The organism is Thauera sp. 27, from assembly GCF_000310125.2.
GTDB lineage: Bacteria > Pseudomonadota > Gammaproteobacteria > Burkholderiales > Rhodocyclaceae > Thauera > Thauera mechernichensis.
The window spans coordinates 1-55,168 of record NZ_AMXB01000019.1; the positions used below are offsets into that span (position 1 = coordinate 1).

General features: G+C 66.9%; 57 protein-coding genes and 1 pseudogene (1 of these 58 cut by a window edge). 32 read left to right on the forward strand and 26 right to left on the reverse strand.

Translation table 11 applies throughout. The features are described 5' to 3' along the window. Positions 1-59: 59 nt before the first annotated feature. On the reverse strand, positions 60-1,685 hold the full coding sequence (locus B447_RS11635; protein WP_002940107.1) for a methyl-accepting chemotaxis protein: 1,626 nt from the start codon (positions 1,683-1,685) through the stop codon (positions 60-62). Positions 1,686-1,949: 264 nt separating this feature from the next. Between B447_RS11635 and B447_RS11640 the strand changes: the two genes are divergently transcribed. Continuing rightward, complete coding sequence (locus B447_RS11640) at positions 1,950-2,402, forward strand: c-type cytochrome (protein WP_002932207.1); 453 nt, start codon at positions 1,950-1,952, stop codon at positions 2,400-2,402. A gap of 80 nt (positions 2,403-2,482) precedes the next feature. On the opposite strand, the gene B447_RS11645 is transcribed toward B447_RS11640, so the two are convergent. Both B447_RS11645 and uvrA read right to left on the reverse strand, forming a co-directional pair. Continuing rightward, the gene (locus tag B447_RS11645; protein ID WP_002932194.1) at positions 2,483-3,169 is read right to left on the reverse strand and encodes a cytochrome b/b6 domain-containing protein; all 687 of its coding nucleotides are present in this window, start codon (positions 3,167-3,169) and stop codon (positions 2,483-2,485) included. A gap of 115 nt (positions 3,170-3,284) precedes the next feature. Further along, complete coding sequence (uvrA, locus tag B447_RS11650) at positions 3,285-9,074, reverse strand: excinuclease ABC subunit UvrA (RefSeq protein ID WP_002940110.1); 5,790 nt, start codon at positions 9,072-9,074, stop codon at positions 3,285-3,287. A gap of 234 nt (positions 9,075-9,308) precedes the next feature. Here uvrA and B447_RS11655 point away from each other — a divergent pair, with 234 nt between their 5' ends. Then, positions 9,309-9,782, forward strand: a complete 474-nt coding sequence (locus tag B447_RS11655) for a DUF1826 domain-containing protein (protein ID WP_002940113.1) — start codon at positions 9,309-9,311, stop codon at positions 9,780-9,782. A gap of 551 nt (positions 9,783-10,333) precedes the next feature. Next, positions 10,334-11,638 (forward strand): hypothetical protein, encoded by a 1,305-nt coding sequence (locus B447_RS11660; RefSeq protein WP_232431614.1) that lies wholly within the window; start codon positions 10,334-10,336, stop codon positions 11,636-11,638. 543 nt (positions 11,639-12,181) lie between these two features. Here the strand turns inward: B447_RS11660 and B447_RS11665 are convergent. Then, complete coding sequence (locus B447_RS11665) at positions 12,182-12,817, reverse strand: cation transporter (RefSeq protein ID WP_002924842.1); 636 nt, start codon at positions 12,815-12,817, stop codon at positions 12,182-12,184. Positions 12,818-12,920: 103 nt separating this feature from the next. On the opposite strand from B447_RS11665, the gene cadR reads away from it, so the two are divergent. Continuing rightward, positions 12,921-13,355 (forward strand): Cd(II)/Pb(II)-responsive transcriptional regulator, encoded by a 435-nt coding sequence (gene cadR / locus B447_RS11670; RefSeq protein WP_002940122.1) that lies wholly within the window; start codon positions 12,921-12,923, stop codon positions 13,353-13,355. A 94-nt stretch (positions 13,356-13,449) separates the two neighbouring features. On the opposite strand, the gene B447_RS22725 is transcribed toward cadR, so the two are convergent. Further along, a complete protein-coding gene (locus tag B447_RS22725; RefSeq protein ID WP_198291793.1) occupies positions 13,450-13,872 on the reverse strand; it encodes a hypothetical protein in 423 nt (140 codons plus the stop codon). Positions 13,873-13,945: 73 nt separating this feature from the next. On the opposite strand from B447_RS22725, the gene B447_RS11680 reads away from it, so the two are divergent. From B447_RS11680 to B447_RS11690, 3 genes are read left to right on the forward strand one after another with little or no spacing between them, the layout of a single operon-like run. Then, positions 13,946-14,371, forward strand: coding sequence for a disulfide bond formation protein B (locus B447_RS11680; RefSeq protein ID WP_225433332.1), 426 nt, complete (start codon positions 13,946-13,948; stop codon positions 14,369-14,371). Next, complete coding sequence (locus tag B447_RS11685; RefSeq protein ID WP_002940125.1) at positions 14,368-15,024, forward strand: DsbA family protein; 657 nt, start codon at positions 14,368-14,370, stop codon at positions 15,022-15,024. The genes B447_RS11680 and B447_RS11685 overlap by 4 nt, the downstream gene beginning before the upstream one ends. Further along, the gene (locus tag B447_RS11690) at positions 15,021-15,359 is read left to right on the forward strand and encodes a YnfA family protein (protein WP_002940142.1); all 339 of its coding nucleotides are present in this window, start codon (positions 15,021-15,023) and stop codon (positions 15,357-15,359) included. Before B447_RS11685 ends, B447_RS11690 begins: the two co-directional genes overlap by 4 nt. 48 nt (positions 15,360-15,407) lie before the next feature. Here the strand turns inward: B447_RS11690 and B447_RS11695 are convergent, their stop codons facing one another. Continuing rightward, positions 15,408-15,905: a hypothetical protein gene (locus tag B447_RS11695; protein ID WP_002940144.1), complete on the reverse strand. Its 498-nt coding sequence runs from the start codon at positions 15,903-15,905 to the stop codon at positions 15,408-15,410. A gap of 400 nt (positions 15,906-16,305) precedes the next feature. Here B447_RS11695 and tnpA point away from each other — a divergent pair, with 400 nt between their 5' ends. The 4 genes from tnpA (at position 16,306) to B447_RS22990 (ending at position 19,058) form a co-directional block, all read left to right on the forward strand. Continuing rightward, a complete protein-coding gene (gene tnpA / locus B447_RS11700) occupies positions 16,306-16,614 on the forward strand; it encodes an IS66 family insertion sequence element accessory protein TnpA (protein WP_002937029.1) in 309 nt (102 codons plus the stop codon). Continuing rightward, the gene (gene tnpB / locus B447_RS11705) at positions 16,614-16,973 is read left to right on the forward strand and encodes an IS66 family insertion sequence element accessory protein TnpB (protein ID WP_002937031.1); all 360 of its coding nucleotides are present in this window, start codon (positions 16,614-16,616) and stop codon (positions 16,971-16,973) included. The genes tnpA and tnpB overlap by 1 nt, the downstream gene beginning before the upstream one ends. Positions 16,974-17,002: 29 nt before the next feature. Then, entirely contained in the window at positions 17,003-18,622 is a 1,620-nt protein-coding gene (tnpC, locus tag B447_RS11710; protein WP_002937033.1) for an IS66 family transposase, read from the forward strand. A gap of 85 nt (positions 18,623-18,707) precedes the next feature. Beyond that, entirely contained in the window at positions 18,708-19,058 is a 351-nt protein-coding gene (locus B447_RS22990; protein ID WP_002940149.1) for a pilin, read from the forward strand. Between the two features lie 219 nt (positions 19,059-19,277). Here the strand turns inward: B447_RS22990 and B447_RS11720 are convergent, their stop codons facing one another. The 5 genes from B447_RS11720 to B447_RS11740 form a co-directional block, all read right to left on the reverse strand. After that, the gene (locus B447_RS11720; RefSeq protein WP_002940152.1) at positions 19,278-19,529 is read right to left on the reverse strand and encodes a HepT-like ribonuclease domain-containing protein; all 252 of its coding nucleotides are present in this window, start codon (positions 19,527-19,529) and stop codon (positions 19,278-19,280) included. Positions 19,530-19,539: 10 nt separating this feature from the next. Next, positions 19,540-19,824 (reverse strand): nucleotidyltransferase family protein, encoded by a 285-nt coding sequence (locus B447_RS11725; RefSeq protein ID WP_002940158.1) that lies wholly within the window; start codon positions 19,822-19,824, stop codon positions 19,540-19,542. Between the two features lie 112 nt (positions 19,825-19,936). Then, a complete protein-coding gene (locus B447_RS11730) occupies positions 19,937-20,227 on the reverse strand; it encodes a type II toxin-antitoxin system RelE/ParE family toxin (protein WP_002931847.1) in 291 nt (96 codons plus the stop codon). Continuing rightward, positions 20,220-20,465 carry a type II toxin-antitoxin system ParD family antitoxin gene (locus tag B447_RS11735; protein WP_002931846.1) on the reverse strand — a complete coding sequence of 82 codons (246 nt, stop codon included), beginning with the start codon at positions 20,463-20,465 and terminating at the stop codon, positions 20,220-20,222. The genes B447_RS11730 and B447_RS11735 overlap by 8 nt, the downstream gene beginning before the upstream one ends. 148 nt (positions 20,466-20,613) lie before the next feature. Beyond that, positions 20,614-21,159: a hemerythrin domain-containing protein gene (locus B447_RS11740; protein ID WP_232431615.1), complete on the reverse strand. Its 546-nt coding sequence runs from the start codon at positions 21,157-21,159 to the stop codon at positions 20,614-20,616. Positions 21,160-21,345: 186 nt separating this feature from the next. Between B447_RS11740 and B447_RS11745 the strand changes: the two genes are divergently transcribed. The 9 genes from B447_RS11745 (at position 21,346) to nusB (ending at position 27,911) form a co-directional block, all read left to right on the forward strand. Beyond that, positions 21,346-21,924 (forward strand): histidine phosphatase family protein, encoded by a 579-nt coding sequence (locus B447_RS11745; protein ID WP_002940167.1) that lies wholly within the window; start codon positions 21,346-21,348, stop codon positions 21,922-21,924. 226 nt (positions 21,925-22,150) lie between these two features. Beyond that, positions 22,151-22,513 (forward strand): divalent-cation tolerance protein CutA, encoded by a 363-nt coding sequence (gene cutA, locus B447_RS11750; protein ID WP_002931843.1) that lies wholly within the window; start codon positions 22,151-22,153, stop codon positions 22,511-22,513. A gap of 131 nt (positions 22,514-22,644) precedes the next feature. After that, the gene (dsbD, locus tag B447_RS11755; RefSeq protein WP_002940169.1) at positions 22,645-24,498 is read left to right on the forward strand and encodes a protein-disulfide reductase DsbD; all 1,854 of its coding nucleotides are present in this window, start codon (positions 22,645-22,647) and stop codon (positions 24,496-24,498) included. A gap of 39 nt (positions 24,499-24,537) precedes the next feature. Then, positions 24,538-24,750 carry an addiction module protein gene (locus B447_RS11760; protein WP_002931840.1) on the forward strand — a complete coding sequence of 71 codons (213 nt, stop codon included), beginning with the start codon at positions 24,538-24,540 and terminating at the stop codon, positions 24,748-24,750. Further along, complete coding sequence (locus B447_RS11765; protein WP_002940174.1) at positions 24,750-25,043, forward strand: type II toxin-antitoxin system RelE/ParE family toxin; 294 nt, start codon at positions 24,750-24,752, stop codon at positions 25,041-25,043. The genes B447_RS11760 and B447_RS11765 overlap by 1 nt, the downstream gene beginning before the upstream one ends. A gap of 70 nt (positions 25,044-25,113) precedes the next feature. Next, positions 25,114-25,725, forward strand: coding sequence for a riboflavin synthase (locus B447_RS11770; RefSeq protein ID WP_002940176.1), 612 nt, complete (start codon positions 25,114-25,116; stop codon positions 25,723-25,725). Positions 25,726-25,790: 65 nt separating this feature from the next. After that, positions 25,791-26,882 (forward strand): bifunctional 3,4-dihydroxy-2-butanone-4-phosphate synthase/GTP cyclohydrolase II, encoded by a 1,092-nt coding sequence (gene ribBA, locus B447_RS11775; protein WP_002940178.1) that lies wholly within the window; start codon positions 25,791-25,793, stop codon positions 26,880-26,882. Between the two features lie 19 nt (positions 26,883-26,901). Next, a complete protein-coding gene (gene ribH / locus B447_RS11780; protein ID WP_002931827.1) occupies positions 26,902-27,405 on the forward strand; it encodes a 6,7-dimethyl-8-ribityllumazine synthase in 504 nt (167 codons plus the stop codon). After that, on the forward strand, positions 27,402-27,911 hold the full coding sequence (nusB, locus tag B447_RS11785) for a transcription antitermination factor NusB (protein ID WP_002931826.1): 510 nt from the start codon (positions 27,402-27,404) through the stop codon (positions 27,909-27,911). The genes ribH and nusB overlap by 4 nt, the downstream gene beginning before the upstream one ends. A gap of 101 nt (positions 27,912-28,012) precedes the next feature. Here nusB and B447_RS11790 read toward each other — a convergent pair whose 3' ends face one another. Further along, the gene (locus B447_RS11790) at positions 28,013-28,693 is read right to left on the reverse strand and encodes an Lcl C-terminal domain-containing protein (protein WP_002940180.1); all 681 of its coding nucleotides are present in this window, start codon (positions 28,691-28,693) and stop codon (positions 28,013-28,015) included. Between the two features lie 64 nt (positions 28,694-28,757). Beyond that, on the reverse strand, positions 28,758-29,747 hold the full coding sequence (locus tag B447_RS11795; RefSeq protein ID WP_002940182.1) for an META domain-containing protein: 990 nt from the start codon (positions 29,745-29,747) through the stop codon (positions 28,758-28,760). A 144-nt stretch (positions 29,748-29,891) separates the two neighbouring features. Between B447_RS11795 and B447_RS11800 the strand changes: the two genes are divergently transcribed. From B447_RS11800 to hypE, 6 genes are read left to right on the forward strand one after another with little or no spacing between them, the layout of a single operon-like run. Next, a complete protein-coding gene (locus B447_RS11800) occupies positions 29,892-30,233 on the forward strand; it encodes a hydrogenase maturation nickel metallochaperone HypA/HybF (RefSeq protein ID WP_002940185.1) in 342 nt (113 codons plus the stop codon). A 39-nt stretch (positions 30,234-30,272) separates the two neighbouring features. After that, on the forward strand, positions 30,273-31,112 hold the full coding sequence (hypB, locus tag B447_RS11805; protein WP_002940187.1) for a hydrogenase nickel incorporation protein HypB: 840 nt from the start codon (positions 30,273-30,275) through the stop codon (positions 31,110-31,112). Beyond that, a complete protein-coding gene (locus B447_RS11810) occupies positions 31,109-32,314 on the forward strand; it encodes a Kae1-like domain-containing protein (protein ID WP_002940192.1) in 1,206 nt (401 codons plus the stop codon). The genes hypB and B447_RS11810 overlap by 4 nt, the downstream gene beginning before the upstream one ends. Before the next feature lie 2 nt (positions 32,315-32,316). After that, on the forward strand, positions 32,317-32,601 hold the full coding sequence (locus tag B447_RS11815; RefSeq protein ID WP_002940194.1) for a HypC/HybG/HupF family hydrogenase formation chaperone: 285 nt from the start codon (positions 32,317-32,319) through the stop codon (positions 32,599-32,601). A gap of 11 nt (positions 32,602-32,612) precedes the next feature. Then, positions 32,613-33,770: a hydrogenase formation protein HypD gene (gene hypD / locus B447_RS11820; RefSeq protein ID WP_002940197.1), complete on the forward strand. Its 1,158-nt coding sequence runs from the start codon at positions 32,613-32,615 to the stop codon at positions 33,768-33,770. Beyond that, positions 33,767-34,828, forward strand: coding sequence for a hydrogenase expression/formation protein HypE (hypE, locus tag B447_RS11825; protein WP_002940203.1), 1,062 nt, complete (start codon positions 33,767-33,769; stop codon positions 34,826-34,828). Before hypD ends, hypE begins: the two co-directional genes overlap by 4 nt. 30 nt (positions 34,829-34,858) lie before the next feature. Here hypE and B447_RS11830 read toward each other — a convergent pair whose 3' ends face one another. Beyond that, entirely contained in the window at positions 34,859-35,746 is an 888-nt protein-coding gene (locus tag B447_RS11830) for a LysR family transcriptional regulator (protein WP_002940206.1), read from the reverse strand. A gap of 115 nt (positions 35,747-35,861) precedes the next feature. On the opposite strand from B447_RS11830, the gene B447_RS11835 reads away from it, so the two are divergent. Then, entirely contained in the window at positions 35,862-36,464 is a 603-nt protein-coding gene (locus B447_RS11835) for a cysteine hydrolase family protein (RefSeq protein WP_002940208.1), read from the forward strand. A gap of 12 nt (positions 36,465-36,476) precedes the next feature. On the opposite strand, the gene B447_RS11840 is transcribed toward B447_RS11835, so the two are convergent. Continuing rightward, on the reverse strand, positions 36,477-37,787 hold the full coding sequence (locus tag B447_RS11840; RefSeq protein ID WP_002931806.1) for a DEAD/DEAH box helicase: 1,311 nt from the start codon (positions 37,785-37,787) through the stop codon (positions 36,477-36,479). A gap of 491 nt (positions 37,788-38,278) precedes the next feature. Next, a pseudogene (locus B447_RS11845) lies at positions 38,279-38,557 on the reverse strand (HU family DNA-binding protein); the annotation flags it as partial. A gap of 228 nt (positions 38,558-38,785) precedes the next feature. On the opposite strand from B447_RS11845, the gene B447_RS11850 reads away from it, so the two are divergent. Then, positions 38,786-39,967: a hypothetical protein gene (locus B447_RS11850; RefSeq protein WP_002940212.1), complete on the forward strand. Its 1,182-nt coding sequence runs from the start codon at positions 38,786-38,788 to the stop codon at positions 39,965-39,967. Between the two features lie 16 nt (positions 39,968-39,983). On the opposite strand, the gene B447_RS11855 is transcribed toward B447_RS11850, so the two are convergent. Further along, positions 39,984-40,481: a flavin reductase family protein gene (locus tag B447_RS11855; RefSeq protein ID WP_002931796.1), complete on the reverse strand. Its 498-nt coding sequence runs from the start codon at positions 40,479-40,481 to the stop codon at positions 39,984-39,986. 131 nt (positions 40,482-40,612) lie between these two features. Here B447_RS11855 and mutY point away from each other — a divergent pair, with 131 nt between their 5' ends. Further along, the gene (gene mutY, locus B447_RS11860) at positions 40,613-41,680 is read left to right on the forward strand and encodes an A/G-specific adenine glycosylase (RefSeq protein ID WP_002940214.1); all 1,068 of its coding nucleotides are present in this window, start codon (positions 40,613-40,615) and stop codon (positions 41,678-41,680) included. Between the two features lie 33 nt (positions 41,681-41,713). Here the strand turns inward: mutY and B447_RS11865 are convergent, their stop codons facing one another. The 8 genes from B447_RS11865 to gdhA all read right to left on the reverse strand — a co-directional run bounded on the left by B447_RS11865 (position 41,714) and on the right by gdhA (position 51,028). Beyond that, a complete protein-coding gene (locus B447_RS11865; protein WP_002940215.1) occupies positions 41,714-42,313 on the reverse strand; it encodes an LON peptidase substrate-binding domain-containing protein in 600 nt (199 codons plus the stop codon). Between the two features lie 47 nt (positions 42,314-42,360). Further along, on the reverse strand, positions 42,361-43,008 hold the full coding sequence (locus B447_RS11870) for a flavin prenyltransferase UbiX (protein WP_002931792.1): 648 nt from the start codon (positions 43,006-43,008) through the stop codon (positions 42,361-42,363). Between the two features lie 151 nt (positions 43,009-43,159). After that, positions 43,160-44,323 carry an ABC transporter substrate-binding protein gene (locus B447_RS11875; protein WP_002931790.1) on the reverse strand — a complete coding sequence of 388 codons (1,164 nt, stop codon included), beginning with the start codon at positions 44,321-44,323 and terminating at the stop codon, positions 43,160-43,162. Positions 44,324-44,453: 130 nt separating this feature from the next. Beyond that, positions 44,454-45,401, reverse strand: a complete 948-nt coding sequence (locus B447_RS11880) for a branched-chain amino acid ABC transporter permease (protein WP_002940221.1) — start codon at positions 45,399-45,401, stop codon at positions 44,454-44,456. Continuing rightward, positions 45,398-46,273, reverse strand: a complete 876-nt coding sequence (locus B447_RS11885) for a branched-chain amino acid ABC transporter permease (protein WP_002940224.1) — start codon at positions 46,271-46,273, stop codon at positions 45,398-45,400. The genes B447_RS11880 and B447_RS11885 overlap by 4 nt, the downstream gene beginning before the upstream one ends. Before the next feature lie 207 nt (positions 46,274-46,480). After that, entirely contained in the window at positions 46,481-48,649 is a 2,169-nt protein-coding gene (locus tag B447_RS11890) for a hypothetical protein (RefSeq protein ID WP_002940228.1), read from the reverse strand. Positions 48,650-48,799: 150 nt separating this feature from the next. Further along, positions 48,800-49,441 (reverse strand): MBL fold metallo-hydrolase, encoded by a 642-nt coding sequence (locus tag B447_RS11895; protein WP_002940232.1) that lies wholly within the window; start codon positions 49,439-49,441, stop codon positions 48,800-48,802. A 243-nt stretch (positions 49,442-49,684) separates the two neighbouring features. Then, a complete protein-coding gene (gdhA, locus tag B447_RS11900) occupies positions 49,685-51,028 on the reverse strand; it encodes an NADP-specific glutamate dehydrogenase (RefSeq protein ID WP_002924997.1) in 1,344 nt (447 codons plus the stop codon). A gap of 288 nt (positions 51,029-51,316) precedes the next feature. Here gdhA and B447_RS11905 point away from each other — a divergent pair, with 288 nt between their 5' ends. The 3 genes from B447_RS11905 to B447_RS11915 all read left to right on the forward strand — a co-directional run bounded on the left by B447_RS11905 (position 51,317) and on the right by B447_RS11915 (position 53,859). Continuing rightward, a complete protein-coding gene (locus tag B447_RS11905; RefSeq protein ID WP_002940235.1) occupies positions 51,317-51,745 on the forward strand; it encodes an acyl-CoA thioesterase in 429 nt (142 codons plus the stop codon). Positions 51,746-51,752: 7 nt separating this feature from the next. Further along, positions 51,753-53,147, forward strand: coding sequence for a TIGR03862 family flavoprotein (locus tag B447_RS11910; RefSeq protein ID WP_002940237.1), 1,395 nt, complete (start codon positions 51,753-51,755; stop codon positions 53,145-53,147). A gap of 79 nt (positions 53,148-53,226) precedes the next feature. Further along, positions 53,227-53,859 (forward strand): trimeric intracellular cation channel family protein, encoded by a 633-nt coding sequence (locus B447_RS11915; protein ID WP_002940238.1) that lies wholly within the window; start codon positions 53,227-53,229, stop codon positions 53,857-53,859. 25 nt (positions 53,860-53,884) lie between these two features. Here B447_RS11915 and B447_RS11920 read toward each other — a convergent pair whose 3' ends face one another. After that, positions 53,885-55,168 carry the 3' portion of an EAL domain-containing protein gene (locus tag B447_RS11920; protein ID WP_002940239.1) on the reverse strand. Its footprint extends 1,167 nt past the window's final position, so the window shows 1,284 of its 2,451 coding nt (coding positions 1,168-2,451); the start codon falls outside the window, past its right edge; its stop codon occupies positions 53,885-53,887.

A 55,168-nucleotide genomic window follows, 5' to 3' on the forward strand; every position in this document is an offset into this window, starting at 1 on the left:
TAAGTCATTCGACACGCGGGCGGGGGCTGCAGCACGTGTGCTGCAGCCCCCGCCAGCGCTCAGAAGCGGAACCGGGATACCGAATCCTGCAGCTGTGCTGCCAGCGCCTCAAGGTGGCGTGCAGCCTCCACGGTCTGATCGACGGTGCGGCCGTTGTCCTGGGCCATGCCGGCGATCTCGCTGATGCTGGAAGTCACCGACTGGCTCGATACCCGCTGCGAACCGGTGGCCTGCGCGATGTGGTCCAGCCCGTCCACGACCTCTACGACCAGCACATTGGCCGAATCGAGCACCTGGCTCACCGTTTCAGCTACTGCGCGGCTCGACTCGATGTGATGCAGGCCATCCTCGATCGAACCCTGAACGGAATCCGAGCGACTGCTGATCTCGCGCGTCAAGGCATCGATCTCGCCTGCCGAGCGCGCGGATTTCTCTGCCAGCTTGCGCACTTCGTCGGCCACCACGGCAAAGCCACGGCCCTGCTCGCCTGCCCGCGCCGCTTCGATCGCCGCATTGAGTGCAAGCAGGTTGGTCTGCTCGGCAATGTCCCGCACTTCGCTCGTCATGCGCGAGATCGCCTGCGTCGAGCCAACAAAGTCGCTCACCGCATCGGCCATCTGCTTGACGGTGGCTTCGACCTGGCCCACCTCGCCGACAAGTCGCCGCAGGCTCTCCTGCCCTTCCCGAGCGCGCTGCAAGCTGTCATGCGAACGCGCACGCACGGCCTCGGTGCGCTCGGCAATACTGGAGATGTTGCCCATCATGGCATCGACGGTCTCCGCCGCGTTTGCCGATGTGGCGCGCTGGCGTTGCGAGCCCTGGGCAACTGCAGTGGCGCTTCCGGCCAGCTGCCCGGCCGCATTGGTGACTGCCGAGGCCGACTGCGCGACCTGGCGTACCAGTGCGGCCAGGGTTGCCAGCATTTCATTGAAGGTGAGCGCGGTGCGCCCGATCTCGTCTTGGCCACCCACTTCCAGGCGCCGGGTCAGGTCACCACCGCCTTGCGCAATCTGTGCCAGGCCTTCATTGAGGTGAGACAGCGGACGACTGACGAAGCGACGGATGAACAGATAGACGAAACCGATCAGCGGCAAGGAGACGAGGAAGGCAAACACGATGCTCTGGTTGCGAAAATCGATCACCGCCGCATTGGCCTTGTCGAGCGAAATCCGCATCGACACCGCACCGAGCGGTGTGCGATCGGCGACCTGGTGACATGCGATGCAATCCTTTCCCAGCCAGTCGCGCAAGGCGAGAGACGGGATCACCACACGCAGGTGCTCGCCATGCTCGGCATTGTGCTCGACCCGCATCGTGGTCCGGCCCTCGGCCAGGGCCAGGCGTTCGTCGGCATCGCCACCGACCGTCGGCAAGCCGCCGTCGCCGAAGACCTTGCTCACTGCCTCACCACGGATCACCTTGAGGTCGCGCACGACGCTGAGTTCCTTGATCTGGTCAAGGAACACGTCGCGTTGACCGACCGTACCCGTGATCATCATGCCGGTGAGGCCGGCCATGGTCATCTCATTGATGCTGCCGGCAAAGTCCTTGGCCTGCTCGATCGCCATGTTGCGGTTGACCCGTGTCTCCCACGCGATCATCCCACCCCAGGCCACGACCAGCATGAGCCAGATCACCAGGGTGAGGCGAAGCCAGATCGGTGTATCAGCCAGACGGCGCATCATTCATCTCCTTGTCCGCAGGGACATATCCCTTGCTTGCTATTTCTTGCTTATAGACTGCTTATTACGACGCCGTCGCGGCAGGCTTTAACACTACGCGCGCGATTGCCTCCGCTCATACGAGCGGAATATCATCGCTTGTCGATATGCGATGTGCTGAACCAATCCGCAAGGCGCACTGTCGCAAGGCGGTCAGTCAGCAACCCACATGCCCGCTGTGCCGCTGCCGACACGCATTACCCTTCCCACAACGCTAAGAGGTCGTCAATGAAGAAATCCATCCTGTTCGGCGTCATCGCCCTGTCCGTTGCAGCCACCGCTTCCGCCCAGGTCAAGCCGGAAGACCAGATCAAGTTCCGCCAGGCCGGCTACAGCTTCATGAGCTGGAACATGGGCAAGATCAAGGCCAACGTGGAAGGCGAGTTCAACGCGCAGCAGGTGCAGGCCGCTGCCAACGCCATCGCAGCCATCGCGGGTTCGGGCATGGGCGCACTGTACGGCCCGGGCACCGACAAGGACATCGGCGACCGCAAGACGCGCGCCAAGCCCGAACTGTTCCAGAACATGGAAGATGTCGGCAAGCTGGCGATGGATTTCAACGCCGCTGCAGCGAACTTGGCACAGGCTGCCGCCAGCGGTGACAAGGCCGCGGTGCAGAAGGCCTTCGGTGAAACGGGCGCCACCTGCAAGGCCTGTCACGACAAGTACCGCGCCGACTGACCCGGCACGGTACTTGTACTCCAACGACAAAGCCACCCTTGGGTGGCTTTGTCGTTCTCTACGCCTGGCAAGGGACGACCTTACCAGGCGGGTACCGGAGGCGGTGGCGGTGGCGCAATGAAGCTGCCCGTCGCTGCGTAAAGCACGGCAGCCGTGATCGCCAACGCAAGCAGCAAAGCCACGATGCCGCCACCCTGCGCGGCTTGGGCATCGGCCTCATCGACCTCCTTGTCGCCGGTGATCATCGGCTTGACCAGGTTGTCCTTCTTGAACACGGCATAGAACAGCACTGCCCCCACGTGCAGCGCGACGAGGACGATGATCGGCCAGTAGTTCTGCCGGTGCAGGCCGCTCAACCAATCGCTGGTATCGCCGCTCACCAGCGCGCGCAAGGGGCCGGAAAAAGCGATGTCATCGTTGGCAAACAGCCCGGTGACCGCCTGGTAACTCATCACGCCGAGCAGGGCGAGCACCGACAGGGCGCCGAGCGGGTTGTGACCAAGCCCGCTCCAGTGACCGCGCAGGTGCGCCCACAGATGGGCGGGGCCCGGGACGAAGTCCGCAAAGCGGGCATAGGTGGAGCCGATGAAGCCCCACACCAGACGAAACGTTAGCAGCCCCAGGATGGCAATGCCGACGCGGCCGTGCCACTGGATGAAGCTGCCGCCGAGTTGGCCGGTAACGTAGGCCGCAACCACGAGGACGGCCAGCAGCCAGTGGAACAATCGGGTGGGCAGGTCCCAGACGCGGACTTTACGTGTCGTCATGTGTGTGTCGTTCCGTGATCAAAGTGCGTGGTGTTGCGAAGAAGGCTGCGCGCCGCAAGATCGTCTGCCCGAGCACAGACCCGGCGTCGGCGCGCGGGTTCCGGCGCACAGGACATCATCCAGCCTTGCGCTGCGCCAGGAACTCGCGCAGATGGCGCCCGGTGTGCGACTCCGGCGTCGCCATCGCCACCTCGGGCGGGCCTTCGGCCACCACCCGGCCGCCGCCATCGCCGCCCTCCGGGCCGAGGTCGATCAGCCAGTCGGCCTCGGCCATGACGTCGAGGTCATGCTCGATCACCAGCACCGTATGGCCAGCATCGGTCAGGCGGTGCAGCACCCGGATCAGCTTGTCGACGTCGGCCATGTGCAGGCCCACCGTCGGCTCGTCCAGCACATACAGGCTGTGCTTGTCGGCCGGCAGCGGCACACCACCCGTGTCTTCGGAGTCACCCGGGCGGCGGCGCACCTTGGCCAGTTCGGTCACCAGCTTGATGCGCTGCGCCTCGCCGCCCGACAGCGTCGGGCTGGGCTGGCCCAGGGTCAGGTAGCCAAGGCCGACGTCCTGCAGCAGCTGCAGGGGGTGGGCGATCGCGGGATGGGCAGAGAAGAAATCCACCGCCTCGTCCACCGGCATCGCCAGCACCTCGGCGACGGTCCTGTCCTTCCAGCGCACCGACAAGGTCTCGGGATTGAAGCGTGCGCCGCCGCAGCCCTCGCAGGGCGTCTTCACATCGGGGAGGAAGCTCATCTCGACGGTGGTCTGGCCGGCGCCATCGCAGACCGGGCAGCGCCCGGCGCCGGTGTTGAAGGAAAAGCGCGAAGCATTCCAGCCGCGGGTGCGGGCGTCGAAAGTGTCGGCGAAGAGCTTGCGGATCGCGTCCCAGAAGCCGACGTAGGTCGCCGGGCAGGAGCGCGGGGTCTTGCCGATCGGGGTCTGGTCGACCTCCAGCACACGGCCGACCTGTTGCCAGCCATGGACGCCCTTGCAGCCGATCAGGGCTTGGTCGACCTCTTCGGGCTGGGCCTTGCCGCGGCGGCGGGCACGGGTGGCCTCGGGGTCTCCAAGGCGGGCGCGCAGGTTGGCGTGGATGACGTCGCGTGCCAGGCTGGACTTGCCCGAGCCGGACACGCCCGTCACCACCGTCAGGCGCGCGAGCGGAATGCGCACCGTCACGTTGCGTAGGTTGTGCAGGCTGGCGCCTTCGATGCGGATAGCCGCATGGTCGTCGGGCACCGCGCGGCGCGGCCGCAGCGGGTGCTGCAGCGGGTGGCGGAAGCATGCGCCGGTGGCGGATTCGGGCGCGGCCAGCAGGTCGTCGATGCCGCCTTCGGCCACCACCCGGCCGCCGCGCACCCCGGCGCCGGGACCGAGGTCGATGACGTGGTCGGCGCGGCGGATAGTGTCCTCGTCGTGCTCGACCACCAGCAGCGTGTTGCCGCGGTCGCGCAGCGCCTCCAGGGTATCGAGCAGCAGGCGGTTGTCGCGCGGGTGCAGGCCGATGGTCGGCTCGTCGAGGATGTAGCACACGCCGCGCAGGTTGGAGCCGAGCTGCGCCGCCAGGCGGATGCGCTGCGCTTCGCCGCCGGACAGCGTGGGCGCGGCACGGTCGAGCGCCAGGTAGCCCAAGCCGACGTGCTGCAGGAAGGCCAGCCGCCCACGGATCTCGCTGACGAGGTCGCGGGCGATGTCGGTTTCGCGCTCGTTCAGCGCCAGATCGGTGAAGAAGCCGGCCGCCTCATCTACTGCTTGTGCCGCGAGCTGGTGCAGGCCGAGCTCGCGGAAGCGCACTGCACGCGCCACCGGATTGAGGCGCGCGCCGTCGCAGGCGGGGCAGGGCTCGTCGCTGACGATGACCTCTTCCGCATCGCCCAGGTCGAGCGCGTCCGGGTCCTCGATGCGCGCTGCGGTCTTCAGCCCGGTGCCGTAGCACTTGGGGCACCAGCCGTGCTTGGCGTTGTACGAGAACAGGCGCGGATCGGGCTCGGGGAAGCCGGTGCCGCAGCTCGGGCAGGCGCGAAGGGTAGAGAAGGTGATCGGCGCCGCACCGAGCTTACCGATCTCGAGCACCTTGATCACGCCCTTGCCGATGTCCAGCGCCTGGCGGACGAATTCGCGCAGCGTGGCCTCGTGCTCGGGCTGCACCACCACCATGCCGGTCGGCAGCTCGATGTTGTGTTCCTTGTAGCGGTCCAACCGTGGCCACTTGGCGGTGGGCAGGTATTCGCCATCGACGCGCAGCTGCGTGTGGCCCTTGCTCCGCGCCCACTTGGCGAGGTCGGTGTATAGGCCCTTGCGGTTGACGACCAGCGGCGCCAGCACTTCGACCGAGGCGCCGCGCAGTTCGCGCTGGATCTGGGCGACGATGGCCTCGAAGCTCTGCGGCGTCACCGGCACGTTGCAATCGGGGCAGAACTGCGTGCCCAGCTTCACGTACATCAGGCGCAGGAAGGGGTGAATCTCGGTCAGCGTCGCCACCGTGCTCTTGCGTCCGCCGCGGCTGGTGCGCTGCTCGATCGCCACCGTGGGCGGGATGCCGAACAGGCCATCGACGTCGGGCCGGCTGGCCGGCTGCACGAACTGGCGCGCGTAGGCGTTGAGCGATTCCAGGTAGCGCCGCTGGCCCTCGCCGAAGACGATGTCGAAGGCCAGGGTGGATTTGCCCGAGCCGGACAGGCCGGTGATCACGGTGAACTGGTCACGCGGGATCTGCAGGCTGACGTTCTTGAGGTTGTGCTCGCGGGCGTGGCGGATCTCTATCGCCGGCGCGGCAATCGGGCGGTAATCCACCCGCGGTTCGGCAGCGACGAGTGATCGCTTCCCCCCTGTAGGAGCGGCGCCAGCCGCGAGCGGTTCTTCCGTCTGGAGATGCGCCAAACCCTCGCGGCTGGCGCCGCTCCTACCGTCGGATGTCTCACCGCTGCGGGTGCGGGCCAGGGCTTCGGCGTATTCGCGCAAGGCGGCGGCGGTGTGCGAGCTTTCATGGGCGCGCACCACGTCCGGCGACCCTTCCACCACGACCGCGCCGCCGCCTTCGCCACCTTCCGGGCCGAGGTCGATGATCCAGTCCGCGGCAGCGATCACGTCCAGGTTGTGTTCGATGACGATGAGCGAATGCCCCGCCTGCAGCAGCTTGTCGAAGGCGCCGAGCAGCTTGGCGACATCCTCGAAGTGAAGCCCTGTGGTGGGTTCATCGAACAGGAAGAGCAACCCGGGGTCGCGATCTTTCCCGCGCTTTTCCCCAAAGTTATCCACAGGCCTGGATTTGCGTACAGCTTTCTTCTGCGCCGCCTCGGCGAGGTGGCCTGCGAGCTTGAGGCGCTGCGCCTCGCCGCCGGAAAGCGTCGGCACTGGCTGGCCGAGGCGCAGGTAGTCGAGGCCGACGTCGGCCAGCGGCGCGAGCGCGGCGAGCACCTTGGGGTGCTCGCGGAACACGTCCAGCGCCTCATGTACCGTAAGTTCGAGCACATCAGCAACGGACATTTCTTTCCATTTCAATTCAAGCACTTCCGGCCTGTAACGCTTGCCGTCGCAGTCGGGGCAGCGCAGCCAGACGTCGGACAGGAACTGCATCTCGACGTGCTCGAAACCCGAACCAGTACAGGTCGGACAGCGGCCATGGCCGGCATTGAAGCTGAAGGTGCCAGGCGTGTAGCCACGCTGTTTCGCCTCCGGCAGGGCGGCGAACAGGGCGCGGATCGGGTCCCACGCGCCGACATAGCTCACCGGATTGGAGCGCGAACTCTTGCCGATCGGCGATTGGTCCACCATGACCACGCCGCGCAAGTTATCCACATTGTCGAGACGGTCGAAGATCCCGGGTGATTCGACCGCCTCGCCGAAGTGTTTCGCCAGCGCTGGAAACAGCACGTCCTGGATCAACGTCGACTTGCCCGAGCCGGAGACGCCGGTCAGGCAAGTGAGACGCTGCAAGGGGAAGCCGACACGAAGATCACGCAGGTTGTGCTGACGCGCTCCGACCAGCGTCAGCCGCGGGGTGGCGTCATCGACCCGACGCGGCGGGCGATCGACGTCGATGCGCTTCTTCCCCGCCAGCCAGGGGCCGGTCACCGAGTCCGGATTTGCAGCAATCTCGGCCGGCGTGCCGCGCGCGACAATGTTGCCGCCGCGCTCGCCCGGGCCTGGGCCGATCTCCAGCAACTCGTCGGCGGCGACCATCACCTGAGGGTCGTGCTCGACCACCACCAGTGTATTGCCGGCGTCGCGCAGCCGCGTCATCACGCCGAGGATGCGGCCGATGTCGCGCGGGTGCAGCCCGATCGAAGGTTCGTCGAGCACGAACAGGGTGTTCACCAGCGAGGTGCCGAGCGCAGTGGTGAGGTTGATGCGCTGCACCTCGCCGCCCGATAAGGTGCGCGACTGGCGGTCCAGGGTCAGGTAGCCGAGGCCGACGTCGGTGAGGTAGTTCAGCCGGCTGCGGATCTCGCCGAGCACCAGTTCGGTGGCCTCGTCAGGGACGCCCGGGATGCGCAGCGCCGCCACCGCCTCGCGGATGCGATCGACCGGCATCGCCATCAGTTCGTGGATCGCCAGCCCGGTCGCCGCGCCCCCTGTAGGGGCGCTGGTCGGCAGGCGCCAGAGCAGGGCGTCGGGTTTCAAGCGCGCGCCGTGGCAGGCCGGGCACTCCGTATAGCTGCGGTAACGCGACAGCAGCACACGGATGTGCATCTTGTAGGCCTTGGTCTCCAGCCAGTCGAAGAAGTGGCGCACGCCATACCAGTAGCGCGGCCACGAGCTGTCCCAGTTCTTCCACTTCGGGTCGCCTTCGAACAACCACTGGCGATGCTCCGGTGGCAGGTCGCGCACCGGGATGTCCATCGCCACACCATACTTCTTCGCCATCTTCTCGAGGTCGGCCTGGCACTCGCGGTAGCTCTCGGTCTGCCACGGCTTCACCGCGCCTTCGGCCAGGGTCTTCGACTCGTCGGGCACCACCAGACCGAAATCCACCCCGATCACCCGCCCGAAGCCGCGGCAGGTCTCGCAGGCGCCGATCGGCGAGTTGAACGAGAACAGGCCGGGCGTGGCCTCGGAATAGTGGATGTCGCAGTCCGCGCAATGCAGGCCGGAGGAATAGCGCCACACCGCCTCGCCGGGTGTCCCCGTCCCATTCCGTGTCCCGGATTTCACGCCCTCACCCGACGCATACACCGACAACCGGCCATGGCCGCGCGCCAGCGCCGTCTCCAGCGCCTCGGCCAGGCGAGCATCCTCGGCATTCGACGCGCGGAAGCGGTCCTGCACCACCTGCAGGACGTCGTTGCTCTCGGCGCCGCCCGCGGCGATGCGTTCCTGGATGCGGGTGTAGCCCTGCGCATTGAGCAGGCCGGTCACCTCCGTCTCGCTGAAGTTGGACGGCACCGTCACCGGAAAACACACCACCAGCCGGGGGTCACCTTCCGCCGCCGCGCGCGCGCGCAGCTCCGCAGCAATGCTGTCGGCCGAATCGCGCCGCACCGGCTTGCCGCAGCAACGACAGTGCAGGTGCGCGGCGCGCGCATACAGCAGTTTGAAGTGGTCGGCGAGCTCGGTCATCGTGCCCACGGTCGAACGCGAGGTGCGCACCGGGTTGGTCTGGTCGATCGCGATCGCCGGCGGTACACCCTCGATGCGATCCACCTGTGGCTTGTCCATGCGGTCGAGAAACTGGCGCGCATAGGGCGAGAAGGTCTCGACATAGCGCCGCTGGCCCTCGGCGTACAGCGTGTCGAACACCAGCGAGGACTTGCCCGAGCCAGACACGCCGGTGACCACCGTCAGGCGATTGAGCGGCAGGTCCAGCGAGAGGTTGCGCAGGTTGTTCTGACGCGCGCCACGGATGCGGATGGCGGCTGCGATCGAAGCGGGAGCGTCGACAGGGGTGTAGCGGGGTGCGGAGGCGGACATGAGTGCGGGGCGAAGGCGTGAGCCGCCATTTTAGTCGGCGGAGGTTCGTCTCGGACTCATGGAGCAGGGAGAAAGGTTCCCGCGGGACGACAGCGACGCGATAGCCCGAGACCTTTACGAGACCTCCTCGGCACTCATGCCCAGGACGCCGGGGGTACTTTGGGTCAGCAAATGCAATGTTATATTATTGCATTTGCTGCAGTTTGATCGCCCTAACCTGCCCAGAGAATCCGCATGACCGCCGCGCTCCCGAACCTGGTGACCAGCTGTGCTGCAATCGGCGACGACGCCTTCGGCCTGACTCGCATCTTCGATCCAGCGATTCAACTCTCCGTTTGGCGCAGGACACCCGATCCGACGATCGGCAACTGGCTCGAGCGCAATGCGGGTGCACTCGGATGCGGCTTCCGGCAGCTGATCACCCCTGGCCAAACCCCTGTTCTCGACACACTGCCAACGGGCAGCGGGCGTGATGCGCTGGCGGACGATCTCGCCCAACTCGCCGAGATGCTTGCCGAACTGCTCGATGCTCCGGCCATCGGCGTGCGCCTGGAGGTCATCCACAAGGCGATGTGTCCGCGCCTGCACGTCGATCGGGTCGGCGTGCGCATGCTATGCACCTACCGCGGCCCCGGCACCGAGTGGGTCGAGGAGCAGTCGATCGACCGCAGCCGCCTTGGCGCTGCATGCAGATTCCATTCTTCATGATCAAGCAGTCCAACGACATGATCTCGCTGATTGATGGTCATGATCAGCGGCTTTGAGGGGTGCGCTTGGGTTCGCTGAGTTCTTGGCAAAATAGTCTGATCCCTGATGTGCGATGTGGTAACGCTGCGAAGGGCGTAGCCCGAAGCAGCGTTACCACATCGCACCCCCCTTGATGTGACTTGCTCGGCGACTGCTCCGGGGAATCGTGGGAACTCTTCTCGGGCATAGGCTGGAATCGACAGTCCGGTACCTCGGTATCGAGGTCGACGATGCCTTGGAGATCTCTGAGCAGATCGAAATCTGATCGTGTCCCGGCGGCTGCCCGAAGAAAGCCTTCGACGCGACGGGCGGCTGCTTTCCGGCGGGATGCTGGAAGGGTCGTATCGGCCATCACCTGCCGTTGGAGATCCCGTCAGAATTTCCCTCGTCGGATTGTCCTGGATGACCGGTTAACGGCGACCAACTCGGAGCTCGCGTTGGCTCAACCCTGCCAGAAGCTGAACGTCACGACGGTCTGCTTTCGAGACTCGCAAGTTTGGTAGTCTTGGCTCTTGATCGAACAGCAAGAAAGAGGCGACGTGCCAGCTATTGAGATGACGACGGCGGAGGTGCCCGGGGTGTACCGGCGCTTGGCTAGCGCAATTGGTGCGGGACATTGGCAAGGTGCGGTCGCCCGGCAGGAAGAGGCAATTCGGTCGAATCACTTTCTCGGTGACTACCTGCGTTCGGAGTACGCCATCGCATACCAGTTGGAGGGCTTGCGAAGACTGGTGGCGAGGTTTGGCACCGTGCCGCACGAGGCCTGCAACGATCCGAGCATTTTTCCGTCTTTGGCCTTCGCTGCACAGGTGCTCGGCGTCCTGGAGAGGAGCACGGTCAAGCAGGCCAGAGCATTCGTCAAACGAGTCCGAACTGCCTTCAGCAGTTCCGAGAACATGCACGGTCTGAGTTTGGAGATGCAGGCAGCGACCCACTTCGTCCGTCGTGGGCAACGGGTGGCTTGGCACAGAGTGAACAACGGGGGCTCTTTTGATCTCCTGGTCGAAGATCTCGGCCCCAGTGGGCTTGAGGTCGAGTGCAAGTCCATCTCGGAGAACAAGGGACGCCGTATCCATCGCCGCGCTGCGCTGGAGTTCTGGGGCGAGCTATGGAGAGACGTGGGTGGCATTGCACAGAGCCTGCGCTCGGGGCTTGCGGTTGTGCTGACCGTTCCTTATCGCTTACCGGCAGACACAGGGGAAAGATCCGCACTCGCGAGAGAAGTCGTTGCGCGTATCGTGGCTGGGAGCAGCGCAACCTTGGGTGGTGGCGCGGAAGTGCGCATAGCACTCTTCGATCCCGCCACGATTGAAGCGGCGAAGGATAAGGGCCACGAGGAGTTGAGGAAGGCCATCGACGCAGCGACGGGTACTCGCAATCGCGAAGCAGTCGTGTACGGGACTTCTACGGGCGGAATGCTGGCGTTCGTGATGCAAAGTGCAGTTGAGGACGACGTACTGGATCAGGTGTTTGCCACCCTCGACGACTCCGCGGCACGACAGTTCACACGCAAGCGTGGCGCTTTGTTCTGGGTTGCATTGCAAGGCCTTGATGCAGATCAGTTGCTGTCGCTACACGAACAAGACAGTGCCCCAGGCAAGCAACCAACGGGATTGAAACTCGGAGTTAGTAACTTCCTCAATCGTGCGCCGGGCCATATCGTCGGTGTTGTGTTCAGCAGTAGAAGCGGCCTGCTTCCCGCTATCGATGGCAGCACAGACTCGGGTGGAGTAACGAATTTCTTCTTGAAGGAGGAAAGCCCCCTCTGGCATTCAAGCTTCCGCGGCCCTCTGAGAGCGGCATGGATGACGGAATAGGCCGCCTCGGCAAGTTGGTACGCCGGGAAAGCTGGCCAGTGCGAAGCGGTTTCGTGGATACCCCTGTCAGCAGGGCTCCGCACCCTTGAAACGGGAGGTCGGAAGGGGCAGGAACGGAACACAGGCCCCAGTTGTTTCGCTGCACCCCGGGGCATAGGAGTTTCAACTGAATTTCAACTGGCCCAGACAAGGCCGAACAGCAGCTTCGGGGCGACGAGTTCAAGGGCGCGGATGTCGCTGATGGGTCGAAACGACTCACCAGCCAGTGGCAGCTTTCGGGAAGCGAACCTTCAACGTCGGCTTTCCGGCGGTGAGTCCGAAGAGTTGTCGGTCGCCACCCGACCCCGAGCGGTCGTTGCGACTTCCGCAAAGCTGCCGGTCAGGTACCCAGGGATTCCACGAGTTTCGCTGCTCCGAAGCTGCCGTTCGTGACCTCACGCACCCGGCCATCAGCTGCCCGTCCTCCTCTCCACAATCCTGCCATCCTGATGGCCGCTGGGCCTCGAAACCTGTCATTGCCTCAAGCACGTCGCTCCGCTGTCCTCATCCCTTCTGATGGACTTGTCGTGCGTCGCCGATGTCGCGCCGGGCGTGAGCGACGATGACAAGCCCCGACCACAGCGCGAGCCCGGACATCACCAGTGCAACGACAAGGTCCGGCAATGCGCTTCCGGTACCGAAGACGCCTGCCGCCGCCAGGATCACCGCGAGATTGCCGATCGCATCGTTGCGGCTGCACAGCCACACCGAACGCATGTTCGCGTCGCCCGCGCGAAATCGATACAACATCATCGCCACCCCTGCGTTGGCGAGCAGTGCGAGGATGCCGACCACGCCCATCGTAATCGGCTCAGGCGTCACGCCGTGCTGGAAGGCCCACAGGGCGCGTGCCATTACAACGGCGCCGAAAAGCACCATCGCCACGCCCTTGAGCAAGGCCGCGCGTGCCCGCCATATCAATCCCCACGACAGCACCGTCAGCGACAGCGCATAGTTGGCGGCATCTCCTGCGAAATCGAGGGCGTCGGCCCATAGGGCGACCGAACCGACTGCAAGGCCGGCGACGAATTCGACCAAGAACATCGCCGCATTCACGATCAATGCAATCCACAGTGCTTGGCGGAAGCGCGGGCTCGCTGCGCTGGCATCGCAGGTGGAGTGGGAACAACAGCCGGCCATGGTTTTCTCCTTTACGTGGGCGAGGGGTGCATCACACACCCTGTAGCCACTACAGGGTCAAGCGGTTAAGCTGTTGGGCGGTTGCAATGAGGAGATGCAGGCGATGAAGATCGGTGAATTGGCCAAGGCCGCGCACGTCGAGGTCGAAACCATCCGCTACTACGAACGGATCGGTCTGCTCCCGGCGCCTTCCCGCAGCCCCAATGGATATCGGGCCTACGCGGGTGGGCACCTTGAGCGCCTCGCGTTCATCCGCCACTGCCGGGCACTGGACATTGCCTTGGTCGACGTCGCGCAACTGCTGCGCTTCGTGGACGACCCCACAACCGACTGTGCTGAGGTCGACGCGTTGATCGACTCCCAACTCACCCGTGTCCGCGCGCGTCTCGACACCCTGCAAATGCTCGAGCGCCAACTCGTCGCCCTGCGCAACCAGTGCGGTGCCCCCGATCGTGCGGCGCAATGCGGCATCCTGCATGAGCTCGAGGCGCCGACGCGGGGGGATGTCTGTGTGTGCCACGATGAGCATGCGCAATGATCTGCGGTTCGGTGGCGGCGTGACCACAATGTGGGGTGCCAGCGCTCCGGTACGTTCATGGTCGCGATATGAGCCGTCAGCCAACGGGCCGGAGTTAAAATCGTCGCCCATGCACCGTTGGCTTGCCATCTTCTTCCTGCTGCTCGTTCCACTTCAGTTCGCTTCGGCGGGCCTGGAGGCGTACTGCTTGGAATCGGCCGGTTTCGCGACCAGCCACGGCGACCACCATCCACATACCTGTCAGGTGGATGAAGGCGATGAAGGGATGAAAGGGCAGCTTCACGCCGACTGCGGTTTCTGCCAGATCCTGGCGAGCGCGGCACTGCTCGATGCGGGTCGTCTGCCATTGACAGGACTGGGCCATGTCCTCGTCGACGCCGGGCGGGACTTCAACGCGTCTGCGCTGGTCACCGAGCCTGAACGCCCCAAGTGGCGCCTCGCTGCCTGAGCGGCAGCCCACCCCTGTCTTCCCCTCGTCTTCGAGCGCGCGCCGCACGGTAGCGGCGGTGTGCTCCATTGCGGACGTCCGGGCACTGCCTATGGCGTCCGCCCCTCCCGAAGCCTGGGAACCAACCCTCGAGATCGACTCGATGCACGACAAACGAACCCAATGGTGGTGGCTGATGGCCGCCTGGGCCGTGGCTCTGGTATCCACGCTGGGCGCGCTCTTCATCGGTGAAGTGATGGGCATGACGCCCTGCGTGCTGTGCTGGTACCAGCGGATCGCCATGTTCCCGCTCGCCCTCATTCTGGGCATGGCCGTGTTCGCCGAGGACCGGCGCGGTGCGGTGTATGCGCTGCCATTCGCGCTCGCTGGTCTCGCGCTGGCCGCCTATCACAGCGCACTGATCGCAGGCTGGGTGCCACAGTGGTGGGTGCCGTGCGGCACCGGCCCCTCGTGCAGCCAGCAAGCCCTGGTCATCCTTGGCGACATCCAGATTCCCTGGCTATCGCTGGCGGCCTTCCTCGCCATCGCCGCCGCCCTGACGATTTATCTGATAAGGACCCGTAAATGAACACACGAAAACTCCTGGCACTCGCCGTGTTGCTGATCCTCGGCCTGGCCTTTTACTTCGGCATGGATGCCTATCGCGACCGCACACAGGCCGAGCAGGACACGCGCGTCGCTGTGGAAGGAAGCCGCCTCGTGCGGATGCATACCCCGATCATCGGGCCGCAGAACGCGCCGGTCACCATCGTCGAGTTCTTCGATCCCGCCTGCGAGACCTGCCGCGCCTTCTATCCGATCGTCAAGCAGATCATGGCCCAGCATCCGGACAAGGTCCGGCTTGCGCTGCGCTATGCGCCCTTCCATCACGGCTCGGACCAGGTGGTGAAACTGATCGAGGCTGCGCGCAAGCAGGGACTCTACACCCCGGTGCTCGAGGCGCTGCTGGCCACGCAACCGGAGTGGGCCGACCACGCGGCGCCCAACATCGGCATCGCCTTCGAAGCAGCCGCCCGCGCCGGCCTGGACATGGGACGCGCCCGGCAGGACATGGAGACGCCCGAGATCCAGGCCGTGCTCGCGCAGGACATCGAGGATCTGACCGCGTTGCAGGTCAGCAAGACACCAACCTTCTTCGTCAATGGACGCAGCCTGCCGAGCTTCGGCCCCGAGCAGTTGGCACGCCTGGTAGCGGAGGAAGTGGGTAAAGTGCAGCCGTGATCGGTTTGTTCAAGCTCGCCGGCCTGTTCGCCTTGACGGCCGTGGCCGAGATCGTCGGCTGCTATCTGCCCTGGCTCGTGTTGAAGCAGGGCCGGAGTGCCTGGCTGCTCGTGCCCGCAGCGCTGTCGCTCGCCGCCTTCGCCTGGCTGCTGACACTGCATCCGACTGCAGCCGGGCGAACCTATGCCGGTTACGGCGGCATGTACATCGCGGTCGCGTTGGTGTGGCTTCGCGTCGTGGATGGCGTTGCGCTGACCCGCTGGGATGTCGCGGGCGCCGGCGTCGCGCTGGTCGGCATGGCCATCATTGCGCTGCAACCGGCCGCCTCTCCCTGAAAGTATCATTGTTGCTTCTCGGGGCGCTCTGGCGACCGCAAACACCGCTCACCTCATCCACATGTACTGCTGGTGTCGCATCATGTGGTCCATCATCATCTGCTGCATCGGCATGTATTGATCCATCATGTACTGGCGCTGCCTTTGTTGTTCGGGCGTAAGCGTCGAGTAGTAGCCGCCCATATGGCCCCATCCCATCATTGGGCCCATCGTCATTCCGGGCCCCATCCCCGGGCCGCCCATGCAGCAGCCCATGCCGCCGCCCGGCCCCCACATGCCGTGCATCAGCTGCATGTTGTTCTGCATCGTGGCCCAGTGCTCCTGGAGTAGTTTTTGCCGCGCTTCGGGATCCTGAGTCTGGTTGATCTTGTCCATCTGCTCTTGCATCTTCTTCATGTTCTCCTGCGCCTGCGCCATCCGCTTGTCGAACTCCTGCACGTTGGGCGGCTCGAGGTTCGCTTGGGCACCAGACGCCGGCTGGGCGAGAGCGGGCATGGACGAAAGTACAACGGCGGACAACGCGGCTGCCAGGATCGTGTTCTTCATCTCGATTCTCCTATGTCACAAGCGGAGGCCATGACGGTCTTGTTACGACGGACCGATGACCACTGGGGATTGCGCCCGGGGACGGGCAGCGGGGGGAAACGGCGCGCATCGGCGATTGATGTTCATCTGGCCCCCGTCGCTAAGTCAGAAGTCTGGATGCCCACCCGGCAACGGCCGTCTTCGCGCAAGCAGATGCGCTCGCGGAATCGTCCAAGATCACCCGAGAAGACATCATCCTCATCGGGTACCGAGCGAATCAGATCGGACAGGGGCCCCATCGTCGGCGAGCCGGTTACCAGCCGATGGTAGAGCCAGCGTAACCGGTCACTGAGCGGCGTTCTTTGCCCGCCCGCGCCCACGCGGAACAATCCCTCCCACATTCATCAGGGAGGAGCCGGCAGTGACCAGGGCGACAGCGACCAACAACAAGTGGCGGCGGCGTAGCCGCCAGGAGTGGGAAACCGTCTTTGCGCGGTTTGCCGCGAGCGGCCTGGGGATCGAGCCGTTCTGCGCCCGCGAGGGGCTCAGCGAGTCGAGCTTCCGGCGCTGGCGTAGCCTGCTGGGCGAGCCGAGTACGCAGCCTGCCGCGCTGGCGATGGAGGCCACTGGCTTCGTCGACGCCGGCACGCTCAAACTCGGCGGCACGGGTCGCCTCGAACTGCGGCTCGACCTGGGCGACGGCGTGATCCTTCACCTGTCGCGCGGCTGATGTTCTTCCCCGAAGGCGCGGTCCGGGTCCATGTCTATGGCCGCCCGGTCGACATGCGCAAATCCTTCGACGGCCTGTACGCGCTCACACGCCAGGCGCTCGGCTGCGATCCGCTGTCGGGCGAGCTGTTCGTGTTCATCAACCGACGCGGCACGCAGATGAAGGTGCTGTACTGGGATCGCACCGGATTCTGCGTGTGGGCCAAGCGTCTCGAGCAGGGGCGCTTCGTGTCGAACTGGGCGCAGGTCCGCACGCGCCAGATGGACTGGACCGGGCTCAAACTCTTGCTCGAAGGCATCGAGCCGGCCCGCACCAAGCGCCGTTTCCAACTGCCCGCAAACGCCGTGCAACCCGCATGAATGCTGGGTTCTGCGGTAAAATACGCGCCATGCCCGCGCCGCACTGCACCCCCGTTCCGACCCTTGCCGAGGCCGCCCAGTGGGCGCCCGAGCGCATCGTCGAGATGGCGCAGGCGAACGTCGCCTTGCAGCGCGACATGGATGCGATGCGGCTCGAGTTTGCGGCACTCAAGCATCAGCTTGAGTGGTTCCGCCGCCAGCTCTTTGGCCAGAAGAGCGAGAAGCGCGTGGTGTCACCCGACACCACGCAGATGTATCTGGGCGAGTTGCCGATCCCCGACACACAGCCCGATGTCCCCGGCAAGACCGTGGCGGGACACACCCGTCGTGCGTCGCGCACCGACTTCACCCAGAGCAAGGACGACTCGGCGCTGTTCTTCGACGAGACGCGCGTCCCGGTCGAGACGATCACGCTCGCCAACCCCGAGACCGAGGGCCTCACCGCCGAACAGTTCGAGGTGATCGGCGAGAAGGTGAGCCATCGCCTGGCGCAGCGCCCGGGCAGCTACGTGATCCTCAAGTACGTACGCCCGGTCATCAAGCGCCGCGACACGCAGACGATCCACTGCCCGGCGGCCCCCGCCGGGGTGATCGACGGTAGCCGCGCCGACGTGAGCTTCATCGCCGGGCTCATCACCGACAAGTTCTGCTACCACCAGCCGCTGTACCGCCAGCATCAGCGGCTCGGGGACAACGGCATCCGGGTCTCGCGCCCGTGGCTCACGCAGCTCACCCACGCGGCGCTCGCGCTGCTCGAGCCGGTCTTTACGGCCCAGCTCGACTCGATCCGCGCAAGTCGCATCAAGGCGATGGACGAGACCCCGATCAAGGCCGGGCGCGCCGGCCCGGGGAAGATGAAGGGCGGCTACTTCTGGCCGGTGTATGGCGAGCGCGACGAAATCTGCTTCGCCTATCACGAGGGGCGTAGTGGCAAACACATTGCGCAGACCCTGGGGACCGACCCACCGCCCGAGGGGGCGGTGCTGCTCACCGACGGCTACGCGGCCTACGAACGTTACGCACAAAAATGCGGGCTCACGCGCGCGCAATGCTGGGCGCACTCGAGAAGAAAATTCTTCGAGGCCCAGTCGATCGAGCCCGAACGGGCGACGCAGGCATTGGAGATGATCGGCCAGCTCTACGCGGTAGAGCAGCACATCCGTGAGGCACAACTCATCGGCGAGGCACGCCGCGCATACCGGCTCGCCCAGGCCAAGCCGATGGTCGACCGGTTCTTCGACTGGGTCGACGCCCAGTTCGAATCCCAGGGGCTACTGCCGAGCTCACCGCTGACCACTGCCCTGGCCTACGTGCGTGAGCGCCGGGCCGCCCTCGAGGTCTACCTCGCCGACCCCGAGGTGCCGATCGACACCAACCACCTCGAGCGGGCGCTACGCGTAGTGCCGATGGGCCGCCGCAACTGGCTCTTCTGCTGGACCGAGGTCGGCGCGAAATACGTGGGGATCGCGCAGAGCCTGATCGCCACCTGTCGCCTGCACGACATCGACCCCTATGCCTATCTGGTCGATGTGCTCCAGCGCGTCGGCCAGCACCCTGCCGCCGATGTCGCGCAACTCACCCCAAGGCTGTGGAAGCAACACTTCGCGGCCAATCCGCTTCGATCCGATCTCCACCCGCGCTCGAAGTAGGCAAGAACGCCGCTCGGTTACCGCTTACGTTGCTAAAGAGTACGCAAGCGGACTTACCGTGGTTTCCCTCTCAAGGAGCACTGACATGAAAAAGGCACAACAAGGTTTCACCTTGATCGAACTGATGATCGTGGTGGCGATCATTGGTATTTTGGCCGCGGTGGCGCTGCCGGCGTATCAGGATTACACCCGCCGCTCAGCTGACCGGGCTTGTATGGCAGAAACTAAGTCGTACACCAACGTCGTCATGGCAGCGCTTCTCGACCCGGGGGCTGGTGCCCCGCCTGCGCCCAACACGTCGGCATGCGATACCATCACGGATGCATCGGGCTTCACCACTGTCGTCGGGCAAACCATTACGGGCGTACCTAATACTCCGGGCACGACAAACACGGTATGCGATTTGGAGGCAGGCGGTTCCTGCACTGGACCTTAATGGAAAATCGGGGCGCCCCCCCAATTTCCCCCCTGACCTAGCCTCACCCCAAAGCCCGCCGCGCTCACGCCCGGTGGGCTTTCTCATTCTTGACGCAACCGCGGCCCCACTCGCCCCTCATACCACCGGCGAGCACTTCTGTATCCTCTGCAACGCGGCGCGCAGCCGCGGCAACTCCTAATCCACGACCAGCCAGACCGCATCGACGTCGATCGCCAGCTAGTCATGCACCAGGATGTTCCTGAAGCCGGCTATCGCACGCCAAGGCACGTCTGACTCGCTCGCCTTGATCGCATCGGTCAAACGCTGACTCGACTCCGCCAGTGTTTGCAGATTGCGAACGACCGCACCCTGAATCAGCCGTGAGCCGCGAAAACGCGCCTCATCACCACCGACGTACTCGTCGATGCGGCCCGCGCACTCCAGCATATGGGCAAGGTAGACCTTGTCGGCCTCGAGACTCGGCTTCATGCGGCAAGGATCACAATGGCTGCGCTTCGTTGAGGATTCGATCGCGCATCAGCGGGTGAAGTGATTTCTCGGTCACCACGTCCACGCGGCGCCCGAGCAGATCCTGCGCGTCCATCAACAATGCCCCGAGCACGAAGCCCGAGGTGTCGGGAGCGGTTTCGACCAGCAGATCGACATCGCTGGATGCGTCGGCGTCGTCACGCGCCATCGAGCCGAACACCTTGATCGAGCGCACGCCATGGCGTCGCGCCAGCGCACGCAGCGCCTCGCGGTGGGATTCGATCATCGGGTGCATGTTCGCTACCTCATGAAAAACGACGCATCAAGTCTAGCAAACGAGAAAGGGACAAGCCCGGCCGAACTGCCGACTTCCTGCGCAGGCGGCAGCAAGTTCGCGCAGCGTTTGATCACAGGTGGCGAGGCGCGTCCATCCGCTCATGCAGGACACGAACTACGGCGATGCCGTAGTCGGTCGCTCGAAAGTAGATCATGTGTCGCTCAACGCTCCATCGCCGATAGCCTGACCGGATGTGGTCACAGGCTGGAGCCGTCCTCGGCGAGGCAGCCAACCTGGCGAACGCCATCGTAAGCAAGTCGATGTAGCGCACGGCCTGCTCAACGCCCCATTCCCGAACCGTGTGGACCCAGATTGCCTCGAGGTCGCGCTCAGCCGCCGGGGTCAGGCGATATTCAGCCATGCTCGGCAAGCATCCTTTGCTTGAAGGCCGCAGCATCGAAGCGTCTCGGCTCGCCGCTGGCTTCCCCCTCGATAAGCGCGGCGCGGATCGCCTCGATCTCGGCGCTGCGCTCCTGCTCGCGGCGGATCAAATCGCGGATGCACTCGCTGTCGTTGGTGTAGTGACCTGCGTTGATCTGTGCCTTGACCCAGTTGTCCTGCTGGTCGGTCAAGGTAATCGTCTTGCGCACGGTGCCCATGACGTGGCCTCCTGGAGTTACACCAAAAGTATGATTAGTTCGTACGAATGGTGCACTATAGAGCACTTAGGGGACAGGAAATAGGGGGACAGACCCCAACTTCCCATCAAGCGGACAGGCCCAAGACTGAGTGCGGACAACCCGCCGGTCAGCCCACCGGCGCGTACAGCGGGTAAAGAACCTCCTCCTCGCGCTTGATGCGGTCGGCCAGCACTTTGCCGACGACGTCGAACTCGGCCACGAAGGCTTCGGCGAGCGCCGGGCTGCTGGCGATCTGCGCGTATCGCGCAAGGAATGCGACCACGTTTCGGCCGATCTCATCCATGTCGTGACGGAACTCGCGAATCAGGGCATGGCTGACCGGGTCATTGGCGAGCGCATGTTCGAGATAGACGTAGAGCCGGACGTTCTCCACCAGCAGGTGATCGTGCAGATCGGCCCGGAACCGGTCCAGCAAGGCCTCCGCCTCTTTCAACCGCCCTTCGCGGGCGGCGCTGCGGATCGCGCCAAAGCGATCAAACAGGCTGCGGTGGTCGCGTACGAGGCGGTCGATCAACTCCGGGCTGTAGCGGATCGACGTCCCTGGCGCGCACCCTCCGGCCTGTGCCGCCGCCGACAGATCCTCACGCCCTGCCGGCGCGGCCGCTGCCGACCGCGCCTGACGCTTGCCAAACAGCCAATCGAGAAAAAACATGAGCATCTCCGCAACAAGCATCCGATTCCGATCGCCCTGAGGCGGACGCAACGTAATACAAATGCATGACCAGCGTCTTTGCTGAAGATCAAGTATCGAGGGGCACTTTCGCCCCCTTGCCATGGTCCATCGAGCGTTGCCACTCCCCAGCGCTCACCCGCACTCACCCGTCTACGCTGACCACCCATGAGACCACTCCTGCTGATCCTGGCGCTGTTCGCCCCTCTGCTGCCGACGACGGCTCATGCCGATGCCGCCACGGACGAAGCCACACTGTGGGCAGCGCTGCGTACGGGCGGGCACGTCGCGCTGATGCGCCATGCGCTGGCCCCCGGCACTGGCGACCCGGTGGGCTTCCGTGTGAATGACTGCAGCACGCAGCGCAACCTGTCGGCGGCGGGCCACACCCAGGCGCGGGCGATCGGCGAGCGCTTCCGCGCCAACGGCATCGCAGCGGCGGCCGTGTTCTCGAGCCAATGGTGCAGGGCCCTGGATACGGCGCGTGGGCTGGCGCTGGGCGAGGTCACGGCAGACGCCGCGCTCAACTCCTTCTTTACCGACCGCGGCGAGGAGGCTGCGCACACCCGTGCCGCCCGCGCGCTCATCGCCGCACAGGCGAGCGCAGACAAGCCGCTGGTGCTGGTGACGCATCAGGTGAACATCACCGCGCTGTCGGGCGTGTTCCCGGCCTCGGGCGAAATCATCGTGATGCGGGTGGAAGGGGATGCGCTGAGCCTGGCCGGGCGAATCCGGACAGCGCCTTGAGACAAGGCGATTGCAACCCGCCTGCTCGCCCTCAAAAGCTCGCGGCTGGCGCCGCTCATACGGCGTGAACAGGCGCGGCGCGCCCTCTGGGAACGCAACGCCCGGGCGCAATCCTCGGCGTATTGGGAAGGATCCGGGCGATTCGCCCCGCAGGCTTGATCCTGCGCAGGTCGCCCGCGCACATTTTCTGGAACAATGCCGGCGTTCTCCTCGCTGACCAACGTCGATGACTGCAAGCCCACCCCTGCCGCCGGGTGACGATGCGCGCGTGCTGCTCGTCCTCACCAACCTGCCCGACCATGGCGCGGCAGCCGCGCTGGCTGCGGAACTGGTCGAAGCCCGCCTGGCCGCGTGCGCGAACATTCTCGCGCCCTGCACCTCGGTGTATCGCTGGCAGGGCGCACTCGAGACCGCGAACGAGGTGCCGGTACTGCTCAAGACCACAGCCGCACGCTACGCAGCGCTGGAGGCAGCCATCCGCGCCCGTCACCCCTACGAACTTCCCGAGATCGTGGCGGTCCCTGTGGAGCAAGGCCTGGACGCCTACCTCGGCTGGGTCGCCACCGAAACCGCCCTTCCGGATACGTGACGGGCGCATCGTGGTGAATCGTGTCCCGGACCCGAGCTCAAGCGCCACCGTCGGGCGCTGCTGCCCACCGCCTGCCTCGAGCACGAACTCGACCACAGCCTGCCCCGAGATTATTCCCTGACGCCCCACTCATGCCTTCCACCACACGCTCATCGCTCAGCCTGCGCCGCCTGCTCTGGCTCCTGACTCTGGTCGCGAGCCTGTTCGCGCTCGCCCCCGCCGCCCAGGCCAACCCGATCGCTCCCGAGAAGGCCTTTGTGCCGCGGGCACAGGCGCTCGACGGACAAACGGTGGAAGTGGTGTTCACCATCGCCAAGGACTACTACCTCTACGGCGACAAGTTCCGCTTCGAGGCCGAGCCCGAAGGCATCAGCTTCGGCCCGGTGGACAAGCCTGCAGGCAAGTGGAAGAAGGACGACTTCTTCGGCAACGTCGAGACCCATCGCGGCGAGCTCCGCCTGCTGTTGCCGGTGCAGGTGCCGGAGGGCGTACGCCGCTTCGAGCTCTTCGCCACCAGCCAGGGCTGCTGGGATGGCGGCATCTGCTACCCGCCGACCACGCAGCAGGTGTCGATCGACCTCGATGCGCCCCCGATCCAGCCCAGCGGCGGTTTCCTGGACAAGCTGCGCAGCGGCGGCTTCGGCAACCAGGCCGCACCGCCGGGAGCCGAAGCCGCAGCCAGCGGTGCCGTCTCCAGCGACGAGACCGGCGACATCGCGCGCATGCTTTCAGGGGCCAGCGTGCCGCTGATCCTGCTCAGCTTCTTCGGCTTCGGCCTGCTGCTCGCCTTCACCCCGTGCACCTTTCCGATGATCCCCATCCTGTCGGGCATCATCGTCGGCCAGGGCCACAAGGTGTCGCACATGCGCGCCTTCGTGCTGTCGCTGGCCTACGTGCTGGGCATGGCGGTCACCTATGCGCTGGCGGGCGTCGCCGCGGGCCTGTCGGGCACCATGCTGAGCGCCGCGCTGCAGAACGTGTGGGTGCTGTCGGTGTTCGCGCTCGTCTTCGTGCTGCTGTCGCTGTCGATGTTCGGCTTCTATGAGCTGCAGCTGCCCTCGGCGCTGCAGAGCAAGCTCGCCGACACCGCCAGCCACAACAAGGGCGGCAGCCTGGGCGGGGTGACGGTGATGGGCGTGCTGTCGGCGCTCATCGTCGGCCCGTGCGTGGCCGCGCCGCTGGCCGGCGCCCTGCTCTACATCGCGCAAACTGGCGACGCCGTGCTGGGCGGCTGGGCACTGTTCGTGATGGCACTCGGCATGGGCGCGCCGCTGCTGGCGGTGGGGGTGGCCTCGCGCAGCCTGCTGCCCAAGGTCGGACCGTGGATGGAAGGCGTCAAGAAGGCTTTCGGCGTGATGCTGCTGGCAGTGGCGCTGTGGATGATCACGCCGGTGATCCCCGCGCTGGCGATGATGCTGGGCTGGGCGGCGCTGCTGCTGTTCTCAGGCATCTTCCTGCACGCCATCGACCCGCTGCCGCACAACGCAAAGGGCTGGCAGCGCTTCTGGAAGGGCGTGGGCGTGGTGCTGCTGCTGTCCGGCGCAGCGATCCTGGTGGGAGCACTCGCCGGCTCGCGCGACCCGCTGCAGCCGCTGTCGGTGCTGCGCGCGCAGGCTGCGGCACCGGTCAATGTGCCTCAGTTCGAGAAGGTGGCCTCCATCGCCGAGCTCGACGCGCGGCTGGCCGCCGCCGACCGCCCGGTGATGCTCGACTTCTATGCCGACTGGTGCGTGTCGTGCAAGGAGATGGAGCGCTTCACCTTCAGCGACGCGCGCGTGGCCGAACGCATGGGCCGCATGCTGCTGCTCAAGGCCGACGTCACCGCCAACACCGACGAACACAAGGCGCTGCTCAAGCGCTTCGGCCTCTTCGGTCCGCCGGGGATCATCTTCTTCGACGCCGGGGGCCAGGAGCGCGAGGGCATGCGGGTCGTCGGCTTCATGAAGGCGGAGCCGTTCGCGACGGTGCTGGATCGGGCGCTGTGATCTAAACTTGCACGACCGAACACGCAAACTTGCAACACCATGAACACGCTGACCCATGAACTTGCAGCCAAAGCCCGCCAGCTGAGACCTGAAGAGCGCTTCGCACTTGTCGAAGAGATCCTGCACAGCCTTGACCGCCCAGACCCTGCGATTGATCGCCTGTGGCAGGAAGAAGCTGCTCGTCGCCTCGCAGCCTACCGCGCGGGCCGGGTCGAAGGCATCCCCGCCGAAGACATCCTCGGGCCGCTTTGATGCGTGTTCTGTTCTCGCCGGAAGCACGGCTGGAGTACGAGGACGCATACGCCTATTACGAAGCCCAGCAACAGGGGCTTGGACAGCGCCTGAAGCAGGACACGCGGCAAGCGCTGTTGCGCATCCGGCAGTGGCCGCTGTCCTGCGCGGTCGAGAAAGAAGGCATCCGCCGCCTGTTGCTGACGCGCTTTCCCTACAAGCTGCTTTATTCGGTCGAGGCGGATCACCTCTATGTGATCGCCTTTGCGCACCAGCATCGCGCGCCCGAGTACTGGATCGACCGGGCCGAGTAAGCGGCGTCCGGAACCAAGCCCCACGTTTTCCCCTACAATCCCGCCTTTCCCCTTTCGGTTCAAACCCTTCATGTTCTCCGGCATCGTCGCGGCCGTCGGCCGCATCGAACACATCGAGCCGCTCGCGGACGGCATTCGCCTCAGCGTCGACACCAACGGCCTGGACCTGGCTGACGTCATCGTCGGCGACAGCATCGCCCACAGCGGGGTGTGCCTGACCGTAGTCGAGATGAACGGCGCCCTGTGCAAGTACGACGTCTCACGCGAGACACTGAACTGCACGGTGGGCCTGGACGCCGTCGGCAACGAGGTCAATCTGGAAAAGGCGCTGCGCCTGGCCGACCGCCTCGGCGGCCACCTGGTCACCGGCCATGTGGACGGCGTGGGCGAGGTGGTGAAGTTCGCTCCCATCGGCGAGAGCCACGAACTGGTGATCCGCGCCCCGGCGGCGATCGCCGGCTACATCGCCAGGAAGGGCTCGATCACGGTCAATGGCGTCAGCCTCACCGTCAATCGTGTCGAAGGCCGCGACTTCTGGATCAACCTGATCCCGCACACGGTGGCGATGACCAACCTCAAGCACCTCGCGCCGGGCAGCCGCGTGAACCTCGAGATCGACCTCATCGCCCGCTACGTCGAGCGCATGCTCGAGTGGAAGCGGGAAGAAGCGGCGCAGGGCTGAAAGCCCTCCCGCCCCGCCCCATGCCACACGGCAAGGCCCGCAAGAACGCACACAAAGGACACAGCATGAGCGCACTCGCGCCGATTACCGAGATCATCGCCGACATCAAGGCCGGCAAGATGGTCATCCTGGTGGACGAAGAAGACCGCGAGAACGAGGGCGACCTCGTGATGGCGGCCGAGTTCGTCACCCCCGAGGCGGTCAACTTCATGGCCAAGTTCGGCCGTGGCCTGATCTGCCTGACGCTCACCGACGAGCGCTGCCGCCAGCTCGGCCTGCAGCAGATGGTGCGCGACAACCGCACCCCGCACGGCACTGCGTTTACCGTGTCGATCGAGGCCGCCACCGGCGTCACCACCGGCATCTCGGCCCACGACCGTGCCCGCACCGTGCAGGTGGCGGTGGGCCGCCACGCCAGGCCGGAAGACATCGTCACCCCCGGCCACATCTTCCCGCTCACCGCGCAGAAGGGCGGCGTGCTGATCCGCGCCGGCCACACCGAGGCCGGCTGCGACCTCGCCCAGCTCGCCGGCCTGGAGCCCGCCTCGGTGATCTGCGAGATCCTCAAGGACGACGGCACCATGGCGCGCCTGCCCGACCTCATCGAGTTCGGCAAGGCGCACGGGCTCAAGATCGGCGCCATCCGCGACCTCATCGAGTACCGCGCCGCCACCGAGCACCTGGTGGAAAAGGTGATCGACAAGGAGGTGGACACGCCGCACGGCCGCTTCCGCCTGTCCGCCTTCGAGGACAAGACCTCGGGCGACGTGCACTTCGCGCTGTCGCGCGGCGACATCACGCCCGAACGCGAGACCCTGGTGCGGGTGCACGAGCCGATCTCGGTGGTCGATTTTCTCGACCCCGCAAGCGGCCGCCACAGCTTCCCGGTCAATGACGCGCTCGCAAGCCTGGCGGCGGCGGAGGCCGGCGTCATCGTCATGCTCTACCGCCCGCAGTCGGGCCGCGAGCTGCTCGCCAGCCTGGACAACGCCCAGGACCGCGCGCCGGTGAAGTGGGACGCACGCCTGTTCGGCGTCGGCGCCCAGATCCTGCGCGCGCTCAACGTCGGCAAGATGCGCCTGCTCGCCAGCCCGCGCAAGATCCCCAGCATGACCGGCTTCGGGCTGGAGATCACCGGCTTCGTCGACAAGAACTGATCGAATTACAGGGAACAGCATGCAACGCAACCAACCCGAAAACGCCCGCCAGGGCACCCGCTACGACGGCATCGACGAGATCGACCCCAATTTCGACGGCACGGGCGTGCGCGTCGGTATCGTCATGGCGCGCTTCAACCTCGACATCTGCGAGGGCCTGCTGTCGGCGTGCACCGACGAGCTGCTGCGCCTCGGCGTCGCCAAGGGCGACGTCCGCATCGTCACCGTGCCCGGCGCACTCGAGATCCCGCTGGTGCTGCAGACCATGGCCAGGAGTGGCAAGTACGACGCCCTGGTGGCGCTCGGCGCGGTGATCCGCGGCGAGACCTACCACTTCGAGCTGGTGTCGAATGAAATGGGCGCGGGCGTGACCCGCGTCGGCCTGGACACCGGCCTGCCGATCGCCAATGGCGTGCTGACGACCGAAGACGACGACCAGGCCATCGCGCGCATGCGCGAGAAGGGTGCGGACTGCGCCCGCGCGGCGGTCGAAATGGCCAATCTGCTGAAGGTGGTGCGATGAGCGAGATCGACAACGGCGGCCCCGCCGCAGAGGGCACGGGCGCAGGCGCAGGCAACCCGACGAGCAAGATGGCGCGCCGCCGCGCGCGCGAGATGGCCCTGCAGGGCGTGTACCAGTGGCTGCTGTCGGGCAACTCCAGCGCCACCGTGCAGCGCCACCTCGAATCCGAGAGCGAAAGCCTGGACCGCACCGATCGCGAGCTCTTCGTCACGCTGTTGCGCGGCGCAATCGGTGACGCCGATGAGCTGCGCGGCTGCTTTGAGCCGTTGCTGTCGCGCCCGCTCGCCGAACTGTCGCCGATCGAGCACGCCATCCTGCTGCTCGGCACCTACGAGTTGCGCCACAACATCGACACCCCTTACCGGGTGGCGATCAACGAATCGATCGAGCTCGCCAAGGGCTACGGCGGCACTGACGGCCACAAGTTCGTCAACGGCGTGATGGACAAGCTCGCCGCGCGTCTGCGCCCGGAAGAGGTCGAGGCCGCACGCGCCGCCAAGCGCTGAGACAAGGCCGGGACGCCGCATCCACGCGGATGCGTACAAGATCGAGGCGCCGCCCTGGCAACAGGTGCGGCGCTTTTTTTGCACGGGCGCGTTGCGCTCGCCTATTGGCTGGTGCGCAAGGTGCCGCGTACCAGGCGGGCGTGGGTATAGTCGGTGTGCGTACCCACACCGGTCGCGCCGCTGCCGAAGGCCACGCCCCAGGACGCGTAGCCATAGCGCTCGTGCGGCGTCGATGTCCAGAAGTTGCCCGCGGGCGTGTCTGGGAAGGCTGCGGTGAGCAAGGTGGGCTTGCTGTAGTCGCCCGCACAGCTGCCACCATAGCCTTCGGCGTTCACCGCGTTGCGCCTGCCGGTGCTGCAATACACCAGGGTGAGCAGCTCGGGCTGGGTCGGCAGACGCCAGTCGGCGTGGCCGGCAAACTCGAAGCCCTCGGCCGCACGCAGCGCATGCGTCCAGCTGAAGAGCTTGGCCTCGCCCAGACAGCGCCCCTCGCTCCAGCTCTGGCCCAGGCTGCACTGCATCCAGGTGAGGCCCGTTTCGGTATCGGTCACGGTGCCATCGCCGGCGATCTGATAGCGTGCCAGCAAGGCCTGCTCGCGCACCTGCTGCGCCTCCAGCGCCGCCTGGCGCGCGGCCTCCTGCTCGGGGCTCAGCACCGCGGCAGGCGGCGCCTCGCTTGCAGGCGGCTTGAATTCGCAGCCGCCGAGCATGCCAGCGGCAAGCACGCACAAGGCAAGACGGGACAGCGGAAAGGGGTGCGGCACGGTGTTGCGCAAGGGCATCGTTGCTCCAGCTCGGGTTCTCGGGTCAAGGCGCGCCAACTTGGCTGACGCGCACTGCAGGCAGTCAATCGCGCGAGGCGCGCATCACGATGTCGTCACCGGCATACAGCAGCAGCCAGCCCTGCTCATCCACACCGAAACGGGTGACGCGTCCGATCGCTGCATGGAAGCGCGCCTCCTCGTCCATGACGGCAGGCGGGCAGGCCATCCTGGTGCCGGCAAACGGCCCCAGGCGCAGGCCCTCGCCCGACAGCACGTAGGCGCCAGTGTAGCGGTTGCAGGCCGCCAGCCCGGCAACGCGGCCATCCTCGGCAAAGTCCAGGGTGACACGCTGCGGGTCGCCGGTGCTGCGGCCGTCGATATCGAGCACACGCCAGGTGCCACCCACCAGCAGGCTTGCCGGCTCGCCACCGCAGCCGCGCAGCACACGGTCCTGCCAGCGCACCTCGACGGTGTTGGGGTGCGGCATCGCACTCATGCTGTCGACGCAGACGCGGTCGAACACCAGCACCCCCAGTTCGCCGCCCGCCGACATCGCCTGGTAGCTGCGCGCACCGGCGGCATCGATGACCAGCGGGCCGGGAGCGAACACGTGGGTCGCGCCATGATCCATGCGCAGGTCAAGGCCTGCCTCGATCACATCCAGCCGCCAGCCCGGTTCATTGCCTACAGCACGGAACAAGGGCTTGTCGGCAATGAGCCGGCATTCGGGCTGAGCCACGCCCGCGAGTTCGAGCATCGCCGCATCGCCCTTGCTCCAGAAGCTGGTGGTTTCGTCATCGACCGCGACCAGCTTGGCGCCCGAAGCAGTACGCACCGGACGCAGGGTGAAGTTGCGCTGACCGGTACTGAGCGTGCTCAGTTCGCCGAAACTGCGCACGCTCACCGCCAGTTCGCCACAGCGGTAGTGCAGGGGCGGCTGGGGGTCGAGTTCGAGGACGGCCGCGGCACGCCCTTCATCCGGCGCACCATTGCCCGCGGGCGTCCCGCCGAACAGCGCACAACCACCAAGCAGGGATGCCGTCAGCGCAAGCTGAAGATAAGTTCGGACCATGGGATAAACTCCGGTCTATGAGGCGCGCGCAGGCTCGAAACCGCTCACGGCCACAGGATCACCAACCGCAACGGCTCGCACGCGCCAGCGCGTCGCTTGCCGTGAAACCCGCCGACTTTAGCATGACCGGGCATCGCCACCACCATGCATGAACTCTCGCTCGCCGAAGGCATTCGTGACATCGTCGAAGAGACGACCACCATGGAAGCTGCGACACGGGTGCGTCGCATCGTGCTCGAGATCGGCGCACTGGCGGCGGTAGACGCCGACGCCCTTCGCTTCTGCCTCGATGAGGTGCTGAGCGACTCGATTGCCGAGGGCGCCGAGGTCGATGTCATCGATATTCCCGGCCGGGGCCGCTGCCGGCAGTGCAGCACGCTGGCGCCGATCGACGAGCGCCACACGCCCTGCCCCAGCTGCGGCGCGTACGGGCTTGAGGTGCTAGAAGGGGACCGCATGCGGGTGCAGGCGGTCGAGCTCGAGTAGGACGGCGCAAGAGACGGAACGAACAGCGGGAGGCAGATCATGTGTGGCGTCTGCGGATGCGGTGGCAGCGAGGCGCGTATCGGGTCGGTATTCGGCGGTGACCGCAACAAGCGCGTGCAACGGGCGGACACCGGGACTACGCAGGCCTGGCGAGCGATCGATACTCGGCGGCCGGCCGCCTCGCCGGCGGGCCTCGACCACGAAAGCACCGATCGCGCCTCGGTCGCCAGGCTGCAGCGCGTCGAGCGCGACATCCTGGGCAAGAACGCGCGCATTGCAACGGCCAACCGCAGCTGGTTGGCCGAACGCCGCATCCTTGCCCTCAACCTGATGTCCAGCCCGGGCTCGGGCAAGACCTCCCTGCTGGTGCGTGCGCTCGAGACGCTTGGCGGGCGCCTGCCGGCAGCGGTGATCGAAGGCGACCAGCAGACCGAGTTCGACGCCGAGCGCATCCGTGCCACCGGCGTACCCGCACTGCAGATCAACACCGGCAAGGGCTGCCACCTCGACGCCGACATGGTGGCACGCGCCCTGCCCCGCCTGCCGCTCGCCGAGCGCGGGCTGCTGCTGATCGAGAACGTCGGCAACCTCGTTTGCCCGGCAGCCTTCGACCTCGGCGAGGCGCACAAGGTGGTGATCCTGTCGGTGACCGAAGGCGAGGACAAGCCGCTCAAGTACCCGGACATGTTCGCCGCGGCCGACCTCATGCTGCTCAACAAGGCCGACCTGCTGCCCTACCTGAGCTTCGACGTCGAGCGCGTGATCGAATACGCCCGTCGTGTCAATCCGCGACTCGAGGTGATCCTGACTTCCGCCACCCGGGGCGACGGCATCGACGCCTGGCTGGCGTGGATCGAGCGTGAGCGGGCCTCGGCATGAGGCCGCCCCGGCGCGCGCAGCGACCAGACGAGGCGCATCGGCAGGGCCGGACGGCGCTCGCGCACACGGGCGACGCCACGCTGCAATCGCTGCGCTGCGCTGGCGACGGCGCCGCGCTCGCAGGCCCGATCCTGGCATTGGGTGCCTGGTTCAACAACACGCCCTGCCTGCTCGAGCGCGAGCGCGCGTTGTTCAGCCCCAACCTCGGCGATCTGGACACGCCCGATGCCTGCCGCCGCGTCGAGCCCGCGGTCGCCGCCCTGCTCGCCGCCACGCCCGTGCCGCCGCTCGTCGTGGCCCACGATCTGCACCCCGACTTCCACTCCACCCGCGTCGCGCTCGCCACCGCCCACCGCCTGGGCGTGCCGGCGCTCGCCGTGCAGCACCACCACGCCCACATCGGCGCCGTGCTCGCCGAGCATGGCCGCTTCGACACGCGCCCCGTACTGGGCCTGGCTGTCGACGGCGTCGGCCTGGGCAGCGACGGCCAGGCCTGGGGCGGCGAACTGCTGCGTGTGCGCGGAGCACGTTGCGAGCGCATCGGCCACCTGCGTCCACTGCGCCTGCCCGGCGGCGACCGTGCCGCACGCGAACCCTGGCGCATGGCCTCGGCGCTGCTCTATGCCTGCGGCCGTGGCAGCGAGATCGCCCACCGCTTCTCGCACCAGCCGGCAGCGGCGTTGCTGGCCCAAGTGCTGTCACGCCCGACGCTGAGTCCGCCCACCACTAGCCTTGGCCGCCATTTCGACGCCGCCGCCGGGCTGCTGGGCGTGTGCGAAGTCATGCACTCCGATGCAGAGGCCGCAGTCGCGCTCGAGAGCCTTGCCCGCGCGTACGGTGAGCTGTCCGCACTGGCTGACGGCTGGCGCATCTCACCGGACCTGGAGCTGGACCTCCACCCGCTGCTGCTGCAGCTGGCCGACGAGGCCGATGCCGCGCGCGGCGCCGCTCGCTTCCACGTCACCCTGGCCGCGGCGCTGACCGACTGGATCGAGCACGCGCTCGCACTGGAGCACTGCGACACCGTCGTGCTGGGCGGCGGTTGCATGCACAATCGCTTGCTGTCGGCCATGCTCGACACCGCTCTGAGCACACGCGGACCCACGGTGCTCGGTGCGCGCCGACTGTCGCCCGGCGATGCCGGCATCGCGCTCGGTCAAGCCTGGGTGGCCCGGCATCGACTCACCCACAAGGAAACCTGAACATGTGCCTCGCCATCCCCGCGCGGGTCGTCGAACTGGTCGCCGGCGGCAACTGCCGCGTCGAACTCGGCGGCATCCGCAAGGAAATCTCGCTGGCACTGGTGGATGACGTGGCGGTCGGCGACTACGTGATCGTGCACGTCGGCTACGCGCTCAACCGCCTCGACCCGGAGGAAGCCGCGCAAACACTCGCGCTGCTCGCCGCTGCCGGACAGCTACCCGAGGCAGACAAGGAACCGGAGACCGCAAGGAGCACGCACCGCACGCCGCAGGGCGGTCAGCCATGAGCACTGCCGGCATGAGATACGTCGACGAGTTTCGCGACCCGCAGCTGGCGGCCGGACTGGCGCGTGCGATCGCGCACGCCGCCCGCCCCGGGCGCAACTACGCTTTCATGGAATTCTGCGGCGGCCACACCCATGCAATCTCGCGCTATGGCATCACCGACCTGCTGCCGGCCAATGTGCACATGATCCACGGTCCTGGCTGCCCCGTGTGCGTGCTGCCGATCGGCCGTATCGACATGGCGATCGGACTGGCGCTGGCACGCCCCGACGTGATCCTGTGCAGTTACGGCGACTGCCTGCGCGTGCCGGCCTCGGCTGGACTGTCGCTGCACAAGGCCCGGGCACGGGGCGCGGACGTGCGCATGGTGTACTCGGCCGCGGATGCACTCGCCCTGGCGCAGCGCGAACCGCGGCGCGAAGTGGTGTTCTTCGCCATCGGCTTCGAGACCACCACGCCCCCGACCGCAGTGGTGATCGAACAGGCCCGCGCCCTTGGGGTCGACAACTTCAGCGTCATCTGCAACCACGTGCTGACGCCGCCAGCAATAGACGCCCTGCTGGGCGCGGCCGCGACAGGCCGGGACGACGCTCCGCACCTGGACGGCATCCTCGGTCCCGCGCATGTATCCACCGTGATCGGCAGTGCGCCCTACGACTTTGTCGCAGAGCACCATCACACGCCGGTCGTGATCGCCGGCTTCGAGCCACTCGACGTCATGCAGGCCATCCTGATGCTGATACGCCAGGTCAATGAAGGGCGCGTGGCGGTCGAGAACGAATTCACCCGCGCGGTCAGCCTTACGGGCAACCGCAAGGCGCAAGCGCTGGTCGAGGGTGTGTTCGAAAGCCGCGAAGCCTTCGCCTGGCGCGGACTCGGCAGCCTGCCGCATTCGGCACTGCGCATCCGCCCCGCCTTCGCGCGCTGGGACGCGGAGCTCAAGTTCGCCCTCGAGGACCACCCGGTACCCGACCACAAGGCCTGTGAGTGCGCAGCTATCCTGCGTGGCGCTAAGCGCCCGAGCGACTGCGCCCTGTTCGCCACCGTCTGCACGCCGCAAACCCCGCTCGGCGCCTGCATGGTCTCTGCCGAGGGCGCCTGCGCCGCGCACTTCAGCTATGGCCGCTTCCGCGACCGGGAGCGAGCCGCCACGACTGGAACACAGCCATGAGCACACCCGATCCGGCCTATCGCCGGCCCATCGACCTCAAGCACGGCCGCGTCGACCTCGCCTTCGGCGCGGGCGGCCAGGCCATGGCCCAGCTCATAGCCGAACTCTTCGCACGCGCCTTCGCCAACGACTACCTTGCACGCGGTGACGACGCTGCAGTACTGCCGGCCCTCACCGCGGGCGAGCGCCTGGTACTGGCGACCGACGCCCATGTGGTCAGCCCGCTGTTCTTCCCCGGCGGCGACATCGGCAGCCTGTCGGTACACGGCACGATCAACGACCTCGCGGTGATGGGTGCGCGGCCGCTCTACCTGGCGGCGAGCTTCATCCTAGAAGAGGGCTTCGCGCTCGCCGAGCTCGCACGCATTGTCGACTCGATGGCGACGGCGGCGCGAGCCGCAGGCGTGGCGGTGGTAACCGGCGATACCAAGGTGGTCGAGCGCGGCAAGGGCGACGGCATCTTCATCACCACCACCGGGGTCGGAGCACTGCCCGCAGGGCGCGATCCGGGCGGCGCGCGGGCGCAGCCCGGCGATGCAATCCTGGTCTCAGGCACCCTTGGCGATCATGGCATGGCAATCATGGCGCAGCGCGAAGCGCTGGCCTTCGAGTCCGAAATCCGCTCGGACAGCGCCGCACTGCATGACTTGGTCGAAACGCTTTACGCTGCGACCGACGCAAGCGCCATCCACGTGCTGCGCGACCCCACCCGCGGCGGGCTGGCGAGCACGCTCAACGAGATTGCCGCGCAGTCGGGTGTCGGCATGCTGGTCGACGAGGCGAGCATCCCCGTGTCGCCGGCGGTGCAGTCCGCCTGCGAGCTGCTCGGGCTCGACCCGCTCAATCTTGCCAACGAGGGCAAGCTGGTGCTGATCTGCGCACCCCACGCCACTGCCTCGCTGCTGGCGGCGATGCGCGCCCATCCCCTCGGTGGTGAGGCAGCCTGCATCGGCGAGGTGTGCATCGATCCACAAGGTTTCGTGCAGCTGCGCACCTGCCTGGGCGGACGGCGCATGCTGGACTGGCTGGCGGGCGAACCACTGCCGCGGATCTGCTGATACCGTCGGCCGCCACCGCAATCGGCGTCATCATGCATTGGGCCGACCGGCGCCCAACCGTCCCTGCAGACCATCCGCATCGGCGGCGAAGCGCTCCACCAGCCAGTCGGCCATCACGGCGACACGCGCCAGCGGACGCGCATCGGGATGAATCAGCATCCACAGCTCCCGGCTCAGGATCGGCGCCGGACCGGACAGGCGCACCAGGCCGGGGTGGCGGTCGGCCACGAAGCACGGCAGCAGACCATGGCCGATACCGTCAGCGACGGCCTGCAGCAAGGCGCGCACGTCATTGGTACGCAGCCGGATGCGCCCGCTGCCGAGCATGGCCTGCAGGCGCCGCATCTCAGGCGTGTGATCGAGATCCTCGCCGTAGGCCACCCAATCGCCGGCACTGACTGCCAGATCGCCGCGCGCTGCGCCGTAGAGCGCGAAGCCCATGTCCGCCAGCTTGCGCATGAGAAAGTCGCCGCTCGCCGGACGAGCCAGGCGGATGGCAATGTCGGCCTCGCGCCGCGCAACGTTGAGGTTGTCGTTGCTGGCCACCAGATCGACCCGGACCTCGCCGTGGCGGGCATAGAAATCCGCCAGCCGCGGCACCAGCCAGTCGGCGATCAGCGCACTCACTGCGGTGACGCGAAGCACGCCGCCGACCTTGCCCGCACCGGCCTCGGCCAGGCGGCCGATTCCCGCCACATCCTCCTCGATCCGGCCCGCTCTCTCGAGCACCCGGTTACCGACTGCGGTAGGCCGCCACAGGCCTTCGTCACGCTCGAACAGCGGCGTCCCCAGGCTCTGCTCGAGCGCACGCAGGCGGCGGGCAACGGTGGTCTGATCCACGCCGAGCTGGCGCGCCGTGGCGGCCAGCGTACCCTCCCTGCCGAGGGTGACGAGAAAGCGCAGATCGTCCCAGTTCATGCCCGACAGCCCCTGCAAAAATGCCGCAGTGTAAGGCAGGAATGTACATTTACGCAGACGTCAAGCCGCGGGTAGCCTGATTGGATTGTTCCTCGACCACACAAGGAGACTGTCGATGAGTACCGCTTCCACCACCCTGCGCGCGCTTTCGGGGCTGCCGGCAACACCGGCCCGTCTGTCGGAGTCGGCACTGGTCATCGTCGATGCCCAGAACACCTACCGCGACGGCGTGATGCAACTCCAGGGGGTAGAGCCGGCGCTGGACGAGTGCGCGCGGCTGCTGGCGCGTGCGCGTGCGCTGAAGATCCCGGTCGTGCACATCCAGCACGACGCCGGTCCGGGCTCGCCCTACGACCCGAGCGCCGAGTGCGGCGCAATCGCCGATAAGGTCGCGCCGGCTGCCGGCGAGGCGGTGGTGGTCAAGAACTACCCGAACGCCTTCGTCGGCACCGACCTCGATGCGCGCCTGAAAGCCGCTGGCGTCAACAACCTGGTGATCACGGGCTTCATGACGCACATGTGCATCAACTCCACCGCGCGCGGTGCCTTCAACCTCGGCTATGCAGTGACCGTACCCGCCGCAGCCACTGCAACCCGGGCGCTACCCGCAGCCGACGGCAGCGTGGTCGAGGCGGCAAGCCTGCAGTCCGCTGCGCTCGCCGCGCTCGCCGACCTGTTCGCCGTTGTGGTGGCGGACAGTTCGGCGATTCCCGACTGAGCGTCCTTACGCTCAGCCGCGCGAGCGGCGGTCGCCGTGGCTGCGCTCGCTGCGCGAGGGGTGGCCGTCGCGGCTAAAGCCGCCACCGCTGCGGCGTGCGTCACCACCCGGACGGCCGAAGCCACCGCCGCTGCCGAAGCGGCGACCACCGTTGCCAGCCGGACGCGGGCCAGCAGGCTTGCGCGGCGACGGCTCCATGCCGGGAATGGTGTGCACCGCAAGGCGGTCGCCCGTGAAGCGCTCGATGGCACGGATGAGGCCGGTTTCGCGCGGCCCGGAGAGCGTGATCGCCACGCCATCGCGCCCCGCACGGCCGGTGCGGCCGATGCGGTGCACGTAGTCTTCGGCCTGGCGCGGCGGGTCGAAGTTGATGACGTGGCTGATGCCGGCAACGTCGATGCCGCGCGCGGCGACGTCGGTCGCCACCAGCACGCCGATGCGGCCCTGGCGCAGGCGGTCGAGGGTGCGGTTGCGCTGGGTCTGGTGCATGTCGCCATGCAACGCAGCAGCGGCAATGCCTTTTTCCTGCAACGACAGCGACAGCTCGTCGGCGCTCCTCTTGGTCGCGGTGAAGACCACGGCCTGGTTGAGGCCCTCTGCACCGAGCAGTGCCTCGAGCAGGCGGTTCTTGTGACCAAGGTCATCGGCGAACATCAGGCGCTGCTCGATCTGGCCACGGTCCTGCTGTGCGACCTCGATCTCGATGCGCTGCGGATTGCGCGTCATGCGTTCGGCCATGCTGCCGACCACGCCGTCGAGCGTAGCCGAGAACAGCAGGGTCTGGCGCTTGGAAGACGTCGCGGCGACGATGGCGTCGATGTCCTCGGCGAAGCCCATGTCCAGCATGCGGTCGGCCTCATCGAGAATCAGCACCTCGACGTCCGACAGCTTGACCTTGCGCCGGTTGAGGTGGTCGAGCAGACGGCCGGGGGTGGCGACGACCACGTCGCACTGACGCTGCAGTTGCTTGAGCTGGGCGAACATCGGCGCGCCGCCGACCAGGCAGGCGGTGTTGAGCCAGCGCAGCGCCTTGCCGTAGGTCTGCACGGCCTTCTCCACCTGCAGCGCAAGCTCGCGGGTGGGGGTGAGCACGAGCACGCGCGGACCGCTGCCCGGAGCCGGGCGGCGATCGATGATCTTGTGCAGCGCGGGCAGCGTGAAGGCCGCGGTCTTGCCGCTACCGGTGTGGCTGGACACCAGCAGATCGTGGCCGGCGATGGCTGCGGGAATGGCCTGCATCTGCACCGGCGTAGGGGTGGTGTAGCCGGTCTGCTCGACGGCCTTGAGGAGTTCTGCGGCAAGGCCGAGGGTCTGGAACGTCATCTGATACTTCCTGTTCATTGCGTGCCGGCCTCTTGAAGGCAAGAAGGACGGCGGGTCCGGGCCCATTGAGTGGACCGCGAGGACATCGCGCCACAGCCTGCCGGGCTATGCCGAGGCAGGATGCGGAGTCGCTGGTATGGCGAACGCGATGGGCGTGGCCGGTCAAACCGAAAATGTCGGAAAGACCGCGCATCGGCACCAACCGGTTGTCACGAGCCAGACGATCGGAAGAACGAATGAAATCGGCGGGAGGTCGGGGGCGATGGGGCTGTGGTTACAGTCCCTCGGGCCATGGAGTGGAGATTACCTGATCCCCTGTCCGTCGCGAATTGCGGCGGTGGCCCTGCTGCTGCATTGCACAACGACGCGGAGTATAACCGCCAATCGCTCGACTGTCTCTAGAAATCTTTGAAACAAAAGAAAAAGGCTGGGGAGGCACTGTCGCGCCTGCCCAGCCTGCGGGGGCTTGCGCCCCGGAATACGGCTGCTGCTTACTTGTTGACCGCGGCCTTGAGGGTGGCGCCGGCAGTGAACTTGGGCACGCTCGACGCGGCGATCTCGATGGTGGCGCCGGTCTGCGGGTTGCGGCCGGTACGGGCGGCACGCTCGGAAACCTCGAAGGAACCGAAACCGGTGAAGGCAACCTTCTCGCCCTTGCCCAGCTGCTCGGCGATGATGTCGAGCACGGCGGACAGTGCACGGTCGGCTTGCGCGCGGGAAACATCCAGACGGTCGGCCAGGGCCTCGACGAATTCACCTTTGTTCATGCTTTTCCTCGATTGGTGTGAGTGTGATGTGGGATATCGCGATCTACGCCGCGGATTCTAGCACCGCCGCGGATTCTGGCGCATCCGGAGCGTGCAGGATGGATGCAGGTTCCTGCGGCCGCATCTCCGCGCCTGAGCCGATCACGCATGCCGCAGTGCACAATACAGCTGCCGTCCCGGGGCCAGTCGCGCTATGCTTGCAACTGAAGTCACAACAGAAAGACACCAAGCATGGAACAGCAGGACGCTGGCGACAGCGACGTCATCCACATCCGCGCGTTGCGCAATGCGAAGGGGCAGATTACCCGGGTTGCGGTGTCGCTGCCCCCGTGCGCGTGGATGGGAGCCACTGTCCTGGGGCTCACGCCCGAGCACGCCGCACAGCGCCTGCTCGACGAAGCCAGCCACAGCCCCCGAGCCCATGCCTGCGCCCTCAGCATGGCTTGTGCGGCCGCCCAAGGCAGGCCCGAGCCCGACGTGGACAGCCGCCTCGCCATCGAGCGCACGCTGGCCGCGGAGGCGGCCGACGCCCACCTGCGCCGGCTGCTGATCGAATGGCCCCCCTTGCTCGATTTCGAGCCGCGCCACAGCCGCTTCGCGGAGTTCCATCGCCGCCTGACGCTCGACCCGCATACCGACGGCCCGGCGGCGTTCGCACTGGGCGGCGAACTGCTCGACCTTGTCGCACGCGAAATGCTGGCCGGCTTCTTCAACCAGATCCGCATGCCGCATGGCATCGGCGAATTCCTCGAGCGCCTGCAGGCCGGCGGCAGCCTGGGCGCGGTGCTCAGCGAACTGATTGCCCTCGGCCCATCGGGCGCACCAGTTCCCAAGCCCGTGTCCATGCTGGGTACGCTGAGCGCGGCGGCATGGGTGGGGACGGTCGGCGCGTGGCCCGATGCCAGCTTCGTGCGCCAGCCGGAGTACGCCGGCGAGCCTGCGGAGACCGGCCCGCTCGCGCGCCACGCCGCATCCGCGCTGGTGCGCGTCTTGCTGGAACGCGGCCATCGCGTATCGGCCCGCCTGTTCGCCAAGGCGATCGACGTCGGCGACTGCGCGAGCCGCATGCGCTACCCACTCGATGAAGAGGTCGCACCGCTGGCGGATGCCACTCAGGTCGCCCCGGGTGTCGGCATGGCGCGGGTGGACACCGCGCGTGGCGTGCTGCTGTGCTGGGTAAGACTCGAGGAAGATCGGATTGCCGAGTGCGCGATCGTTCCTGCCGGCGCGTGGAACTTCCACCCGGATGGCGCATTCTGCCGCGAGGCGACCTGCCCGAGCACCGGCAACGAGGATCACGACGCAGCCCTGCTGCGCCTGTCCCTGCTCGCGCTCGCCTTCGACCCCTCGCTACCTCACCGCGTCGAACTCGTTGACGAGCGCCGCCCACGCAAGGGCAGCCCGGCGCGCTGAAGCGCGTCCGCGCGCTTCAGTCCGCGAGGCGACGGTAGGCACCGCCGAAGTACACCAGCGGCTTGCGCTCCTCGCGGTCGAAGCTGAGCACCTCGCTGATGAAGACGAGATGGTCGCCGCCCTCGTAACGCTGAGTGTTGCGGCATTCGAAGCGCGCGCAGCACCCCTTGAGCAAGGGGACGCCGCCAACGCCGGTCTCGAAGTCGAGGCCGGCGAACTTGTCGTCAAGGCGGCTGGCGAAACGCTGCGAGAGTTCGACCTGGTCCTCGGCAAGAACGTTGATCGCGTAGTATTCGCAAGCCTCGAAAAGCCCACGACTTGGCAGGTCGTTCGACAGGCTCCACACGATCAGCGGCGGGTCGAGCGACACCGAATTGAAGGAATTGACGGTCAGTCCGATCGGCTCACCCGCCGGGGTACGCGTCGTCACCACGGTAATGCCGGTGGCGAACATGCCGAGCGCGTTGCGGAAGCGGCGCGGGAAGTCGACGCCGGAAAATTGCTGTTGGGTCATGGGAGAAGGTTGGCACGGTCGGCCCGCGCTCTGCTGCATTGCGAAAGAAGCGCGGATTATCGCTGCGCCGGCCGACAACGTCGACACCGCAACTGCCCCGATGCGAGAAAAACACACGGAAAAACCGCTACATGAGTGAATTTGCCACCCGCCTCACTGCCTGGCAGCGCGAGCACGGCCGCCATGACCTGCCCTGGCAGGGCGGCACCGACCCCTACCGGATCTGGCTGTCCGAGATCATGCTGCAACAGACCCAGGTTGAAACGGTGATCCCCTACTACCAGCGCTTCCTGGTCCGCTTCCCCGACGTCGCGGCGCTGGCCGCCGCCCCGGTCGAGGACGTGATGACGCTGTGGAGCGGGCTCGGCTACTACGCACGGGCGCGCAACCTGCATCGTGCGGCGCAGCGCATCATGAGCGATCACGGCGGGCGCTTCCCCACCACCGCAGCCGAGATCTCCACCCTGCCCGGGGTCGGCCGCTCCACTGCGGCGGCGATCGCGGCTTTCGCCTTCGGCGAACGCGGTGCGATCCTCGACGGCAACGTCAAGCGCGTGCTGAGCCGTATCTTCGGCGTAGACGGCTTCCCCGGGGAGAAGGCGGTCGAAAACCGGCTGTGGACGCTCGCGGAATCACTGCTGCCCGAGCGCGACATCGGCCGCTACATCCAGGCCCAGATGGACCTGGGCGCGACCCTGTGCACGCGCGCACGACCGGCCTGTGTGCGCTGCCCGTTCCAGGACGACTGCGTCGCTTATCGCGATGGTCGCATCGCCGAACTACCGACTCCACGCCCGCGCAAGACCGTACCACGGCGCAGCGCACGCTACGCGGTCGTGGTGCGCGACGCTTGTGTCCTGCTCGAACGCCGTCCGCCGGCGGGGATCTGGGGTGGGTTGCTGGCCTTGCCGGAAATTCCCGAGCACAGCACGGACGTCCTCGCCTGGGCGTATGAGCGCTTTGGCCTGCGCTGCACCCCGGGTGACGGGCTGGCGCCGCTCAGCCACGCCTTCACCCATTTCGTGCTCGAGCTCCAGCCCGTGGTGCTGCACGCCGAGCCCGCAGCGCCCCCCACCATGGCCGGCGAGGCCGGCACGATGAGCTGGCAGGCGCTTGGCGAGCTCGATGCTGCAGCATTGCCGACGCCGGTACGGCGCATCCTCGACGCACTGACGGCGCCAGATCTGTTCGCGAACTGATCGCAGCGCCGCATCAGCGGCACCTGCTCCCGTTCAGGCAAGGTTTGGCAGCAATCCGTGCTCACGCAGGAACTGCTGCAGGATTTCCAGGCGACTGAGCGGGTCGTCGAGTTCGAGCAGCTTCTGCTTGGCCAGCAGCGGGATGGGCAGCAACTCGGTGTAGCGCGCGCCCACCCAGCCTGCATCTTCGAAATGGTGAGGCGGCGGCAGGCGCTCGCCCAGTTCGGCGACGACCGTACGCAGCAAGGGCAGCATGTCGGCCTGGGCATCGGGCACCGGCTGCGCGGGAGGCTCCTCGAGCCAGCGCACACTGGCCACAAGCAGGCCGTCGCGCTCCACCTCGTGATCCTCGATGCGAAAGCGCGCACCACCGCGCGCAAGCAGGTTGAGCACCCCGGCCTGCGCCATGTCCCACTGCTCGATGCGCGCCTCCGTTCCCACCGGATGCGGCACCGCCGCCTCGCCCACCTCCTCACCGGCTGCGATGAGGCAGACGCCAAAGCTGGTGCTTTCACGCATGCAGCGCGTGACCATGTCCATGTAACGCGGCTCGAACACGCGCAAGGGCAGCACGCCGCCAGGCAAGAGTACGGTCTTGAGCGGGAACAGCGGCAGCCGGACGGGCTCGTTCATGTTGCGCCTCCTTGCGGGCCGGCCCTGATGGCAACCCGGGTCGTGATTCAGCCCTGGTCAGCCCCGCCATCATGGTGCTGCAGGCGATCCTCTCCCCAGCGCGCCATCAATGCATGCGGCACGCCGAGCTGATCGAGGATGCGCGCAACGACGAAATCAACCAGGTCCTGAACAGTCTGCGGATGATGGTAGAAGCCGGGGTTGGGAGGCAGGATGCAGACGCCGATGCGGGCGAGCTTGAGCATGTTTTCGAGATGAATCGCCGAGTACGGCGTTTCACGCGGCACCAGCACCAGCTTGCGGCCTTCCTTGATGACGACGTCGGCAGCACGCTCGATCAGGTTCTGGCTGAGCCCCCCCGCGACCGCGGCCAGCGTGGCCATCGTGCACGGGCACACGACCATGGCATCGGGCGGATTGGACCCGGACGCTGGCGGCGCGAACCATTCTTCGCGGCCAAACACCCGCAAGGCGCCGGACTCGGCACCAAACCGGGCGCACAATTCGGCCTCGACCTCGGCCGCGCGCGCCGGCAGGCTCCAACCCATCTCCTGGCGGGCGACGATCTGCGCCACCTGCGAATACAGCAGCCACACACGGCAGCCGGCCTGCAGCAGGCACTCGACCAGGCGCAGGCCATAGGGCATGCCGGAAGCGCCGGTAAAGGCGACGGTGATCGTGCGGGGCGTATTCATCGATACTGGCGGGAGTGAGCGGACGCCCCCAAGCGTACCCCATTCGCACGTCAGCGTGGCGCGTGCGAACTTCCGTAGGAGCGGCGCAAGCCGCGAGCTTCCTGGATATCGACCAGGCCACGTCGCCTTCAACCCTCACCGCGGGCACCACTTACTCCAGGTAATCGCTGATCAGCACCCAGCGCCCGTCGCGGATCTGCGCCAGGCGGCCGTGACGATTGCCGAGATGGTCCTCGGGCGTGAAGCGGTAACTCGGGCTGCCGAAATAGTCGCGGGAAAACTGCATGCGCTCGAGGGTGCGCGCAAAGGCCTCCTGCGTCAGCTCGGGGCCGGTGGCCTCGGCGGTGCGCACGAAGAGGTCGGCCAGGGTGTAGCCCATCACGCTCCATACATTGGGTTCGGCCTTGAAGCGCGCGCGGTAGCGCTCGACCCAGGCGGCGAGCTGGCTGTTGGCGCCTTCGACATAGGGATGGGGCAGCACCGACACGCCATACAGGCCCTCGACCGCCGCACCGCCCAGTTCGTGAGTCTGCGCCGAGTAGCCCGAGGCCGTCACCAGCATGTCCACCTCCCAACCGATCTTGCGCGCTTCGGCCATTGCCGCCACCGTCTCGCGCACCACGGTGGCGAGAACGACGAGATCACAGCGTGCGGCACGCAAGCGTGCAATCTGGCTCGACAGATCGGTGGCGCCGCGCTTGTAGCTGGTGCGCTCGACCAGTTCGCGGTCGAGCCGGGCGAGCGCGGCCTCGACCCCCTTCATCACTTCCAGGCCGTAGTCGTCGTCCTGATAGAGAAGGCAGGTGCGCGCATAGCCGCGCTGCTCGACCATGTGGCGGGTGGCCGCCTCCATGTAGTCGAAGTAGGGCGCGAAGTTCTGGAACTTGAGCGGGTGCAGCGGTTCGTAGGTGGCGCGGTGGGGCGAGAACGGGAACAGGTGCAGGCGGCCGGCATCGACGATGATCGGCATGGTCGCCATCACTACCGGCGTGCCCATGTTGGCGATGAAGGCAAAGGCCTGGTCGCGCTGCACCAGCTTGCGCGCGGCAAGCACGGCGCGTTTGGGATCGTAGCCCGCATCCTCCACGACCAGGCGGATCCGGCGGCCATGGACGCCACCGCCGGCATTGACCTCGTCGAAGCGCATCAGCATGCCGTCGCGCACGGGCACGCCGAGCATCGCGATCGGACCGGAGAGGTCCGAAACAGTGCCGACGACGATCTCCTTGGCATTCACACCGGGCGCTGCCGATACCGGCGCGCTGAGGGCAAGGCAGGACAGTGCGGCGAGCGCGAAGGAACGCAGGGTCTTCAAGATGCGGGTCTCCGGTGGGTGGCCAGGCCGTGTCGCCACGCCAACACTGCGGGCGGAGAACAGGCCATGTTCGACTGCGCCGATTCTCTGGCGATGCAGAACGGGCGTCAATTGCGGCATCTACTCGAGTTTACGGCCTGGCGCCCGCAATGCCGGACGGACGCAGCAGGACCACGGCCACGATCACCGCCCCGAACAGCACCAGCTCCAGGCCGGCGGCCCGCGCCCAGTCTCCGGGCAGGTGGTCGCGCAGCACGGCGATCAGCTGCGGGATGGCGACGATGACCAAGGCCCCCCAGAGTGCCCCTCCAAGACGGCGGGCGCCGCCGATGAAGGCCAGCATCAGGAGTTCGAATGAGAACACCAGGCCGAACTGCTCCGGGCTGATGAAACCGATCCAGTGCGCATAGAGGGCGCCCGCCAGGCCCGACAGTGCCCCGCCAACGACGAAGGCCTGCATCTTGGCCGCGGCCGGCGACACGCCGCAGGCTGCAGCGGCCACCTCGTCGTCGCGTACCGCGCGCCAGGCACGGCCATGGCGCGAATCCACCAGGCGCGCGCACAGCAGCAGCGCAGCGGCCAGCGCCCCCAGGCTCACCAGCGCCTGCGCCAGGGTGGCGTCTGCGCGCCAGCCGAACACCGAGAAGCCCGCAACCGCCATGCCGGCCGCGCCCTGTGTCACCGAATCCCAGCGCGCCAGCACCTCCTCCACGATGAGGGCGAAGGCCAGCGTGCTCATGCCGAAGTACAGTCCCCCGAGCCGGCGCGCGGGCAAGCTGGCGAGCGCACCACCGAGCGCACCGGCGGCAATGGCAAGAGGCATGGCCAGCAGCGGCGCCAGGCCACGCCCGACCAGCACTGCCTGAACATAGGCGCCAAGCGCAACCAAGGCCGCCTGCCCGAGTGCGATCTGCCCCGCCTGACCAACGACGATGACCACGCCCAGCCCGGCGATCGCATAGGTGATGACGAGGGTCGCTTTGCCCAGGGCGTAGTCCGCCCCCATGGCAGGCACTGCCAGGGCGAGGATCAGCGCCCACGGCCACAGATGGCGCCAGGCCGTGCGCAGGCCGCTCACCGGCCGCCCCCGCGGCGCAGCCCTGCCCCCAGGCCATTGGGAAACAGCAGCAGCGCGCTCATCAGCAACGCGTAGGGGACAACATCCTTCGCCCCTTCGGGCAGCAGAAGGCCGGCCACGGCCTCGGCGACGCCAAGGAAGATGCCCGCAAGCAAGGCCCCGGGCAGGCTGGTGAGCCCGCCCAGCACCGCCGCGGGGAACGCCTTCAAGGCAATCAGGCCCATGTTGAGGTGGATGAAGGTGACCGGCGCAAGCAGCAGCCCGGCCACCGCCGCCAGCGCGGCACCCAGCGACCACGCCAGCGTGTGCATGCGTGCGACCGGCACCCCCATGAGAGCGGCGACACGCGCATCCTCGGAGCAGGCGCGCAGCGCAAGGCCGGCACGGGTATAGCGGAAGAAGGCAGCGAGCGCCGCCGCAAGCACCACGGTGGCGGCCACCACCCATACATGGCTTGCAGCGAGCACCAGGGGGCCGATGGCGTAGGTATCGGCGGCGAAAGGCAGGCGGTGTACCTCCTGCGCCGCCGCCGGCAGCGAGGCCACGCTGCCGCGCATCATCATACCCAGGCCAAAAGTCAGCAGCACCGCCACCAGGTGCGGCTGACCAATCGCACGACGCAACACGGCACGCTCGAGCCCGGCACCGAGCACGCCGACGAACGCCACCGCCAGCGCCGCGGCCAGCCACAGCGGCCATCCGGCCCCCAGATGCAGGCCAAGTGCGGCAAAGGCCCCGACCATGAGCAGATCGCCCTGCATGAAGCTCACCGTTTCGGTGGCCTTGTAGATCAGGACGAAGGACAACGCGACCAGGCCGTATACACAGCCGATCGCGATGCCGCTGGTGAGGACCTGGATGAAGGCGAGCATGATGGGGGCGAAGCATAGCCGATCAACGACTCGCGACGCCCCGTCGCACACAAGCACCCGGACCCCGAAAGGCTCGCGGCGGGTGGCTTTGCTGTAGGAGCGGCGCCAGCCGCGAGCTTTTCGGGGCTTGCGACACGCCCCGTCGCCTTCAAACCCTCGCGGCTGGCGCAGCTCCTGCGGGGTGAGCCTCGAGCTCGGCCAGCTGGCTCAGCCCAGGAACTGGTCGTACACACCTTGGCGCCACAGCAAGATGGCGACCGCGATGACCAGCAACAGGAACATCCAGGTTCCCCAGGGGCGCTGTTTCTCGGCGTAGGGGTCGGACAGCGAGCGCGCGGCCCCAGGCGGCAGCGCAGCGACCCCGGTCAGCGCGGCACCGAAGGGGATGTTGATGCGCGCACGCGTGTTGACCGCCCAACCGTTGGCGTCGAGCAGCGGTCCGAGGTTGCGCTGGCGCAGCTTCAGCCAGGCCATCAGCATCGACGGCCCGGAGATCAGCAATACGATGCCGACCACGACCAGAGGCATCTGCCACGCCGGCAGCGACAGAAAGCCCGACACCACGGCGGCCAGCGCGGTCCCCAGCGCACCGAGGGCGAGGCCGATGGCGGCGAAGATACCGGCGAACTTGGCGATGTCGAAGGCCTGGGCCGGTGCAGCCGGGGCGGCCGCTGGCGCCTCGACCTTCGCGCCGGCATCGGCGACGCCGGCTGCAGCGCGCTCCTCGACCGCCTTGTCGCGCGAGGCGGCGAACTTCTGGATCTGTTCGCCGATCATGCGTGCAACACGCTTGTAAGGCGACCAGAAGGCCTGGCGCACGCTGATCGGTGCCTCGACCACCTGGACCACGCTGGCGTTCCAGTCGCGCCCCTGGCGGTCGTAGAACACGCCGTTACGGCCAGGCACCATCATCTCGTCGGCATCGCCGCCGGTCATCGCCGCCACGATGGTCATCGGCGCCTCGCCCTGGCGGGCGCAGTTGCAATACACCAGGTAGGTGCCCGACAGCGGCGCCAGCGTACTGTGCCGCCCCATGTCGGCCACGCGCAGGCACAGGTCGCAGCTGCGCTGGTCGAGGTAAAGCGTGCCGGCCTGGAAGATGGCCTTGGCTTGCGCACCATAGAAGTCGCTGAGAGTGACGAAGTTGCGCAGCAGCGTGACCAGGTCGCGCTGGTAGCGGACAAGGCGCTCGAGCGCATCGACCTGAGCAGCGGCGGTCTCGGCCCTCAGGTCCTGCTCGATCAGGGCGAGCAGGTCGGCCTGTACGCTGCCGCCGAGCAGCGCACGCAGTTCGTCAACCGGGATCGCCACCACCGGACTCGCCGGCTGCGCCGCCTGCCAATCGCGCCAGGCCGCGAAGCGGGCGGCGAGGTCCTGCCATTCGGCCTGCGACAGCGCATCGCGATCACCCAGAATCGGCGCGACCACCTGCTCACGCAGCGCCGCGATGCGCGCCTCCCAGGCCGGATTCAAGCCCGCGGCGAGCGGCAGCGCACGTCCTGGCTCGACACGGGCAAGCGGCAGGGCCGCCACACCGTCGCTGCCTGCAGCCAGCACCTGCTCGGCAAGGCCCTGGTATACGCTGTCCGCGGGGTTCAGCGCGTCCGCCGCACGCGCGTCGAAAGCGGCCAGGCGGCAGCGCGTGAAGAAGTCCCCCACCTTGTCGGCGACCGCATCGAAAACGGCAGCAGCAGCGGCCGTCCCCGCGCCCAGCGGCAGGATCCGCGCCGGGTCGGCCTCGGCCAGCGCCTGCCAGTCGGACACCGCCTGTGCGGCGGCAAAGAAGGTCTCGACCTTGCCCGCATCAACGCCAGGGGTGCCGCTGCGGTCATCGACTGCGCCGAAGCAGTCGATGATGTGCCCGATTGCTTTCACGACCCCGGCATCGGTGGTGAGTCCGGCCGGCACCACGCCGTCACCATTGAAATGGTCGGGCGCGAACAGCCGGGTGGTGTCGGCGAGGTCCTCGACCGAGATCGACTCGGCATCGGATTTATCGACGTAGGCGAGCACCTTGCGTGCGGTGGCGAGCAGGCGAGCACCCTCCGGGTGCTCGCCATCGATCGCCGCCAGCGGCAAGGCAGCGGGAGCGCGAAACAGAACCTCGGGTTCCTTGAGCACCGCACATACCCAGCGCACCGCGGCAACGATCTCGGGCGCGCGGATGCGCCCGTCGCCATCGGCATCGAGCAATTGCAGCGTGCGGGTGTCGAACTCCAGCCCTGAGGTCGGGCACGCGAGCACCGACCACAGCTTCTGATCGAGCTCGCCGAGGTGGCGCAGGTCGTCCGCGGTCTCGATGCGGACCTGGTCGAAGCCGCCGGACCGGAAGAAACGCCACTGGTAGGGCTTCTTGTTGTCGCCTTGAGTGCTCATCGAATGCTCCCTGAAATGTTCTTGTTTCCAGCCCTTGCGCAGGACTGGACTTCACGCGGGGATATTGCGCCGGAATGCAGGCGAGAACAATCGCGCGCGGGAGCGATCCGCAACGCCGGCGGCATCAGCCCGCCCGTAGCGGGCAGCCGCTCAGCCGTAGGCGCCGACGAAGGGGTTGTTGTCGCGCTCCTCGCCAAAGGTCGAGGTCGGGCCATGGCCGGGGATGAAGGTGATGTCGTCGCCGAGCGGGAAGAGCTTGTCGCGGATCGAACGGATCAGCGTCTGGTGGTCGCCACGCGGGAAGTCGGTGCGCCCGATCGAGCCCGCGAACAAGACATCGCCGACGATCGCCAGGCGCGCGCCCTCATGCACGAACACGACATGGCCCGGCGTGTGCCCCGGGGCATGGATGACCTTGAAGGACTCCTCGCCGACCGTCACCGTGTCGCCGTCCTCGAGCCAGCGCTCGGGCTCGAAGGTCTCGACATCGGGGAAGCCGAACATCTTGCTCTGCTGCGGCATGCCCTCGATCCAGAAGCGGTCCTCGGCCTGCGGGCCTTCGACCGGCACACCAAGCTTGCGCGCCAGCTGCGCGGTGCCGCCAGCATGGTCGATATGACCATGGGTGATGAGGATCTTCTCGACGCTCACGCCGAGCTTGGCGACGGCCGCCAGGATGCGGTCGATGTCGCCCCCCGGATCAACGACCGCGGCCTTTTTCGTCTTCTCGCACCACAGGATGCTGCAGTTCTGCTGGAAGGGGGTGACGGGGACGATGCTGGCCTGGATCATGGGCGGCGGGCTCCTGTTTGCGTGATGGTCCGGCAGTTTAGCCGATGCCCCCTTGACGCCGGGAGACCGCAGCAGGGACGGGCGATCGCATACGGCATCATCGTACCGGGTGCGTGCGCAAGAACCCTCCCAGAGTCAACTCGAAAAGGCTCGCGACTTGCGTCGCTCCCACAGCGAAACCCGCCGCCGCGCGCCTTGTCTGTCATGCCGCGGGGCCCGTGGGCCCCGCGGACACGGCAAGGATCAGATCACGCCCTGGGCCAGCATGGCCTCGGCGACCTTGACGAAGCCGGCGACGTTGGCGCCGTCGGCATAGCTCACGGTACCGTCCTCGCGCTTGCCGTACTTCAGGCAGGCGGCGTGGATGCCAAGCATGATCTCCTTCAGGCGGGCGTCGACCTCTTCACGGGTCCACGACATGCGCATCGCGTTCTGGCTCATCTCCAGGCCCGAAGTGGCCACGCCGCCGGCGTTGGAGGCCTTGCCCGGCGCGTAGAGCACGCCGTTGTGTTCGAAGATCTTCACCGCCTCGATGGTGCTCGGCATGTTGGCGCCCTCGGCCACGGCGATCACGCCGTTCTTGACCAGGGTGGCGGCGTCGTTGGCATCGAGCTCGTTCTGGGTCGCGCACGGCAGGGCGACATCGACCGGCACATGCCACGGCCGCACACCCGGCTCGAAGCGGGCGCCGACACGCTCGGCGTACTCCGCCACGCGGCCGTAGTAGTGGTTCTTGATCTCCATGAGGAGGGCGAGCTTCTCGGGGGTGAAGCCTTCCTCGTCGATCACCGTGCCGCTGGAGTCGGAGCAGGTGATGGGCTTGGCGCCGAGTTCCATCAGCTTCTCGATGGCGTACTGGGCAACGTTGCCCGAACCCGACACCGACACGCGCATGCCGCGGATGTCACGGCCAGCGTGCTCGAGCATGGCGTTGGCGAAATACACCGTGCCGTAGCCGGTCGATTCCGGACGGATCAGCGAGCCGCCGAAGGACAGGCCCTTGCCGGTAAACACGCAGGCGGCGTTGTTCGACAGCTTCTTCATCATGCCGGCCATGAAGCCGACCTCACGGCCGCCCACGCCGATGTCGCCCGCCGGCACATCGGTGTCGGGGCCGACGTGGCGATACAGCTCGCTGATGAAGGCCTGGCAGAAGCGCATCACCTCGCCCGGGCTGCGGCCCTTGGGGTCGAAGTCGGAGCCGCCCTTGCCGCCGCCCATCGGCAGCGTGGTGAGCGCGTTCTTGAAGGTCTGCTCGAAGGCGAGGAACTTCAGGATCGACAGGTTCACCGACGGGTGGAAGCGCAGACCGCCCTTGTAGGGGCCGATGGCCGAGTTGTGCTGGATGCGGTAGCCGCGATTGACCTGCACGTCGCCACGATCATCCACCCACGACACGCGGAACATGATCACGCGCTCGGGTTCGATCAGGCGATCGAGGAGGGAGTGCTCGGCGTAGCGCTTGTTGGCGGAAATGAAGGGCCACAGGCTCTCCATGACCTCGCTGACCGCCTGCAGAAACTCGGGCTGGCCAGGGTTGCGCTGTTCGACGTAAGCCAGGAACTCCTCGAGGGACTGATATTTCATGATCGTGAACCCGTTGTTGATTAAGAAGTGGACACACACGCGCGCAGGCGATGACCTCGGTTTTACCCGAGGACATCGCCTGCAATCCCCATAATTGTGCATGAAGATCCCCAATCGTGTGCATGACATGGGTCAAAAAAACGTCATTCATGCCATTTGCACAAGAATGCACCACAAGAATGCGGACGCTCATCAGCCTGCAGCGGGCGCGTTTGCGCACCTTGCTTGCCCGCATGAGGCCAAGGCCGGTACGCTCGGCCTCCCCTACTGCCCACTTCCAGGCTCATCATGGCCCGTATCCGCATCGAACTGCCCGCACAGTTCTCCTTCGCAACCGAGGTCCCGCTGTTGATCTCGCACATCAACTACGGCAACCACCTCGACAACGCGCAACTGCTCGGCGTGGTATCCGAGGCGCGCGTGCGCTTCCTGAAGTCCATGGGCTATGCAGAGATGAACGTCGAGGGCTGCGGCATCATCGTCGCCGACGCGGCGGTCCAGTACCGCTCCGAAGCCTTCCACGGCGAACTCATGCGCATCGAGCTCGCGGCGACGGACTTCCACATTCACGGTTGCGATCTGGTATGGAAGATGTCCGAGGCGTCCACCGGGCGCGAAGTCGCGCGCGGGAAGACCGGCATCGTATTCTTCGATTACGAGGCACGCTCCAAGGCCGCCGTGCCGGAAGGCTTCAGGCGCCGCTTCCCGGCGGCCTGAGCCGGCATTGACCGTCATCCTGACCGCAGGCCTCGTCATGCTCGATCATTCCGACCCGTCCCGCCGCTCTCCATCGCCTTGCGGCCACCATGTCGCCGTGATCGGCGGCGGCCCGGCCGGGCTTATGGCTGCGGAGACGCTTGCCGGTGCCGGCCTGGCCGTGACCGTGTACGACGCCATGCCTTCGGTCGGGCGCAAGTTCCTGCTCGCGGGGCGCGGCGGGCTCAACCTCACCCATAGCGAGGCCGCCGCACCGTTCCTGTCGCGTTACGGCACGGCAGGCGCTGCGCTGTCGCCCATGCTGGCGGCCTTCGACGCCCAGGCCTTGCGCGCATGGGCCCACGGCCTGGGCGTGGACACCTTCGTCGGCACCTCGGGGCGGGTGTTCCCGACCGAGATGAAAGCCGCCCCGCTACTTCGTGCCTGGCTCGCACGCCTGCGCGCATCCGGCGTACAGTTTGCGATGCGCCAACGCTGGCTTGGCTGGGCCACGCCCGTCACCGCCGCGAGCGGGGCGCCAAGCGCGCCGCCGTGCGCGCACAGCCTGCGCTTCTCGACGCCGGCGGGCGAGCGCATCATCGCAGCCGATGCCGTGGTGCTCGCCCTTGGCGGCGGCAGCTGGGCGAAGCTGGGCTCAGATGGCGCCTGGGTGCCCCTGCTGCGTGCTGCAGGTGTCGACGTCGCTGCCCTGCGGCCCGCCAATTGCGGCTTCGATGTCACCACGCCCGGCACGCAAGCGAGCGGCGGCTGGAGCCCCCATTTCCTCGACCGCTTCCGCGGCCAGCCACTCAAGTCGGTGGTCGCCCGCTTTACCGACGCCAGCGGCCACACGCATGAACGCGCCGGCGAATGCCTGGTCTCCGCCACAGGCATCGAAGGCGGGCTGATCTACGCCTTGTCGGCGCCGCTGCGCGATACCATCGCGGCGCTCGGCGAGGTCACCGTCGCCCTCGACCTTGCGCCGGGACGCAGTCAGGAGCGCCTCACTGCCGAGCTCGCCCGCCCGCGCGGCAGCCGCTCGCTGGCCAGCCATCTGCAGAGCCAGGCTGGCATCAAGGGCATCAAGGCCAGCCTGCTGCGCGAATGCCTGCCCAAGGCGGTTTTCGACGACCCTGTCCGCCTGGCTGCGGCCATCAAGGCCCTGCCGCTGCGCCTGGTCGCCCCGCGCCCGCTCGACGAGGCCATCAGCAGCGCCGGGGGCGTACGTTTCGAGGCTGTCGACGACAGGTTGATGCTGAAGACGCACCCTGGCGTGTTCGTTGCCGGCGAGATGCTCGACTGGGAGGCGCCCACCGGCGGCTATCTGCTCACCGCCTGCTTCGCCACCGGCGTGGCGGCGGCGCGGGGTGTCGCCCATTGGCTGGAAGCCCGCTCCGCCCCCGACGGACACCCTTCGCGCTAGCATGCGCACGCCTGCGCCGGTGCTGCCCCCGGCATCCGGCGCACGCTCGCTCCCCCACCCTGGATCACCCGACCGAGCCATGAACCTGCACCCCTTCCTCATTGCAATCGAAGTCGGCGGCACCATCGCCTTCGCCATGTCCGGCCTCATCGAGGCCACGCGCAAGCGCATGGACATCGTCGGCGTATTTTCGGTCGCCTTCGTCAGTGCCTTTGGCGGCGGTACCGTGCGCGACATCCTGCTCGACCGCCGGCCATTCTTCTGGATCCAGAACCAGGAATACCTCTGGCTGGTACTGGCGATGGTGCTGACCACCCCGCTCTGGCTCAAGACCTTGCGCCACAAGCTCGGCGGTCACGTGATGGAATTTGCCGACGCCTGCGGCCTGGGCCTGTTCGCGATCTCCGGGGCCACCATCGCGCTCGCAGCCGACATGCCGGTACTGGTGGCGATGATGATGGGCGTGGTGACCGCGATCTTCGGCGGCGTCTCGCGCGACGTGCTGTGCAACGAGGTACCCAAGGTGTACAGCGATCATCGCCCCTACGCGATGTGCGCCCTGTTCGGCTGCGGCGTCTTCATCGTCCTCGACGCGATCGGCCTGCCCTTGCCCATCTCCACCCTCTCCGGCATCGCCGCTGCGACCGGCACGCGCCTGATCGCAGTCGCGCTCGACATCCGCCTGCCGGCCTGGCCAAAGCCCGGGGACTGAGTCCGGGGGCCGTCGCCACCGTCGCCTACATCGCCTGGATGAAAGCCTCCATGGCCGCGATGGTTCGATCGCGCATGTCGTTCAACCTCGCCAGGCCGGCATGCGCCTCATCCTTGCGATCGCCGCGGTGCAAGCGCAACAGCTCGACGGCAAGCGCGTGGATCTCGAGGTGAAGCTGGTCGAGCTCGCTCAACCGATCACTGCCCAGTGCGTAGGGATCAGCAATCACGCCGTCGAGCCAGCGGCCGAAGGCACATTCATGAGGGTCGAGCGCTGGCGGCGCTGCGCGCTCGCCGGCAAGGCACTCGGCGATGGCCATGATCCAGCCGCGGTGCTCGACCGTGGCATACAGCAAGGGCATTGCCTCAGCCCCAAGCCGGCGCTGGCGGGTCCACCGCAGCGGCGGACGCCAGCCCGCAGCCCAGCCCGGCAGCGCTGATGGCGGCATCGGCCGCGCAATGCCATAGCCTTGGGCGCATTCGCACCCCAGCCGCAGCAGCAGTTCGCCCTGCGCCTCGGTCTCCACGCCCTCGGCAACGGCACGGCGGCGAAAGGCACGCGCAAGGCCCAGCACGCCATCGAGGATGGCAAGATCGTCGGCGTCGTGCAGCATGTCGCGTACGAAGCTGCGGTCGATCTTGAGCTCGGCGGCCGGCAAGCGCTTCAGATAGCTCAGGGAGGAGTAGCCGGTACCGAAGTCGTCGAGCGAAAAGCTGACCCCCATGCGCGTGCACGTGGCCATCGTCTCGGCGACCCGGTTCATGTCGGCCAGCGCACTGCTCTCGAGCACCTCGAGCTGCAGTTGGTCGGGCGCAACTTCCGGGTGCAAGGACAGCAACAGGTAGAGGCGCTCGGCGAAATCGGCCCTTTGCAAGTGATTGGCCGAGATGTTGACGCTGACGGGCACGCGCAAGCCCTCGGCCTGCCACGCGGCGATCTGACTCAAGGCCGAGTCGATGACCCATTCGCCAAGCTGGACGCCGAGCTCATGGCGCTCGATCGCAGGCAGGAAGCGATCGGGCGGAAGCAAGCCCTGCTCCGGGTGTTGCCAACGGACCAGCGCCTCGGCACCGATCAGCTCGCCGCTGTGCATGTTGACCTTGGGCTGGTAGTGCAGCGCGAACTCGTCCCGCAGCAGGCCCTGGCGGATGCGCTCGACGCTTTCGTGATGGCTGCGCAGGTCATAGTCCTGGTCGCTGTCGAAGAGGTGGTAGCGATCCTTGCCGGCAAGCTTGGCCTGGTACATCGCCTGGTCGGCCTGGCGCAGCAACTGGTCGGCCTCGACATCCTCGCGCTGCGGGTAGAGCGT

What these genes read in the sequence shown, in the direction of transcription:
- uvrA (WP_002940110.1), bottom strand. Translation starts at nt 9,074, where the DNA reads ATGTCCGCCTCCGCACCCCGCTACACCCCTGTCGACGCTCCCGCTTCG.
- B447_RS11735 (WP_002931846.1), bottom strand. Translation starts at nt 20,465, where the DNA reads ATGGGCACCGTGCGCAAGACGATTACCTTGACCGACCAGCAGGACAAC.
- B447_RS11720 (WP_002940152.1), bottom strand. Translation starts at nt 19,529, where the DNA reads ATGAAGCCGAGTCTCGAGGCCGACAAGGTCTACCTTGCCCATATGCTG.
- B447_RS22990 (WP_002940149.1), top strand. Translation starts at nt 18,708, where the DNA reads ATGAAAAAGGCACAACAAGGTTTCACCTTGATCGAACTGATGATCGTG.
- B447_RS11665 (WP_002924842.1), bottom strand. Translation starts at nt 12,817, where the DNA reads ATGGCCGGCTGTTGTTCCCACTCCACCTGCGATGCCAGCGCAGCGAGC.
- B447_RS11765 (WP_002940174.1), top strand. Translation starts at nt 24,750, where the DNA reads ATGCGTGTTCTGTTCTCGCCGGAAGCACGGCTGGAGTACGAGGACGCA.
- B447_RS11815 (WP_002940194.1), top strand. Translation starts at nt 32,317, where the DNA reads ATGTGCCTCGCCATCCCCGCGCGGGTCGTCGAACTGGTCGCCGGCGGC.
- tnpC (WP_002937033.1), top strand. Translation starts at nt 17,003, where the DNA reads ATGCCCGCGCCGCACTGCACCCCCGTTCCGACCCTTGCCGAGGCCGCC.
- nusB (WP_002931826.1), top strand. Translation starts at nt 27,402, where the DNA reads ATGAGCGAGATCGACAACGGCGGCCCCGCCGCAGAGGGCACGGGCGCA.
- gdhA (WP_002924997.1), bottom strand. Translation starts at nt 51,028, where the DNA reads ATGAAATATCAGTCCCTCGAGGAGTTCCTGGCTTACGTCGAACAGCGC.
- B447_RS11905 (WP_002940235.1), top strand. Translation starts at nt 51,317, where the DNA reads ATGGCCCGTATCCGCATCGAACTGCCCGCACAGTTCTCCTTCGCAACC.
- B447_RS11895 (WP_002940232.1), bottom strand. Translation starts at nt 49,441, where the DNA reads ATGATCCAGGCCAGCATCGTCCCCGTCACCCCCTTCCAGCAGAACTGC.
- B447_RS11655 (WP_002940113.1), top strand. Translation starts at nt 9,309, where the DNA reads ATGACCGCCGCGCTCCCGAACCTGGTGACCAGCTGTGCTGCAATCGGC.
- B447_RS11800 (WP_002940185.1), top strand. Translation starts at nt 29,892, where the DNA reads ATGCATGAACTCTCGCTCGCCGAAGGCATTCGTGACATCGTCGAAGAG.
- B447_RS11730 (WP_002931847.1), bottom strand. Translation starts at nt 20,227, where the DNA reads ATGGCTGAATATCGCCTGACCCCGGCGGCTGAGCGCGACCTCGAGGCA.
- ribBA (WP_002940178.1), top strand. Translation starts at nt 25,791, where the DNA reads ATGAGCGCACTCGCGCCGATTACCGAGATCATCGCCGACATCAAGGCC.
- mutY (WP_002940214.1), top strand. Translation starts at nt 40,613, where the DNA reads ATGAGTGAATTTGCCACCCGCCTCACTGCCTGGCAGCGCGAGCACGGC.
- B447_RS11890 (WP_002940228.1), bottom strand. Translation starts at nt 48,649, where the DNA reads ATGAGCACTCAAGGCGACAACAAGAAGCCCTACCAGTGGCGTTTCTTC.
- B447_RS11740 (WP_232431615.1), bottom strand. Translation starts at nt 21,159, where the DNA reads ATGTTTTTTCTCGATTGGCTGTTTGGCAAGCGTCAGGCGCGGTCGGCA.
- B447_RS11645 (WP_002932194.1), bottom strand. Translation starts at nt 3,169, where the DNA reads ATGACGACACGTAAAGTCCGCGTCTGGGACCTGCCCACCCGATTGTTC.
- B447_RS11885 (WP_002940224.1), bottom strand. Translation starts at nt 46,273, where the DNA reads ATGCTCGCCTTCATCCAGGTCCTCACCAGCGGCATCGCGATCGGCTGT.
- B447_RS11830 (WP_002940206.1), bottom strand. Translation starts at nt 35,746, where the DNA reads ATGAACTGGGACGATCTGCGCTTTCTCGTCACCCTCGGCAGGGAGGGT.
- B447_RS11915 (WP_002940238.1), top strand. Translation starts at nt 53,227, where the DNA reads ATGAACCTGCACCCCTTCCTCATTGCAATCGAAGTCGGCGGCACCATC.
- B447_RS11760 (WP_002931840.1), top strand. Translation starts at nt 24,538, where the DNA reads ATGAACACGCTGACCCATGAACTTGCAGCCAAAGCCCGCCAGCTGAGA.
- B447_RS11835 (WP_002940208.1), top strand. Translation starts at nt 35,862, where the DNA reads ATGAGTACCGCTTCCACCACCCTGCGCGCGCTTTCGGGGCTGCCGGCA.
- B447_RS11770 (WP_002940176.1), top strand. Translation starts at nt 25,114, where the DNA reads ATGTTCTCCGGCATCGTCGCGGCCGTCGGCCGCATCGAACACATCGAG.
- B447_RS11870 (WP_002931792.1), bottom strand. Translation starts at nt 43,008, where the DNA reads ATGAATACGCCCCGCACGATCACCGTCGCCTTTACCGGCGCTTCCGGC.
- B447_RS11850 (WP_002940212.1), top strand. Translation starts at nt 38,786, where the DNA reads ATGGAACAGCAGGACGCTGGCGACAGCGACGTCATCCACATCCGCGCG.
- B447_RS11855 (WP_002931796.1), bottom strand. Translation starts at nt 40,481, where the DNA reads ATGACCCAACAGCAATTTTCCGGCGTCGACTTCCCGCGCCGCTTCCGC.
- tnpB (WP_002937031.1), top strand. Translation starts at nt 16,614, where the DNA reads ATGTTCTTCCCCGAAGGCGCGGTCCGGGTCCATGTCTATGGCCGCCCG.
- B447_RS11810 (WP_002940192.1), top strand. Translation starts at nt 31,109, where the DNA reads ATGAGGCCGCCCCGGCGCGCGCAGCGACCAGACGAGGCGCATCGGCAG.
- B447_RS11790 (WP_002940180.1), bottom strand. Translation starts at nt 28,693, where the DNA reads ATGCCCTTGCGCAACACCGTGCCGCACCCCTTTCCGCTGTCCCGTCTT.
- cadR (WP_002940122.1), top strand. Translation starts at nt 12,921, where the DNA reads ATGAAGATCGGTGAATTGGCCAAGGCCGCGCACGTCGAGGTCGAAACC.
- B447_RS11745 (WP_002940167.1), top strand. Translation starts at nt 21,346, where the DNA reads ATGAGACCACTCCTGCTGATCCTGGCGCTGTTCGCCCCTCTGCTGCCG.
- hypE (WP_002940203.1), top strand. Translation starts at nt 33,767, where the DNA reads ATGAGCACACCCGATCCGGCCTATCGCCGGCCCATCGACCTCAAGCAC.
- B447_RS11640 (WP_002932207.1), top strand. Translation starts at nt 1,950, where the DNA reads ATGAAGAAATCCATCCTGTTCGGCGTCATCGCCCTGTCCGTTGCAGCC.
- cutA (WP_002931843.1), top strand. Translation starts at nt 22,151, where the DNA reads ATGACTGCAAGCCCACCCCTGCCGCCGGGTGACGATGCGCGCGTGCTG.
- B447_RS11865 (WP_002940215.1), bottom strand. Translation starts at nt 42,313, where the DNA reads ATGAACGAGCCCGTCCGGCTGCCGCTGTTCCCGCTCAAGACCGTACTC.
- hypB (WP_002940187.1), top strand. Translation starts at nt 30,273, where the DNA reads ATGTGTGGCGTCTGCGGATGCGGTGGCAGCGAGGCGCGTATCGGGTCG.
- dsbD (WP_002940169.1), top strand. Translation starts at nt 22,645, where the DNA reads ATGCCTTCCACCACACGCTCATCGCTCAGCCTGCGCCGCCTGCTCTGG.
- B447_RS22725 (WP_198291793.1), bottom strand. Translation starts at nt 13,872, where the DNA reads ATGGAGCACACCGCCGCTACCGTGCGGCGCGCGCTCGAAGACGAGGGG.
- B447_RS11725 (WP_002940158.1), bottom strand. Translation starts at nt 19,824, where the DNA reads ATGCACCCGATGATCGAATCCCACCGCGAGGCGCTGCGTGCGCTGGCG.
- B447_RS11795 (WP_002940182.1), bottom strand. Translation starts at nt 29,747, where the DNA reads ATGGTCCGAACTTATCTTCAGCTTGCGCTGACGGCATCCCTGCTTGGT.
- B447_RS11635 (WP_002940107.1), bottom strand. Translation starts at nt 1,685, where the DNA reads ATGATGCGCCGTCTGGCTGATACACCGATCTGGCTTCGCCTCACCCTG.
- B447_RS11685 (WP_002940125.1), top strand. Translation starts at nt 14,368, where the DNA reads ATGAACACACGAAAACTCCTGGCACTCGCCGTGTTGCTGATCCTCGGC.
- B447_RS11680 (WP_225433332.1), top strand. Translation starts at nt 13,946, where the DNA reads ATGCACGACAAACGAACCCAATGGTGGTGGCTGATGGCCGCCTGGGCC.
- ribH (WP_002931827.1), top strand. Translation starts at nt 26,902, where the DNA reads ATGCAACGCAACCAACCCGAAAACGCCCGCCAGGGCACCCGCTACGAC.
- hypD (WP_002940197.1), top strand. Translation starts at nt 32,613, where the DNA reads ATGAGATACGTCGACGAGTTTCGCGACCCGCAGCTGGCGGCCGGACTG.
- B447_RS11840 (WP_002931806.1), bottom strand. Translation starts at nt 37,787, where the DNA reads ATGACGTTCCAGACCCTCGGCCTTGCCGCAGAACTCCTCAAGGCCGTC.
- B447_RS11695 (WP_002940144.1), bottom strand. Translation starts at nt 15,905, where the DNA reads ATGAAGAACACGATCCTGGCAGCCGCGTTGTCCGCCGTTGTACTTTCG.